40 protein-coding genes and 1 pseudogene are annotated in these 49,783 nt (G+C 41.9%); 16 read left to right on the top strand and 25 right to left on the bottom strand.

From position 1 onward, the window contains the following. Nucleotides 1-181: pseudogene (gene tssD, locus HMPREF0666_RS14535) on the bottom strand (type VI secretion system tube protein TssD); the annotation flags it as partial. A 2,033-nt stretch (nucleotides 182-2,214) separates the two neighbouring features. On the opposite strand from tssD, the gene HMPREF0666_RS14530 reads away from it, so the two are divergent. The 7 genes from HMPREF0666_RS14530 to HMPREF0666_RS14500 all read left to right on the top strand — a co-directional run bounded on the left by HMPREF0666_RS14530 (nucleotide 2,215) and on the right by HMPREF0666_RS14500 (nucleotide 10,008). Next, a complete protein-coding gene (locus HMPREF0666_RS14530; protein WP_009013131.1) occupies nucleotides 2,215-2,820 on the top strand; it encodes a DUF4254 domain-containing protein in 606 nt (201 codons plus the stop codon). A gap of 166 nt (nucleotides 2,821-2,986) precedes the next feature. Further along, on the top strand, nucleotides 2,987-4,039 hold the full coding sequence (locus HMPREF0666_RS14525; protein WP_009013130.1) for a glycosyltransferase family 9 protein: 1,053 nt from the start codon (nucleotides 2,987-2,989) through the stop codon (nucleotides 4,037-4,039). A gap of 57 nt (nucleotides 4,040-4,096) precedes the next feature. Then, the gene (locus tag HMPREF0666_RS14520; RefSeq protein ID WP_009013129.1) at nucleotides 4,097-4,696 is read left to right on the top strand and encodes a hypothetical protein; all 600 of its coding nucleotides are present in this window, start codon (nucleotides 4,097-4,099) and stop codon (nucleotides 4,694-4,696) included. Nucleotides 4,697-5,008: 312 nt separating this feature from the next. Then, complete coding sequence (locus HMPREF0666_RS14515; RefSeq protein ID WP_009013128.1) at nucleotides 5,009-6,010, top strand: glycoside hydrolase family 16 protein; 1,002 nt, start codon at nucleotides 5,009-5,011, stop codon at nucleotides 6,008-6,010. A gap of 72 nt (nucleotides 6,011-6,082) precedes the next feature. Continuing rightward, nucleotides 6,083-7,981, top strand: a complete 1,899-nt coding sequence (locus tag HMPREF0666_RS14510; protein ID WP_009013127.1) for a 2-oxoacid:acceptor oxidoreductase subunit alpha — start codon at nucleotides 6,083-6,085, stop codon at nucleotides 7,979-7,981. A gap of 105 nt (nucleotides 7,982-8,086) precedes the next feature. Beyond that, on the top strand, nucleotides 8,087-9,097 hold the full coding sequence (locus HMPREF0666_RS14505; RefSeq protein ID WP_009013126.1) for a 2-oxoacid:ferredoxin oxidoreductase subunit beta: 1,011 nt from the start codon (nucleotides 8,087-8,089) through the stop codon (nucleotides 9,095-9,097). Between the two features lie 254 nt (nucleotides 9,098-9,351). After that, on the top strand, nucleotides 9,352-10,008 hold the full coding sequence (locus tag HMPREF0666_RS14500) for a LytTR family DNA-binding domain-containing protein (RefSeq protein ID WP_232214126.1): 657 nt from the start codon (nucleotides 9,352-9,354) through the stop codon (nucleotides 10,006-10,008). A gap of 715 nt (nucleotides 10,009-10,723) precedes the next feature. Here the strand turns inward: HMPREF0666_RS14500 and cysS are convergent. Further along, nucleotides 10,724-12,211: a cysteine--tRNA ligase gene (cysS, locus tag HMPREF0666_RS14495; RefSeq protein WP_009013124.1), complete on the bottom strand. Its 1,488-nt coding sequence runs from the start codon at nucleotides 12,209-12,211 to the stop codon at nucleotides 10,724-10,726. A gap of 155 nt (nucleotides 12,212-12,366) precedes the next feature. Between cysS and HMPREF0666_RS14490 the strand changes: the two genes are divergently transcribed. Beyond that, nucleotides 12,367-12,684, top strand: a complete 318-nt coding sequence (locus HMPREF0666_RS14490) for a heavy metal-binding domain-containing protein (protein ID WP_009013123.1) — start codon at nucleotides 12,367-12,369, stop codon at nucleotides 12,682-12,684. 151 nt (nucleotides 12,685-12,835) lie between these two features. Here HMPREF0666_RS14490 and HMPREF0666_RS14485 read toward each other — a convergent pair whose 3' ends face one another. From HMPREF0666_RS14485 to HMPREF0666_RS14435, 11 genes are all read right to left on the bottom strand, one after another. After that, complete coding sequence (locus HMPREF0666_RS14485; protein WP_009013122.1) at nucleotides 12,836-13,036, bottom strand: DUF4250 domain-containing protein; 201 nt, start codon at nucleotides 13,034-13,036, stop codon at nucleotides 12,836-12,838. A gap of 27 nt (nucleotides 13,037-13,063) precedes the next feature. Next, nucleotides 13,064-13,543: a cytidine deaminase gene (locus HMPREF0666_RS14480; protein ID WP_009013121.1), complete on the bottom strand. Its 480-nt coding sequence runs from the start codon at nucleotides 13,541-13,543 to the stop codon at nucleotides 13,064-13,066. 90 nt (nucleotides 13,544-13,633) lie between these two features. After that, entirely contained in the window at nucleotides 13,634-15,100 is a 1,467-nt protein-coding gene (locus HMPREF0666_RS14475) for a hypothetical protein (RefSeq protein WP_050803254.1), read from the bottom strand. A 60-nt stretch (nucleotides 15,101-15,160) separates the two neighbouring features. Then, nucleotides 15,161-16,000, bottom strand: a complete 840-nt coding sequence (gene murI / locus HMPREF0666_RS14470) for a glutamate racemase (RefSeq protein WP_009013119.1) — start codon at nucleotides 15,998-16,000, stop codon at nucleotides 15,161-15,163. Nucleotides 16,001-16,015: 15 nt separating this feature from the next. Beyond that, nucleotides 16,016-16,531, bottom strand: a complete 516-nt coding sequence (locus HMPREF0666_RS14465) for an OmpH family outer membrane protein (RefSeq protein WP_009013118.1) — start codon at nucleotides 16,529-16,531, stop codon at nucleotides 16,016-16,018. A 453-nt stretch (nucleotides 16,532-16,984) separates the two neighbouring features. Then, on the bottom strand, nucleotides 16,985-17,488 hold the full coding sequence (locus HMPREF0666_RS14460; protein WP_009013117.1) for an OmpH family outer membrane protein: 504 nt from the start codon (nucleotides 17,486-17,488) through the stop codon (nucleotides 16,985-16,987). A 96-nt stretch (nucleotides 17,489-17,584) separates the two neighbouring features. Continuing rightward, nucleotides 17,585-18,130, bottom strand: a complete 546-nt coding sequence (locus HMPREF0666_RS14455) for an OmpH family outer membrane protein (RefSeq protein WP_042856459.1) — start codon at nucleotides 18,128-18,130, stop codon at nucleotides 17,585-17,587. Nucleotides 18,131-18,266: 136 nt separating this feature from the next. Beyond that, nucleotides 18,267-20,882, bottom strand: a complete 2,616-nt coding sequence (locus HMPREF0666_RS14450) for an outer membrane protein assembly factor (protein ID WP_009013115.1) — start codon at nucleotides 20,880-20,882, stop codon at nucleotides 18,267-18,269. Nucleotides 20,883-20,894: 12 nt separating this feature from the next. Beyond that, entirely contained in the window at nucleotides 20,895-21,647 is a 753-nt protein-coding gene (locus HMPREF0666_RS14445; RefSeq protein WP_009013114.1) for an isoprenyl transferase, read from the bottom strand. Between the two features lie 98 nt (nucleotides 21,648-21,745). Then, a complete protein-coding gene (locus tag HMPREF0666_RS14440) occupies nucleotides 21,746-22,438 on the bottom strand; it encodes a DUF6089 family protein (RefSeq protein ID WP_009013113.1) in 693 nt (230 codons plus the stop codon). 22 nt (nucleotides 22,439-22,460) lie between these two features. Beyond that, nucleotides 22,461-23,822, bottom strand: coding sequence for a DUF6242 domain-containing protein (locus HMPREF0666_RS14435; RefSeq protein ID WP_009013112.1), 1,362 nt, complete (start codon nucleotides 23,820-23,822; stop codon nucleotides 22,461-22,463). 439 nt (nucleotides 23,823-24,261) lie between these two features. Here HMPREF0666_RS14435 and HMPREF0666_RS14430 point away from each other — a divergent pair, with 439 nt between their 5' ends. Continuing rightward, the gene (locus HMPREF0666_RS14430) at nucleotides 24,262-25,131 is read left to right on the top strand and encodes a KilA-N domain-containing protein (protein ID WP_009013111.1); all 870 of its coding nucleotides are present in this window, start codon (nucleotides 24,262-24,264) and stop codon (nucleotides 25,129-25,131) included. Nucleotides 25,132-26,101: 970 nt separating this feature from the next. Here HMPREF0666_RS14430 and pckA read toward each other — a convergent pair. Then, entirely contained in the window at nucleotides 26,102-27,715 is a 1,614-nt protein-coding gene (gene pckA, locus HMPREF0666_RS14425) for a phosphoenolpyruvate carboxykinase (ATP) (protein ID WP_009013110.1), read from the bottom strand. 281 nt (nucleotides 27,716-27,996) lie between these two features. On the opposite strand from pckA, the gene upp reads away from it, so the two are divergent. Together upp and HMPREF0666_RS14415 are read left to right on the top strand one after the other, a co-directional pair. Beyond that, complete coding sequence (upp, locus tag HMPREF0666_RS14420; protein ID WP_009013109.1) at nucleotides 27,997-28,656, top strand: uracil phosphoribosyltransferase; 660 nt, start codon at nucleotides 27,997-27,999, stop codon at nucleotides 28,654-28,656. A 145-nt stretch (nucleotides 28,657-28,801) separates the two neighbouring features. Further along, complete coding sequence (locus HMPREF0666_RS14415; protein ID WP_009013108.1) at nucleotides 28,802-30,106, top strand: S41 family peptidase; 1,305 nt, start codon at nucleotides 28,802-28,804, stop codon at nucleotides 30,104-30,106. Nucleotides 30,107-30,267: 161 nt separating this feature from the next. Here HMPREF0666_RS14415 and HMPREF0666_RS14410 read toward each other — a convergent pair whose 3' ends face one another. The 7 genes from HMPREF0666_RS14410 to HMPREF0666_RS14385 all read right to left on the bottom strand — a co-directional run bounded on the left by HMPREF0666_RS14410 (nucleotide 30,268) and on the right by HMPREF0666_RS14385 (nucleotide 35,972). Next, nucleotides 30,268-31,998 (bottom strand): MAG1210 family protein, encoded by a 1,731-nt coding sequence (locus HMPREF0666_RS14410; RefSeq protein WP_009013107.1) that lies wholly within the window; start codon nucleotides 31,996-31,998, stop codon nucleotides 30,268-30,270. Between the two features lie 14 nt (nucleotides 31,999-32,012). Then, nucleotides 32,013-32,762, bottom strand: a complete 750-nt coding sequence (locus HMPREF0666_RS14405) for a LemA family protein (protein WP_009013106.1) — start codon at nucleotides 32,760-32,762, stop codon at nucleotides 32,013-32,015. 234 nt (nucleotides 32,763-32,996) lie between these two features. Next, on the bottom strand, nucleotides 32,997-33,632 hold the full coding sequence (locus HMPREF0666_RS14400) for a hypothetical protein (protein ID WP_009013105.1): 636 nt from the start codon (nucleotides 33,630-33,632) through the stop codon (nucleotides 32,997-32,999). A gap of 576 nt (nucleotides 33,633-34,208) precedes the next feature. Then, nucleotides 34,209-34,364 (bottom strand): hypothetical protein, encoded by a 156-nt coding sequence (locus HMPREF0666_RS17485; RefSeq protein ID WP_157600294.1) that lies wholly within the window; start codon nucleotides 34,362-34,364, stop codon nucleotides 34,209-34,211. A 61-nt stretch (nucleotides 34,365-34,425) separates the two neighbouring features. Next, nucleotides 34,426-34,779, bottom strand: a complete 354-nt coding sequence (locus HMPREF0666_RS14395; RefSeq protein WP_004359294.1) for a hypothetical protein — start codon at nucleotides 34,777-34,779, stop codon at nucleotides 34,426-34,428. Between the two features lie 26 nt (nucleotides 34,780-34,805). Further along, nucleotides 34,806-35,126: a hypothetical protein gene (locus HMPREF0666_RS14390; protein WP_009013104.1), complete on the bottom strand. Its 321-nt coding sequence runs from the start codon at nucleotides 35,124-35,126 to the stop codon at nucleotides 34,806-34,808. Nucleotides 35,127-35,336: 210 nt separating this feature from the next. Continuing rightward, nucleotides 35,337-35,972 carry a hypothetical protein gene (locus tag HMPREF0666_RS14385; RefSeq protein ID WP_009013103.1) on the bottom strand — a complete coding sequence of 212 codons (636 nt, stop codon included), beginning with the start codon at nucleotides 35,970-35,972 and terminating at the stop codon, nucleotides 35,337-35,339. A gap of 552 nt (nucleotides 35,973-36,524) precedes the next feature. Between HMPREF0666_RS14385 and HMPREF0666_RS14380 the strand changes: the two genes are divergently transcribed. Both HMPREF0666_RS14380 and HMPREF0666_RS14375 read left to right on the top strand, forming a co-directional pair. Next, complete coding sequence (locus HMPREF0666_RS14380; RefSeq protein ID WP_009013102.1) at nucleotides 36,525-37,253, top strand: DUF1266 domain-containing protein; 729 nt, start codon at nucleotides 36,525-36,527, stop codon at nucleotides 37,251-37,253. A gap of 30 nt (nucleotides 37,254-37,283) precedes the next feature. Further along, nucleotides 37,284-37,814, top strand: a complete 531-nt coding sequence (locus HMPREF0666_RS14375; protein ID WP_009013101.1) for a hypothetical protein — start codon at nucleotides 37,284-37,286, stop codon at nucleotides 37,812-37,814. 481 nt (nucleotides 37,815-38,295) lie between these two features. On the opposite strand, the gene HMPREF0666_RS14370 is transcribed toward HMPREF0666_RS14375, so the two are convergent. Next, entirely contained in the window at nucleotides 38,296-40,005 is a 1,710-nt protein-coding gene (locus tag HMPREF0666_RS14370; RefSeq protein WP_009013099.1) for a Na/Pi cotransporter family protein, read from the bottom strand. Between the two features lie 113 nt (nucleotides 40,006-40,118). On the opposite strand from HMPREF0666_RS14370, the gene HMPREF0666_RS14365 reads away from it, so the two are divergent. Beyond that, on the top strand, nucleotides 40,119-41,786 hold the full coding sequence (locus tag HMPREF0666_RS14365) for a nucleoside kinase (RefSeq protein WP_198010553.1): 1,668 nt from the start codon (nucleotides 40,119-40,121) through the stop codon (nucleotides 41,784-41,786). An 841-nt stretch (nucleotides 41,787-42,627) separates the two neighbouring features. Beyond that, nucleotides 42,628-43,899 carry an O-acetylhomoserine aminocarboxypropyltransferase/cysteine synthase family protein gene (locus HMPREF0666_RS14360; RefSeq protein WP_009013097.1) on the top strand — a complete coding sequence of 424 codons (1,272 nt, stop codon included), beginning with the start codon at nucleotides 42,628-42,630 and terminating at the stop codon, nucleotides 43,897-43,899. A 128-nt stretch (nucleotides 43,900-44,027) separates the two neighbouring features. Here HMPREF0666_RS14360 and HMPREF0666_RS14355 read toward each other — a convergent pair whose 3' ends face one another. The 3 genes from HMPREF0666_RS14355 to HMPREF0666_RS14345 form a co-directional block, all read right to left on the bottom strand. Further along, on the bottom strand, nucleotides 44,028-44,765 hold the full coding sequence (locus HMPREF0666_RS14355; RefSeq protein WP_232214128.1) for a Gfo/Idh/MocA family protein: 738 nt from the start codon (nucleotides 44,763-44,765) through the stop codon (nucleotides 44,028-44,030). Nucleotides 44,766-44,836: 71 nt separating this feature from the next. Beyond that, nucleotides 44,837-45,757, bottom strand: coding sequence for an IS982 family transposase (locus HMPREF0666_RS14350; protein WP_009013095.1), 921 nt, complete (start codon nucleotides 45,755-45,757; stop codon nucleotides 44,837-44,839). 816 nt (nucleotides 45,758-46,573) lie between these two features. Beyond that, complete coding sequence (locus HMPREF0666_RS14345) at nucleotides 46,574-49,084, bottom strand: TonB-dependent receptor (RefSeq protein ID WP_042856463.1); 2,511 nt, start codon at nucleotides 49,082-49,084, stop codon at nucleotides 46,574-46,576. 302 nt (nucleotides 49,085-49,386) lie between these two features. On the opposite strand from HMPREF0666_RS14345, the gene HMPREF0666_RS14340 reads away from it, so the two are divergent. Then, a partial coding sequence (locus tag HMPREF0666_RS14340; protein WP_009013093.1) for an IS1182 family transposase occupies nucleotides 49,387-49,783 on the top strand: 397 nt, incomplete at its 3' end.

Below are 49,783 nucleotides of genomic sequence, written 5' to 3'. Positions count from 1 at the left end.
GAGCATAGCCTCGATAGTAGAAGTGTCATCAGTAGACTCGATAGTGACGCTGATACGACCAACCAGAGATACTTGATGCAGGCTGACCCTTCTTGTCAGTCGTACGACTGAACTCGTAGTTAGAATAGAGTACGTCGTACTCCTTGCCACCTAATTCCAATGTTGCTCTAAATGAACTCATGATAGATAATTTTAAAGTAGTTAGAAAAAATAAGAAAACGAGGTCATCTTAATTTCCCTCACGTATGAGAAACAAAAAAGAGAAAACCCCTAACAACGTTTTGAAGTCTCCTCTGCGTGTGGCTGTAAAACAGTCTTGCTCTTTGGAAGAAGAGGAAGATTTGCAATCTGTTGTCATTTTCGTTGTCAAAAGTAATTATATAATATCATAAAAGCAATTGATACAACATTAAATAACAAAGGTTTAATATCTTATACACATTCAAAGCCATCTTCATTCTGCCCCTTATCCACCCTTTGTGTTTGTGTCATTCTGTCTATGTAAGAGCTTTCAGTCACTCTATATCATTATGTCATTCTGTCTGAGAACATTAAAATCTCCAATAGTTCAGTGCTTTCAGTCACTCTATGTCATTATGTCATTCTGTCTGAGAACATTAAAAGCATAGTCCATTCTGTCCCCTCTGTCTTAGTGCAATTTGCGTAATTCGTAGTTCTTTGTAGATAGTTGTATAGTATAGTCCATACCAGTCTTATTCCCATGTGGCATTATATCATCTTTTAATATGTCATTCTATTTATGGATAGTCCGTCTTTGTACCACTCAATTAAACCTCCGTATTTGTATGTCTGTGGAACTCGGTGTGAGTATGAAAAGTCTCAACAAAAATGTAATGAAAGGTAGGAGTTAATGACGAAGGTTATATACATGGTTCACGTCTATAATCTGCATTAAATCAGTGTGTTGTGAGCAGTGGAGGAGAAGGTGCTTATTAAGACACAAGAAGAGCCTTAACAAGCATCAAGAAGGGCATGTTCTTGAGGGCAGAAGGGCGTCTTCTTGAACCATGAAAAGGAAGTATTGGATATGGTGTATGCGATAAATCTTTACATCATCCATCCTTTTCCTTAGTTTTATTCATGGCTGGTTTATATGGGAACTCTACGCCTATACCTTTAAATCGTACAATTAATTTCTTAAGGTCAGGACAATGTCATTTCAACTGTCCTACCAGCTGACACAATAAAAAGTTTGTCGACCGCTTCCAATTATTATAAGTTCTTGAAGTTACATATCCAAAAATTAGGAAGCTCAGAAATACTGTCGTATCTTTGCAACATCAAGAAAAACGATGTTTTATACCACCAACAAATTAAAAACCATACTGTGCATCGAATCCAGCGTGATTTTACCAAGAGAAAGACTGCTCCGGTATGCCCATCAGCATTCCTCATGCTCCTAAAGAAATGAAGCCAATGACACCATTCAGATGACGTACCCCATCTTCATTCTGCCCCTTATTCACTCTTTGTCATTATGTTCTTCTGTTTATGTATGAGCTTTCGGTCACTCTATGTCGTTATGTCATTCTGTCTGAGAATATTGAAATCGTTGTTCCTTCTGTGCCCTCTGTCTCTCTATGTCATTATGTCCATCTGTCTGAGAACATTAAAATCTCCAATCGTCCAGAGCTTTCAGTCTCTTCCTGTCATTATGTCATTCTGTCTGAGAACATTTAAAGTGTTGTTCCTTCTGTATCCTCTGTCTTCGTGTACTTCGTAGTTCTATGTTGATAGTTGTTTAGTATAGTCCATACTGTTTTGGGGTTTCTTCATAATTTTGGAGTAATAATGACTCGCCTAAGCTTAGGTCTCTGATGAAATGTCACATAGAGAAAAGGAGAGTACGGAGAGTTATCAAAATAAAGTACTGTTAGTCATGGAGGTACCGTCGGTGCGTAGAGTGACGGAGATTGTTAGCCAGTTTTATTAGAGCTTATATACCCAAAGTGGTTAACCCAAAAGATTTATCAGGAATCTGGACGCTACACCTTCGTTGCTCTTTGTGCCTAGTAGGGGTATGATATCGTCTGTTACATTGGTTTAACATTCTATTTTTGACGCTGCCTGTTATTTCCTACCTTTATATACAAGGTGAGTTTAGGTAATTAACGATGAAAAACAATAGCTTTTATTTTGTCCTTTAAGGAATTTACTTTATATTTGCAGAATAAATAGAAAAATAAAAACCGAATGTCATTTACAACACATTGTAACGAGATTTTCAATCAGGCAATCCGTGATTATCATATTACGGATAATGTTGATACACCGATTAGTAACCCTTATGACAGAGATTCTATCGAAAATCGTCTCTATCTGAAATGCTGGATTGACACTGTACAGTGGCATTTCGAGGACTTAATCCGTGATCCGCATATCAATCCTGAAGAAGGGATGAGCCTTAAGCATCGTATAGACCGTTCTAATCAGGACCGTACTGACCTTGTTGAGCAGATTGATTCATATTTCCGTCAGCTCTACTCTGATGTGACGCCTCTCCCAGATGCTACTATTAATACCGAAAGTCCAGCATGGGCAGTAGATCGCTTGTCTATCCTTGCATTGAAGATTTATCACATGAAAGAGCAGACGGAGCGTACAGATGCTTCGCCAGAACACATCGAAAAATGTAAGTCTAAGCTGAACATCCTCCTCGAACAACAGAAAGATCTCAGTCTTGCCATCGACCAATTGCTCGATGACATCGAGCATGGTCGAAAGTACATGAAGGTTTATCGCCAGATGAAGATGTACAACGATCCTGCAACAAATCCGATTCTTTATAATAAGAAATAGAATGATGCCCCTCCCACAAGACATAGGGAGGGGTGTAATTACTCGTCTTGAGTAAATGCAAATATGCTTTATAAGGTTATTGAATAAGTATATCTTATTTGCTTATCCTAACTGATAATAGCCAGTGTTCTCGTTTCTTATTCTGCTTATTTATTCTTGTTAGCCTATGAAAACCCCACATATTCTTATCATTCGATTCTCTGCCATGGGTGATATAGCCATGACTGTTCCTATCGTTTATTCGCTTGCAAAGCAGTATCCAAATGTGAGAATAAGTGTGCTTTCTCGTCCTTTTGCACGACCATTCTTCCAAGGTCTTGCCTCTAATGTATGCTTTATGGAAGCTGATCTGAAAGGGGAATATAAGGGATTGACGGGTCTTAACAAACTATATAGGCGCTTGGTGGCAAAGCAGTTTACCGATATAGCCGACCTTCACAATGTACTCCGCACTCGTTTCCTTCGCTTTCGTTTTCTCCTTGGTGGCTATTCTGTGGCACATATCAATAAACATAAGCAAGGTAAGAAATTGCTTTGTCGGGAAGAAAATAAGGTTTTCATACAACAGCCCACATCCTTTCAGAATTATGCAGATGTGCTTAAGGAATTAGGTTATCCTATTAAACTCGAATTTACGAGTATCTTTCCACCTGAAGGAGGCGACTTACAACGTCTGCCAAACATTATAGGAAAGAAGCAGAAAAAGGAGCGTTGGATAGGTATTGCACCCTTTGCAGCTCATGCGGGTAAAATGTATCCACAGGAGAAAATGGAACTTGTGATACGTAAACTAACTGAGCAACACCCGTCTTGGCGTATCTTTCTCTTTGGTGGAGGCAAGGAAGAGATTGAAGTACTCAATCGTTGGGCTACGCAATATCCACAATGTTTATGTGTGGCAAGTGTCCTTAAAGGGTTAGAGCAAGAACTTATCCTTATGAGTCACCTCGATACTATGGTCTCAATGGACAGTGCTAATATGCACCTCGCTTCCCTCGCAGGTACACGAGTTGTAAGTGTGTGGGGCGCAACCCACCCTTATTGTGGATTTATGGGTTGGCAGCAGAAGGAAGAAGATGCTGTTCAAATCAATACACTCTCTTGTCGTCCTTGTTCAGTCTTTGGTAACAAACCCTGCCATCGTGGCGACTTTGCTTGTATGAATAATATTCTTCCAGAAGAGATTGTGCGTCGTCTTGAAGAAGGGTTGCATTCTTAATAGAAGAATAAAAGAAAGAAAATGATAAAAGAGATTAATCTTTAAACTTCCAATAATATGAAACAAACGGTCACTCTACTCGTCTTTCTTCTTACCATGCTGTCCTCCTGCTGTAATAAGACAAGTTCCAAGCTGACGGAGAATAATCCATTAGATAGTCTGGTTCTCGTTGATACAGTACAGATGAAGACTGCCTTTCTAAGTTGTATTCGCGATTTTGTTAAACAATATCCTAAGGATAGTACGTTTATTCTTAAAGCTGGATATGGCTATGAAGACCATGGTGTTATTAGCAATGGTGTCTATATCAACAATGACATCTTTGTTATCCAACCTGCTTATAATGATGCTTTTATGGGAGGAGAATGGTCTATTGAAGATATGTATCCTTCTCATTATTTCAAGGTTGACAATCGTATTGTCTTCCTCTGTTCACGTTCAGATTCCTTCATGAGGCAGGAGAAATATAAGAAAGCTTATCATCAGATAGTGCCTGATAGTCTCCATGAGCGCTATGATGACTACGCCTTTATACTTATTGAACATAATGACAATAAGGCAACATTGCTGTCAAGTGACGAAATAAGAAAGAGAACAATTAGTCCTATCAGTCCTTTTAGAAAAAGAATCAAGTTTATTCCACCAAAGATTAAATAATAGGAGTGGAGGATAAATAGTTTTACTCCTTTCAAGCCCTTAAAAGGTTAATTTCTTGAACGTTTTTCCTTGTAAGATATAAAAATATTTTTTTCTCCTCAAAAGATTTTGTTTTCTCAATAATATTTTGCACTTTTGTCCTCAGAATATACTAACGTAAACAAAAGATAATCTAAAAAAGGGTAAGTCGAGAAAGTTACATGGGAGAAAGCAGACCAATGTCATGTTATGAACCCTCTGTTATCACCTATTTATAAGGATGATACTACGCTTTCCAAGTACTACCGTTTCAGATAAGATCTTAATAAATTCATGTCGCAAAAGAAGAACATTAAGAGAATGCTTACAGTGCTTATAATGGCATTGTTATCCACAATATCATTTGCACAAGATGTTAACTTGGTAAATGGTGTTGAGCCTTTGCCATCTGGTGAGCAAACTCCTGGTTCAGAATACACACTCGTCTTCCATGATGAGTTTAATGAACCAAATGGCACCTTACCTAATACAAAGGTGTGGAGATACTGTACGCGTTATCCTAAAGTGACATGGGCACGTTTTTTGAGCAGCTCTCCTGAAGTCGCATATATGCAGGATGGTAATCTTGTTTTGCGTGCTATCCCTAATCCAGACAAGTCGAAAGACAACGTGGAAATGCTCTCAGGGGGAATAGAGACCAGTCAGAGTTTTATGTTCCGCTTTGGTCGAGTAGAATGTCGGGCGCTGGTTAATCCGTTTATCGGTAATTTCCCTGCTATTTGGATGATGCCAAAGACAACATTAGGGTGGCCGAAAGGCGGTGAAATTGATATCTTTGAGCAGATTGATAATGAGCAGCGTTGTTATGCAACCGTACACTCTGCGTGGACACAAAGTCATGGAAATGAGCCACATTCTGGCAATCTTTGGATGCCTATGAATCGTTATCATATTTATGCGGTAGAGTGGGAAGAAGACGTGCTGACCTTTTTTGTAGATGGTAAACGTGTTTACCAATATAAGAAGCAGAATGATAGTCAGGAGCAATGGCCGTTTGATAAGTCTAATTTCTACCTGATTCTCAATCAGTCAGTGGGCAATGGTTCATGGGCGAAAAAGCCAGATGTTAATCATACCTATGAGATGCACATAGATTGGATACGTGTCTATCAGAAACAAAAGCACATCCCTACTGTTATCAGCGTCCCTATGACGAAGATTCAAGAATGCACGGAGAGCAACGATGTCTATTCGCTACAGGGTGCTAAGATGGGGATGACAGAGAGTGAACTGCCCAAGGGCATCTATGTCTCTAATGGCAAGAAATTTATATAATAAGCTTTACTACTATGGTAGAAAAGCTAAGTAATACAGAAACGATTTACTAACATAAACAAGAAATAATCTATGGAAGAACAAATCGAAGTGAAAGAGCTCGACAGTGTTGTAGTACACTTTTCTGGTGACTCAGGTGACGGTATGCAACTTGCAGGTAACATTTTCACTACTGTCTCGGCATCTGTCGGCAATGGTGTGTCTACTTTTCCAGACTATCCGGCTGATATTCGTGCCCCGCAAGGTTCCTTGACAGGTGTGAGTGGATTCCAAGTTCATATCGGTGCGGGTAAGGTTTATACTCCTGGTGACCGTTGTGACGTCCTTGTAGCAATGAATGCTGCAGCGTTGAAGATGCAGTATAAGCACTGCAAGCCCAACGGTACGATCATTATTGACACCGATTCTTTTGGTCAACGTGACCTTCAGAAGGCCGAGTTCCGTAGTGATGACTATTTAGGCGAGATGGGTATCGACCCTGATCGCGTAGTGGCTTGTCCAATAACAAAGATGGTGAAAGACTGTTTGGCAGATACTGGTATGGACAACAAATCCATGTTAAAGTGCCGTAATATGTTTGCCTTAGGTCTTGTTTGCTGGTTGTTCAATCGTGACTTAGAGTTGGTAAACAACTATCTTGAGACAAAGTTCAAGAAGAAACCAGCCATTGCAGAGGCAAATATAAAGGTTGTACGTGCAGGATATGACTATGGTCATAACGTACATGCTTCTGTTCCTAATACTTATCGTATTGAGTCTAAGGTCAAGGAGCCTGGCCGCTACATGGATATCACAGGTAATAAGGCAACTGCTTATGGTCTGATGGCAGCGGCAGAGCGTGCTGGTTTGCGCCTGTTCTTAGGTTCTTATCCTATTACTCCAGCCACAGATATCTTACACGAGTTGGCAAAGCATAAGTCAATGGGTGTGACAACCGTTCAGTGTGAGGACGAGATTGCGGGCTGTGCATCGGCTATTGGTGCTGCTTTCGCAGGTGCTTTAGCTGCTACTTCAACCTCTGGTCCTGGTATCTGTTTGAAGAGTGAGGCCATGAACCTTGCGCTTATCGACGAGCTTCCATTGGTGATTGTTGACGTACAGCGTGGTGGACCATCAACCGGTATGCCTACGAAGAGTGAGCAGACCGACCTCTTGCAGGTGCTTTATGGCCGTAATGGTGAGAGTCCAATGCCTGTTATTGCAGCGACAAGTCCTACCGATTGCTTCGATGCAGCATATAACGCTTGTAAGATAGCACTGGAACACATGACGCCAGTCGTGCTCCTTACCGATGCTTTCATAGCTAATGGTTCATCTGCTTGGAAGCTACCTAATATCGATGAGTTGCCAGAGATTCATCCTCATTTCGTCACAGAAGATCAGAAATATAAGTACACTCCATACAAACGTGACCCTGAGACGTTGGCACGTTACTGGGCTATCCCAGGTACGGAAGGGTATGCACATATCTTGGGTGGACTGGAGAAAGACGGAGAGACAGGTAGTATCTCTACTGACCCAGAGAATCATGACAAGATGGACCACATCCGTTGGAACAAGGTGGCACGTATTCCTGTACCTGACTTGACTGTTTTAGGCGACAAGGATGATGCCGACTTACTCATTGTAGGCTTCGGTAGTACATACGGTCATCTCTATTCAGCTATGGAGGTGTTGCGTGGTAAGGGACATAAGGTTGCTTTGGCACAATTCAAGTATGTGAATCCATTACCAAAGAACACTGCAGAAGTGCTTGCTCGATACAAGAAGGTTGTTGTTGCAGAACAGAACCTTGGACAGCTTGCTGCCCTCCTTCGTATCCGTATGAACCATTTCGCTCCTTATCAGTATAACCAAGTTAAGGGACAACCATTCGTTGTCACCGAGTTGGTTACAAGTTTCGAGAAGCTCCTTAAGGCGCCTCTACCAAAGGAGGAAACGGGTACTTTCTATACGAAGATACTTGAGTAAGCATATTGACGAGTAAACAAGTCACAGGATGACGAGTTACTTGTTGATAATGCAGAGTGAATAGCAGTAATCATAATTACGTATGATGAATTAAAACAAAAAGTCATGAATCAATATACAGCACAAGATTTCAAGAAGGGACAGCCACGTTGGTGTCCTGGCTGTGGCGACCATTTCTTCCTTGCCAGCCTACAGAAAGCTATGGCAGAGTTAGGTGTTCCACCTTACGAAACAGCCGTTATTAGTGGTATCGGATGTTCAAGTCGATTACCATATTATGCAAATACATACGCTATGCAGACTATCCATGGTCGTGCAGCAGCTATTTCTACAGGTGCAAAGGTCACGAACCCGAACCTTACTATTTGGCAGGTTTCTGGTGATGGCGACGCTCTTGCTATCGGTGGTAACCATTTCATCCACGCTATGCGCCGTAATGTAGACTTGAATATGATTCTCCTGAACAACCGCATCTACGGTCTTACTAAGGGACAATATTCCCCAACAAGTCCACGCGGCTTCGTCTCTAAGTCAAGTCCATTCGGTACAACGGAGGACCCGTTCCGCCCAGCTGAGCTCTGTTTCGGTGCTCGTGGCAATTTCTTCGCACGTAGTGTTGCCAGCGACAATACTGAGACAATCGCTATCCTCAAGGCTGCCTATCAGCATAAGGGGGCTGCCGTATGCGAGATTTTACAGAACTGTGTCATCTTCAACGACGGTTGTCACAACTCTGTCTACACCTCTCAAGGTCGTAAAGAGAATGCTATCTACGTCAAGCATGGCGAACCTTTGATCTTTGGAGCCAATCAAGAGTTTGGACTCGTACAAGAAGGCTTCGGCTTAAAGGTGGTGAAAATAGGTGAGAACGGCGTTACCCGTGATGATATTCTCATACATGACGCCCACTGTCAAGATAATACTTTACAGTTGAAGCTTGCCATGATGAGTAATGAAGAGGGTTTCCCAATCGCCCTCGGAGTTATTCGTGACGTTGAGGTTCCTACCTACGACGCTGCTGTTAATCAGCAGATAGAGGAGGTAAAGGCGCAGAAACATTACCACACCTTTATGGAGATGCTCGAAACCAATGATATTTGGGAAGTAAAAGAGTAATAATTTAAGACGAAATACACTTGCACGAAAAGAGGAAAAGATGTATCTTTGTGGGCAGAACAACCATTTAAGATGTCATGAGTAGGCTAACCTCATTTCTACGTAGCAAGTATATGATACATACAAATGCCAGTTCCTGGCGCACAAGTGTTGCGTTGGGAGTTGGCATTTTTTTGTTTCTTTACCTCCTGCAGCCGTTTGGAATCAGTCGATATAGGGGTAGTATTTTCTTGATGTGTCTTGGTTTTTGCGTCATGACCATAGGTGTTCAGTGGCTATGTACTTTCTTTTTCTTCAGACGACCAGCACAGAAGAAGATGCCAGTAACCAATGCTTACATGATTATTTACAGTGTTGCTATCGAGTTTGCGTTGGCTATCTCTCTGACGCTCTATGCTGCTTTCTTCTTCCACATACCGTTGTCATGGCAGCTCTTTTGGGTGTTCTTTTATTGGACCTTCCTTGTTTGGGTAATCGTTACGGCTATCTTTACGTTGTTAAACTATAACCGTATGTTGAATAACAGACTGGAAGAGATGATAAAGAAGACTACAGACGAGCAAGAGGATGTCATCATTACGCTGCACGACCAGAACCTTCGGGGGACCGACCTGACCTTACCTATCAACAATCTACTCTATATCGAAGCACGAAAAAACAATGTTTGTGTTTGTTATATAAAGGAAGGTAGGTTACAGAAGACCGAGCTCCGCTCTACATTGACAGCCTTGAAGGATGACCTTCCATACGATAATGTCTTCCAATGTCATCGTTCCTTCCTTGTAAATGTCAATAACATCGTATCTGCAAAAGGTAATTCTAACGGCTATCAGTTGCTCCTCACTGGTTGTGAAGACATCATTCCCGTCTCTCGTACGTTTGTTTCAGGCCTTCGCCACTTTGTTGGTTAAGGTCTTTGCAGGCTGTAGTCTGTCTTCTGTTTAGTGCTAATAGCATTGTTAAAATGCGTGTTCTCTCCGCTTGATAACTGCCTGTAAGTTCTCTCTACCTACTTGTTCTACCCCTCGCAAACGAATTAGGAACGACTAAACCACCCTTCCTTTCGAATTATTTTCATGTAAGAAAGAAATTATTTTCATGAAAAAAAATATTTTTCTTCACGACAATAAATATTTATTTTCATGAAAATAATTCGCAAGAGGGGGAGTTGTCTGATAATAAAGACGATTGGAATACTTGTAATAAACAGCTTTTACCACTATAAAAAACGTCAAAAGAAAAGGGAGAGTAGACTTTTTATATACCAAGAAAGTAGTTGTTTACGTTCAAGCCAATAGAATTTCTATGAACAAGAAAGTAAGAGATTATGTTCAGTCGATAGGACTTCTATCTATAAGAAAGTCAGTGATTATGTTCAAACTAATAGGCTCGCTATATCCAAGAAAGGATGTGTCTATTTGGTAGGGGTACGCCTATTTTACAAGAGAGGGAGAAGAAAAAGGACAACTATACCGCATGTGGTGAGATCATATCACTGACACAATGCTGGTATAGCTGTCCTTGGTTTGAATAATATTTATCGATGACTAAGGATAATCCCCACTATCATCATGCTTACATCAGATGGCAGACCATCATAGAGATGAGGCTGAATAAGGCTAATGCCTATCGGTCAAGTTTCCACGTAACACCGTCCTTGGTGTCCTTAACTTGGAAGCCTGCGTCAGCAAGTGCATCACGAATCTGGTCGCTGACAGCCCAGTTCTTTTCTGCTTTCGCCTTTGCACGAAGGTCGAGAACCATGTCGACTACCTTGCCATAAGCCTCCTCACGAGCATCGTTATTGGCCCCACGCTCATTCTGAAGACCGAGAATATCAAAGGCAAAGAGCTGCATAGCCTCTGTTAACTCCCTAAGATCGTCGGCTGAAATCTGCGCTTTATGGTCGATGAGGATGTTCACCAAGTGGCAAGCCTCAAAGAGAGTTGAGATGACAGCAGGGGTCATCAAGTCGTCGTTCATTGCATCGTAACACTTCAGACGGAAGCCATCAACAAACGTCTTCGTATTCTCATCCGTCGTAGCAGCAGGTTGGATGCGTGCTAAATCCTCAATGCCATTCATCAAACGCTCGTATCCCTTCTCAGCAGCCTGTAGTGCTTCGTTAGAGAAATCGACTGTTCCACGATAGTGAGCAGATAGGATGAAGAAGCGAATCGTCATTGGAGAGTACGCCTGTGTGAGCGTTTCATGATTGCCCGTAAAGAACTGTTCAAGCGTAATAAAGTTACCAAGCGACTTGCCCATCTTCTGTCCATTGATGGTAATCATATTGTTGTGCATCCAATACTTCACCATTTGGTCGCCTTGTGAAGCAACTGCTTGTGCAATCTCGCACTCGTGGTGAGGGAAGATAAGGTCCATTCCACCACCATGAATATCGAAGTGATCGCCCAAATACTTGCGTCCCATCGCTGTACACTCGCAGTGCCAACCAGGGAAACCATCGCTCCAAGGAGACGGCCAACGCATGATATGCTCTGGCATAGCACGTTTCCAAAGGGCAAAGTCAATCTGATTACGCTTCTCACCAACGCCCGCCAACTCACGAGAATTGTTTATCATGTCAGTGATGTTACGCCCAGAGAGAACGCCATAGTGATGGTCTTTATCGTATTTCTCTACATCGAAATAGATACTTCCATTGCTTTCATAGGCATAGCCATTGGTTAGGATTTGTTTTACTAACTCCTCCTGTTCAATGATATGACCCGTTGCGTGCGGTTCAATACTTGGTGGAAGCACATTGAGCAAACGCATAGCATCGTGATAGCGGTTGGTATAGTGTTGTGCTATCTCCATTGGCTCCAATTGCTCAAGACGTGCTTTTTTCTCAATCTTGTCGTCACCCTCGTCAGCATCATGCTCCAAATGGCCCACGTCAGTGATGTTACGAACATAACGCACCTTGTACCCTATGTGTTTAAGATAACGGAAAAGGATGTCGAAAGTGATAGCCGGACGAGCGTGTCCGAGGTGTGGGTCGCCATAAACGGTTGGTCCACAAACATACATTCCGACGTTAGGAGCTGCAATCGGTTGGAAGAGTTCCTTCTTACGATGCAGTGTATTGTAAATAACTAAGTCTTGCATAATGCCGTTGTTTATATCTTATTGATGCAAAAGTACAAAATTATTGTCAGCCATGATGCGTCTACATAGAATTTTTATTATCTTTGTCATGTATTTGTAAGACATCAAGTAATAAGTCTACATATCAATTATATTATTAATACTGACAAAAGATTATGATTATCACAACAACCCCAACCATTGAAGGTCGTCCTATCAAAGAGTATAAAGGAATTGTCACAGGAGAAACAATTATCGGTGCTAACTTCATAAAAGACTTCCTTGCTGGCATCAGGGACTTCATCGGTGGACGTAGCGCAGCCTATGAAAAGGTGCTGCGTGAAGGCAAAGAAACCTCCATTCAGGAAATGATGCAACGTGCAGAAGCACTTGGTGCTAACGCTATCGTTGGTATTGACCTCGATTATGAGACTGTCGGACAGGGTGGTTCTATGCTCATGGTCACCTGTTCTGGTACTGCCGTAGTAATATAAGAGACGGTTGTCACAAGTCTTAAAAGGCTCTGAAATACAGAAAAGAGTACTTTCCCTTCGATGAATAATAGTGGGGAATTGTATTGAACATATAAATAAAGCACGCCATGCAGGATTGTATGGCGTGCTTTATTTATCTACTATTACCTATTTATTCATCAAAACCTATCGGACGAAACTGGTGTTGCTCCTCGCTATAGACGTAACCAGCATCATGCAAGTAGGCTTTGAGTCGCTCAGCATCTTCGTTGAAGTTATAACAAAGAGACTCTAAAGAGTCGAACTCTTCATCACGTAGTAGCATGTTAACACTGCTAACTAATATCTCTGGGTCTTTTGGTAAATGGTCCATAATAACTAATTTTTAAGAATGAAAAGGCTACTTCATTGACTCTCCAATAAACTGAAGAGGCAGCAAGTCCTTTATACTATTGATTACATATACGCCCACCGTACCATAAAGAAGGATACGAATAGGCTGTTTATAACGGTCTTCTATTTCTAAGATAACTTGTCGACAGGCTCCACAAGGTACTATCGGGTCACGCATCAGACCATACTCATTGGCTGCAGCAATGGCAAGAGTGGTTACTGCTTGGTCTGGATAGACAGACTGAGCAGCAAAGATTGCTGAGCGCTCAGCACATAAGCCTGATGGAAAAGCAGCATTCTCCTGATTGGCTCCGATAACTTCTGTACCATTAGCAAGCAACAACGCAGCTCCAACACGAAAGCGGCTATAAGGAGAATAACTATTACCTGTTGCCTCCACAGCCCTTTGAATGAGGTGCTGATCAGCCTCTGAGAGTTCCTCTTGTTGGCAAAAACCAATCTTGATGCTTATGTCTATTGTTTTCATTGTTGATATTTATTATTGGTGATGGGGGTTATTGGGCTTATTAGGCTTATAAGGCTAATGGGGCTAATAGGCCTTATAAGGCCAATAAAGCTAATTAGCTATCAGCTCATAACAGCCGATATCTGGCTTACTATCACGCTGCTTACCATCATGGTCGGTTGCAAAACGGGGATCGCCAAGGGCCAGTCCCGCATCAATTGCAGGATATTTCTCTCCTTTTTCAGCCTTCTTTAGATGAAAATCATAGTTCTGCTTGTCGCCATCTACCAGTACAAACTGCTTTGAACCACCCTCTGGATAGTCCTTACTATTTTCCCATGTGACGTCTGTGAAACGTGCCATAAGAGACGAGTCCTTAGGTTTTGACGTACGAAGAAGACAATTATAGAAATGATAGTTGGCTGTCACACCCTCCTTATTATTGCCCATAAGCACAACATCCGCATATCCTGTTACAAGTGAATTGACCACGTGGAGGGTCTGGAGCGGGTAGTCCTTGTTGTCAATATGATTGCCAAAGCTCAATGCAGCACCACGGTTACTATCGAAGGGATAAAACTGTGCGAAGGTACAATGTGTCAGGGTCACCTCGCCACCCACAAAGTCAGCACAGTCCATCAGCGTGTTAGAGAACTGAGTGTTATAAGCAACTATCTTACAGTTAATGGCTTGTAAGCCATGACCCTGACAGTTATGAACAGTAGAGTTCGCTATAGTCAGCTTCGTACGTGCAGCCGTTGCGGTATCGCAGAGAATACCATTATAGGTAGAATGGATGTCGGTGTGTTCCAATAGATTATCATAACTATCCTTGTGAAAACGCACACCTTGCCACTGACCACTGACCCGGTCGTATGGTAAATACTTGAACATTTTATCTAATCGGTCGCCACGTAGTGTCACAGGATTAGCTGCCGTACCCTCACAACGCAGTGTTCCGTAAACGTCAAGGGCAGCCTTCTGAGAGAAGTAGACGGTCGTACCGGCAGGAATCGTCAGTGTAGCACCCGCTTCAACCCGCAATGTATCTTGGAAGACTATAGGTTTTGTACTATTCAGTGTGGTGTTTGTTGTAATCTTCCTACCCTTAATCAACTCCGCATCCCAGCTGTAAGCAGACAGGTTAACCTTCTGTTGTACACCGCTTTCGAGCGTAAATAATAGGTTATCAGACAATTCTTGCGGTGTCAGTGCATTGTTCAAAGGGGATGTCATCTCAACGAACACCTGAATACTATCCTTGTTCCTAACCTCAAGGTTGCTAACTTGATAGCCGTTCTCAGCCGACAGTTCGATGCCATCTACGTTCACTCTGAATCCTGTTTGATTACCTTGTGCGAGGCGAACATTAGTTAATCGCAGTCCATCACCCGACTTATTATACACCCAGAAAGTCTTAGTAGATGTCGGAACATTGGAGAAAGTGGTGTCAAGTCGTAGTGTATCTGTTGAGAAAGAGAGGAGATTACTGCGCGATGTAGTGAACGTATCATCATCCGTACAGGCCATCATCAGCATGACAACAGACAGAAAAAAGAATATAGAAAACTTCTTCATCATTAATCTTATTAGTTCTTATCTAACGACTCAACAGGCTGTTTTATTGCCTTTGGGTGTCTATTCCAAGTCTACATGCTCCACATCGACTTGTTCATGTAGGAAGATACGTGCCGTCTCCTTGAACTTCTCGGGGTTTTCTGTGGTGAAATACTTCACGCTACCATGCTTTGTACAACGTGCATCCATATCGGGATGACGTTGAAAGTAGTCTTTCAGGCTCTCTGCGACATACTCACCCTGAGCAACAATCTGTACGTTCTTTGGTACATGCTTCTGTATTTTTGGCATGAGGATAGGGTAGTGTGTACAGCCAAGGATGAGCGTGTCAATCTGTGGGTCACGTTCCATGATAAGGTCGATACGCTTTTTCACGAAGTAGTCAGCACCGGGCGTATCTGCTTCATTGTTCTCAATGATTGGTACCCAAAGCGGACAAGGGATACCTGTCACCGTCACGTCGTCCCATAACTTCTGTATTTCAAGCTTATAACTATGACTTTTAATCGTCCCTTCGGTAGCTAACACCCCCACATGCCGTGACTGTGTAAGTTTGCCTATCACCTCAGCAGTCGGACGAATTACGCCCAACACTCGTCTATCTGGGTCGAGCTTCGGTAGGTCATTCTGCTGAATAGTGCGCAAGGCCTTGGCCGAAGCGGTGTTACAACCTAATATTACCAAGTGGCAACCGAGGTCGAATAGCTTCATCACAGCCTGCCGCGTGAACTGATAGACCACGTCGAAGGAGCGTGAACCGTATGGCGCACGTGCATTATCACCTAAGTAAAGATAGTCATAGTCAGGGAGCAGCTGTCGAATACCATGTAGGATGGTCAGTCCACCATACCCAGAATCGAACACACCGATAGGTCCCGGCTGTTTAGAATATGCTGTCATTTATCCTTACTAATATTATTTCAGCACTGTAATCAGTGCGTCTGTGATATCTTCTCCCATGGTTGTGTTAGCGAAAGGTAGCCCGTTATTATCCGTATTAAGGATGAACGCATAGCCTCTCTCTTTTCCCATCTCACGAACAACATTGTTCAGTTTAGTGCGAACAGGTGCGTAGATATCTTCTTCAGCCTTCTTCAACAGTCGTTCTGACTCCTTACGAAAAGCGATGTTGCGGTCCATCAGTTCCTCTAACTCTGCCTGACGCTTACGGAGAATAGACGGTTCCAACTTACGCTGTACGTCAAGGAAATCTTCATATCGGTTGTTGAAATCCTCTACTGAACGCTTTGTTTCAGCATCATACTTTGCTTTTAGGTCGTTTAAGTTACGTGTTGCAGCAGCATAATCGGCCATAGCACGAAACACTTTATCATAGCTAAAGTATGCGAACTTGAATGCTGGTACACTCTGCTGTGCCGTTGCCAAGAGTGGCAAAAGCATGAAAACGAAGGAAAAGATTAGTTTCTTCATTACGTTATATATTATCTTTTCTATATTTAAACATAAGTGAGGTCATCGCAAGAACATAATATCCGTGCGGTGACCTCACCCTTTTTTCTCCCTTAATTTAGTGTCGGTTCGTTGAAAGAAATATTCTACTTTCTAACCAGCGGTCTGTCTTTCTCGAATTCTTTTCATGAAGAAAAATATTTTTTGTCGTGAAAAAAATATTTTTTTCATGTAAATAAATTCTTCTTGTCATGAAAATAATTCAGTGTCATCAGATTGTTTGATGCTCAAAGACAAACTATCAGAGAAATACTTACCAGTCTCAAGGGCTTAAAAGAGCATTAGCATGTTTCGTCAGATACCTTAGTAGTCCTCGACAAGCTAACCTTCTCTGGCAAAGAAATTTCTACTATAATAGCCCGTTCATTCTAAACAATGGAGAAACAAACACGGGGCAAAGGCACCCGCATTGCTTTATTTCATCTTAGCCAACTGAGCCTTTACCTCTGCAGTGATATCCTTGCTGAGTGCCTCGTTGATATACAATGGCTGACCAGCTGCCTTCTCCATGATGTAAACATAGTTACCTGCTTTAGCGACAGCAGCGATAGCATTACGAACCTTCTCAAGGACAGGGCCGAGCTGCTTCTGCTGCTCCTCATTGAAAGCCTTCTGGTTGTCCTGAGCAGTCTGCTGAATCTTGTTGTACATATCCTGCAAGCTCTTCTCAGTCTCAGCCTGCTTTGTAGCGTTCATAGTGCTCTTAGACTTGTCGTAAGCCTCAGCTTGACGCTGCAACTCAGCCTGCATGTCCTCAATCTGCTTCTGATACTCCTTGCCCTTAGCCTCGAGTTTACTCTGAACGGCTGTAGCCTCTGGGAGAGACTGAAGCAAAGCCTGTGAATCAAGATGACCAAACTTCTGTGCGAATAACGTCATTGGTGCGCAAAGCATCAACATCAAAAATAACTTCTTCATTTCTTTCTATTGTTTAATTGTTTATTAATTTGCTTTTTATTTGGTGGTGATAGTATTCCTAGGATAGTTAGGAGAACTAGTTTTCCTAGCCTCCCCTTACTGATAAGAATATCCTAACTTCTGCAGCACCTCATTACTGATATCCACCTTTGGCGAACCATAGATAATACCAGAAGCATTGCTTGAACGGTCGATAACTAAACTATAACCACGCTGGTCAGAGATATCCTTTACAGCATTGTAAATCTCGTCCTGTATCGGAGTAATCAAGCTCGTACGCTTCTTGAAGAGCTCGCCCTCTGGGCCGAAATACTTACGTTTGAGGTCGGAAGCCTGCTTTTCCTTAGCCATGATAGCGTCTTGTCGCTTCTTCTTCTGGTCCTGTGAGAGGAAGACAACCTCGTTCTGATAGTTCTTATACATTGTTGAAGCCTCAGTATTGAGCGCCTCAACCTCAGCTTGCCACTTCTTACTAACCTGATTCAACTGCTCATTTGCACGCTCGTAAGCAGGTACATTCTTGAGGATATACTCCATATCAATCAGCGCAAACTTCTGTGCTGATGCCATTAAAGGCATAAGAGTAAACACACAAAGAGGTAAAACATATCGCAATACACTCTTAAACATATTCTTCTTCATCCTTTACTAATTCAATATTTATAACTTCTAATTCTCTTTACCGATAGTCACTCAGCCTATTAGAACAAGCAACTTGTCTACTCGTTTACTCATTCAACTCGTCAACTCGTCTACTTGTCAACCAGTCAACTCGCCCTTAAAACTCCTGTCCAAGGATGAAATGGAACTGACTTCCGCCCTTTGTACCAAAGACTTTGTCGAAGCCATAAGCCCAGTCGATACCCATCATACCCACCATTGGAAGGAAGATGCGAACGCCAAGACCAGCAGAACGCTTCATGTCGAACGGATTGAACTTGCTTGTCTCTGTCCATGCGTTACCTGCCTCAACAAATCCAAGACCGTAGATGGTCGTGTTACCCAAGAGGAATGGATAGCGAAGCTCTAACGACATACGGCTGTAAGCATAGCCCTCGGCCCCGTATGGAGTAAGAGAACCATTCTCATAACCACGAAGACCGACAGTCTCTTCGGCATAACCAGTAGAGTATCCGCTCATACCATCACCACCCATATAGTAGGTTTCAAACGGACTCTTCTTGTATTTATTGTAACTTCCTAACAGTCCAAACTCAACACGTGTCATCAAGACGAAACATTTCTGGCCACTTGTAAGGGCTGTGAAGGTGCGTGCCTTGAACTTCCACTTGTGGTATTCAACCCAACGATACTTCTCTTGCTGCTCTTGTGAGTAGGTTGGAGAGTTGCGGTCAGTTGCCAGATGGGCGTAGTCTTTGCCATCCCACTTAGACCATGGCGGTGTAATCGTCAGTGATACAGAGAAGTCAGAACCACGACGTGGGAAGAGCTGATTGTCTGTTGAGGTACGATTAAGTGCTATGTTAAGGTTCAAGTTATTTGCTGAACCATTCGACATGATAAAGTATCGCCAGTTACGCAACATGTAACGTTGGTACTGAAGTTGGAGTGACAAGGTGAAATAGTCGTCAGGCCAGCTAAGACGTTTACCCCAGCCAGCATAGACACTCAAGAGTTTCACATACTTATCTGGGTCGTAATAGTTCTCATAACTATTGTAATTATAGTTACCATAACCATAACGATAGTTGTTATAGTTATTCATGTAACCACTGTTATAATAGTTGCTTGATACGTCAGTCTGCTTTGAATATGACATACCCACACTGAACTGGATAGGACGCTTACCGCCCAACCAGTTGGTTGAGTACTGTGCATTGTATGACTGGTAGTAAGTACCGTTAGTCTGTGCGCCCAATGAGAGTGTCTCACCATCTCCAATAGGCATGATACCACGGTGATCACGGTTCTTACGGAAGAGGTTTGCCATTGAGAAGTTATTCAACTTCAAACCAACACGGCCGATAACACCCGTCTGACCCCAACCAAGTGAAAGTTCAACCTGGTCGTTTGACTTCTGCTTGAGGTTATAATTGATATCCACAGTACCGTCCTCATAGTTTGGCTCTGGTACAGGGTTGATTGCCTCTGGGTCGAAATGTCCCATTGAAGCAAGCTCACGTGCAGAACGCTGGAGTGCTTCCTTAGAGAAAAGGTCGCCTGGCTTTGTACGCAACTCACGACGAACAACATTCTCGTAAAGGCGGTCATTACCATTAATCTTCACTCGATTGATATGAGCCTGCTGTCCTTCTGTGATACGCATCTCAAGGTCTATGGAGTCGCCGACAATGTTCACCTCTGTTGGTTGGAGGTTATAGAAGAGGTAACCATTGTTCCAATAAGCATTACCCACAGCATCCTCATCTTGTGAAAGACGCTTGTTCAGGTAAGTCTGGTTATAGACATCACCCTTCTTCATATCGAGCAAACGAGAAAGATAGTCGGTTGAGTAAACCGTGTTACCTACCCATTTGATGTTGCGGATGTAATACTTCTTACCCTCATCTACCTTTACATAGATGTCAACATGCTTTGGGTCAACATTCCAGACACTATCCTTTGTAATCATAGCATCACGGAAGCCATACTCGTTATACTTTGTAATAAGGTTCTTCTTATCCTCTGCCCACCGTTCTGGTGTGAACTTCTTTGACTTTAAGAGGTTAGCAAGCTTGCCAGCCTCGTGGGTCTTGGTAAAAGCACCCTTGCTTAAGAGGCTACCTTTAATCTTCTTATCACCCAACTGGTTGTCGCCGTCAATCGTAATTGTGCGTACTTTCAGTTTCTCCTTCTTGTCTACATCAATATCAAGGATGACCTGGTTCTTTGCTGCAACGTCATCTCTCTGACGGATGAAGACCTCAGCATTCTTATAACCCTTGTCTTCAAAGTACTTCTTGGCAAGTATCTTTGCACGGTCAATCATGTTAGGAGTTATCTGACCACCCTTTACAAGCCCGAGTTTCTTCTCCATATCCTCACGCTCAGTCTTCTTTAGTCCATTATAGTTAATGGTTGAGATACGAGGACGAGGTGCAAGGTGTATCTTCAAGTAGATATTATCTCCTACAATAGAGTCGGCCGAAATGGAAACATCAGAGAAGAGTCCATGCTTCCAGTAACGCTTCACAGCATCTGTGATAGCCGTTCCCGGAACCTCCAACTCCTGTCCAACGCTAAGTCCGGAGATACCTGTTAGGACATAATCCTCATAGCCTTCAATACCGGTAACGGATAGTCCTGCCAACTTATAAGTCTTAGGCGTACCAGAATAAGTGATGTCTGGGTTTACAATCTTCTGCTGTGCACTCACCGTAAGCGAAACTCCAGAGAGTGCAAGGAGCATCAACACCTTATTTATTTTAGTCATCTATTGCGTAACTTAATTGTTTTCTTTTTCTTCTACTTGTTTCTCAGTCTTTCCAAAGCGACGCTGTCTACTTTGGAAACTCGCAATGGCTTTCTGTAAGTCCTGCTCATTGAAGTCAGGCCAATAGGTATCACAGAAATACAGCTCAGAGTAAGCTATCTGCCATAAGAGGTAATTGGAGATGCGAAGCTCGCCTCCCGTTCTTATCAAGAGGTCGGGGTCGGGCATGAAATTGGTCTCTAAATGCTCGCTAATCAGCTCCTCCGTGATTACTTCAGGACGCAGTGGTTCAGCGGACTTAGCCTCATGTTCAGCAACGATATCCCTCATTGCCTTCGTTATCTCCCATCGTGCGCTATAACTAAGAGCAACAACCATTGTCATGGCAGCGTTCTTCGCTGTGTGTTCTTCCGTCTCTCTCAGCTTTTTCTGCACTTCTTCTGGCAGGCGAGCCATGTCACCGATAACACGGAAACGCACATTATTCTTCATGAAGATTTCATCTTCCAAAGATGTGAGGACAAGCCCCATCAATGCAGCTATCTCATCAGAAGGACGGTTCCAATTCTCTGTTGAGAAGGTATAGAGTGTGAGAAACTTTACACCCAATCGTACACACTCTGACGTGATACGACGCACGGTATCCACTCCAGCCTGATGTCCGTAGGAACGTGGCTTATTGCGTTCTGTAGCCCAGCGACCGTTACCATCCATTGTGATGGCGATGTGCTGAGGTATTCGTGTCATATCTAATTCTTCTGCCATATCTTTTGAAGAGATAAACCTTTGTTTTTATGTACAATATGTATGTTTGTACGATGCGGACTACACCTTATTATATTAGCTCCTGACTTCTTTGTCCTTTATTCGTCCTCGTTATGACAGGTCTTACACTTTGCCATAAAACTATAAGAGAACGTCAGCTGTAGGGTGGAATAACTGTCCGTATTCTTGAAGATTCCACTACTCTTAATGCCATAGGGATCTTTCTGTCCGTCTAATTCATCACTGAGCGAGAAGTGTACTGCCCATTCTAAGCCTACGTTCATACGCTCGCTGACCTTATATTTCACACCTATTCCGATAGGAAGATTAGCCGTCAAGGCTGACTTACGGTCACCTCCTTTTATGTTTACATAGGTGGCACCTAATCCTATCATAGCGTAGGGTGACAAGCGCTGTGCACCTCGATAGTCACGACCTGTGCCGTATGGCAGGAAATTATATTCGTATGCAAGGCCCACATCAACCAATGCGTTGTCGAAGGTATAGGGTGCTGAAGCAAAACGAGGATAGTAAGTCTTGACATCAGCAGACGACCCTTTCATCTTTCCAAACGACACATTCATCTTTACTCCCATGTAAGGACTGAGATTATATCGTGCTAACAACGTCTCCATCGGATGTAGGTCTTTCATTAACGACCCATTGAAATCGCCTAAATAACCCATCACTCCGACGCCAGCGCCTATCTCCATCTTATACTCGGGGTCGGACTGCGCCCAAAGTGGCGTAGTAGCAAGGAAGAGGAGAAGACTGATGAAGAGTCGTTTCATTCTTATTACTTATTGTCTTATCCTACTCAGCCAATCGACTAAGGTTCAAAGCCCATCCTACACGATTGAGTCTTCCACGCCAAACCTTTGTACCGCTGATAATCCAGAGGTATTGGTCGCTATCGACAGTAGCTGCGAAAGTAGCACCTGCCTGCATGTCTTTTGGATAAGTAAAGTTCTTGTCGGCTTTCCAAGTGATACCACTATCACGAGAGAGGAGCATAGAAACCACTTTGTTACTATTGTCGATACCCAAGGCAAGGGCTGCTCTGTCATAGTCGACAACGGCAAGGTTCTTATAAAGAGGCAACTGGAACTTATCCGCATTGCTCTCAACATAATTCCACTGCTCGCTTGGTCGATAAGAAACCTTCGTCCATGATGTATTGTGCGTACCACTTGTTGGTTTGCCAACGAGGAGCACACTGTACAGATTAGACGTAATCGTTGTATATGAGTAATTGATATTGCTTGTTGGTAATAATGATGTGCTACTATCTAATGACTCAGCAGTCCATGTTGCACCATTATCTTTTGATGACAACAGACTACCAGTGTTAGACAAAGCAAACAGCTCAACTGGTGATGCTGCCACCAATTGTTTCAGACTGCTATTAGTAGTAACAGTAGTCCAGGTGTTGCCTTCTGTGGAACTATACACCGCTCCGTTATCGATGACAAAGAGTTTATCTCCTTGTGTCACAACACTCTTATAAGCATCAGCAGTGAAAGTCTTGTTCAGCTTAGTCCAGCTATTTCCATTGTCTTTTGCCGCAGCATAAACGACGGTCTGGCTACCATTCGTACCGAAGACAAACACCTTGCTACCCGTACTAACGGCTTTCATTGCTGTGAAGGAAGCAAAGTTGCTGTTTGCCTGCAATGTTTCCCAACTAAACACATTCCCTTTTTGCTTATGAACATTGACGGTCACCTTATAATCTCTATACTCACTCCCCTTGTTTGAATAAACACGGAGAACACGAGGGGTGCTAAAGTCGATAGAGTCATTGCTGTTGTAATAAGTAAATTTCTCTTCAGTCGTTGACTTAAGAACCACAACACCACTGTTCTTGGCTACAATCTTAGCCAATACACTTGACGACTTCGTACCGTAAGGCAAAGAGTCAGGGTTATAAATCAGCCCCTGCGCCTGATCAATATAGAACTTAACCTTAGCCGCATTAAACTTAGCTGTATAAACGCTATCGCTTCCGTTCTTAGCAATTGTATCACGCACTTGCGCCATTTGTCCCAAAGAAAAGCTCAAAATAGCCGTGTCTTTGTAACTTACACTTTCTTTCTCGTCGTCGTCTTTAAGACAAGAAGTTATCGTCAAAGTAGCCATCATTAAAGCTACGAGAGTATATATCTTATTACGCATCAGATACTAATAATTGGATTTAACTGCAAATTTAATCAGAATTCTTCATATTCAACGTCTTTAACGAGGTTAATTATGTAAAATATCGAAAATAACTGCGTTTTTTTAAGTTTGTTTAGTAAGTATTGTCTTAGTAACGGTAAACTTGAGAAAAAATGACCTATAAATCACATCTAATAAGCTTCTGCTATCTTACTTATTTTCACTTGATCTTTTCAGTCGACATTATTGTCTTATTATCCGTCTTTTCTCGACTTAAAATCTTATCCCCCTTCTACGTTTCTGCATCTTTGATCATTTGCTTATTTTACACTACATTACATCGCATCATTATTTGCCCTCATTGCGGAGAAATAATCGTATAAGAAGCAAAAAAGACTCTAACAATACCGAAAAGCAGTTTTTATTTGTTACTTTTGCTGATATAATAACTAAAAATATGAATACATCAAAGAAGATAACAGTACAGAGTACAGAAATATCTGTGCTGATAGGAAATGAGAGCGACTACATTTGCCTAACAGATATGGCACATTTCAAAGACAAGGAAAGGACGGATTATGTCATACAGAACTGGTTACGCACAAGAAGCACAATAGAATATTTGGGAGCATGGGAACAGCTTTACAACCCTAATTTTAATCCCACCGAATTCGATGGGTTTAGAAATAGCGCAGGATTAAACTCATTTACTCTAACCGCAAAGCAATGGATACAAAAGACAAATGCGATAGGTATTATGTCTAAGGCTGGCAGGTATGGTGGAACTTACGCACACAAGGATATAGCCTTTAATTTTGGCATGTGGCTAAGTCCTGTATTCCAACTTTATATTGTAAAGGAATACCAGCGGTTAAAAGAACAAGAGAGCAATCCGCTTTCGTTAGAGTGGAACGCAAAGCGAATACTATCCAAAACCAATTATACACTTCATACTGATGCTATTAAAAACGTGATTATTCCTAAAATGGACATTAATGCTATCAAGCATGGGATTATCTATGCAACAGAAGCTGATATGTTAAATATAATTCTCTTTGGGTGTAAAGCAAAAGAATGGGCTCAAGCGAACCCGAATTTGACATCTAAAGGAATAAATATTAGAGAAACTGCAAGCATCAACCAGTTAGTAGTATTATCTAATATGGAATCTGCTAATTCTGAAATGATAAAGCAAGGGGTACCAAGAAAGCAACGTTTTGAGATTCTCCATAAAATGGCAAAAGAACAGTTAAAGGTACTTGACATGAACAATACAGAACAAAGATTTAGAAAAATCTTACCTGATAGCACAAAGAAAATAGAGTAATTAGTATCGAAATAGTTTACACATTTAAGGAATTATATTCGCCTTGATAGTCTACTACTAATCAAATAAATATCTTTCGTAGCTCATCCTACTTCTTTCAGTCAACGTAATGATGCTTCGCACATCTTGTGCGGAGCGTCCGCACAGGTCGTGCGGAGGCTGAACACGAGTGGTGCGAGTACTCAATACATTCGCCATAATCCCCATTAGAAGTTTGATAATCAGATAAAAACGAAAAAGTAAGCCTACGCCATGATAAACCATACAGAGCAAGCTGAGGGAAACGGAGGTTGGATGTTCACAAAAATATGGGTCTTCAGAAATTTGGAGTGATAATAATCCGCCTAATCTTAGGTCTCTGACGAAATATCACACAGAGAAATGGAGGGTACGGAGGAGTATTAAAACATAGTGATGATAGTCTACAGAGGCACAGTCAGTGCATAGAGCAAAGGAGATTGTTTGCCAGTTCTATTAGCAAATTATATACAAAGCGTTTATCCTAAAAAGTTATTAGGAATCTGTACGCTACCTCTCCGTCGCTCATTGTGCCATCGGCACCTCCACAACATGGCGTTTAGCTCCGTTCCCTCTGTATCTCCGTGTGCGTTATTATATAAGTGCTTTAGCATATCACTCAACATTTCGGAAGAACAAAAAATCCTAACAGGGATTTTCTATATGAATAATTAACTCATAAGAGACTGAACATAATCTTACCAAAACCAACTTTGCTGTCACTCCTGTCATTCAAAACATCCACTTAACTCGTTAATATTCAGTAGCATTACACGAAGTGTTAAATGTGACAGCAAAACAAAACTAAAACTACTGTAGTAATAGTGCGTAATATTTCTACTTACTATTAGCGGTCTTACTATTCTCTATTACAGAAGGACAAACAAAAACTCCCACCCGTATTGCTACGGATGGGAGCTATTATTATCTATTCAGAAATATTCCGAAAGGATTAGAGCTGTGGACCAGCTGCTACGAGAGCCTTACCAGCCTCGTTGTTCTCGTACTTCTTGAAGTTCTTGATGAAACGAGCTGCGAGGTCCTTAGCCTTCTCATCCCACTGAGCTGCATCAGCGTAAGTGTCACGTGGATCGAGGATCTCAGTTGCAACACCTTCGAGCTTTGTAGGAACAGTGAAATCGAAATAAGGAATCTGCTTTGTTGGAGCAGCGTCGATTGAGTGGTTCAAGATAGCGTCAATGATACCACGAGTATCGCGGATAGAAATACGCTTACCTGTACCATTCCAACCAGTGTTAACCAAGTAAGCCTTAGCACCACTCTGCTGCATCTTCTTAACCAACTCCTCAGCATACTTTGTTGGGTGGAGCTCCAAGAATGCCTGACCGAAGCAAGCAGAGAATGTTGGAGTAGGCTCAGTGATACCACGCTCTGTACCAGCCAACTTAGCTGTGAAACCAGAGAGGAAGTAGTACTTAGTCTGCTCTGGAGTCAAGATAGATACTGGAGGTAATACACCGAATGCATCAGCTGAAAGGAAGATAACCTGCTTAGCAGCTGGACCCTGAGACTCAGGACGCTGGATGTTCTTAATGTGGTAGATTGGGTAAGAAACACGAGTGTTCTCAGTTACGCTCTTATCAGCGAAGTCAATCTTACCATTCTCGTCAACTGTTACGTTCTCGAGGAGAGCGTCACGTCTGATAGCGCCATAGATGTCTGGCTCAGACTCTTTGTCAAGGTTGATAACCTTAGCATAGCAACCACCCTCATAGTTGAAGATACCCTTGTCATCCCATCCGTGCTCGTCATCACCGATGAGCTTACGCTTTGGATCGGTAGAAAGAGTAGTCTTACCTGTACCAGAAAGACCGAAGAAGATAGCTGTGTTCTCACCGTTCATGTCAGTGTTAGCAGAGCAGTGCATAGAAGCCATACCCTTCAATGGCAAGAAGTAGTTCATCATAGAGAACATACCCTTCTTCATCTCACCACCGTACCATGTGTTAACGATTACCTGCTCCTTAGTTGTTACGTTGAACATAACGCAAGTCTCTGAATGAAGACCGAGCTCCTTCCAGTTCTCAACCTTAGCCTTAGAAGCGTTGTAAACGATGAAGTCTGGCTCCTGATCGAAGTCTGCCTCTGACTTTGGACGGATGAACATGTTTGTTACAAAGTGAGCCTGCCAAGCAACCTCAACGATGAAACGAATCTTCATACGTGTGTCCTTGTGAGTACCGCAGAAACCATCAACTACGAAAAGACGCTTGTTAGAAAGCTCCTTCTTAGCGATGTCCTTAACAGCTGTCCAAGCTTCCTTAGAAGCACGGTGGTTATCGTTATGGTATTCCTCAGAATCCCACCATACTGTATCGTGAGAGTTCTCATCATCAACGATGAACTTATCCTTAGGAGAACGACCAGTGTAAATACCAGTCATTACGTTTACTGCACCAAGCTCAGTCTCCTGACCTCTTTCATAGCCCTGAAGACTCTCTTTTGTTTCTTCATTGAACAATACTTCGTAAGAAGGATTGTAAAGTACTTCTGTTGTACCTGTAATACCGTACTTCTCAAGTACGCTCTTATCAAACTTTGCCATTTCTTATAAATGTATTTAGTTGAAAATTGATTTGTTCACTGTTTTTACGTCCTATTTATTAAGACACCGCAAAGGTAATATATTTATTAAATTCACACAAAAAAATACCGAAGAAAAAGTTTCAAAGTATTTGCTTAGAAGGTTAAAGAAATAAAAAAAACAAGAAGCATGGCTATATTTGCAAATCAGACTTTGCAAAACCTCAGATTTATTTCTTAATTTTGCCGAAATTTTGCAGAGCAAGTTGCTAACTTGCTTATCTATAACACCTAAGACTTAAAATGGACATCATTAATTTTTCAGAGCAGAACTCTATTATCAATCAGTATTTAGCAGAAATCCGTGATAAGGATTATCAGAAGAATCGTTTGCTCTTCCGCAACAATGTTATGCGTATCGGAGAGTTCGAAGCTTTTGAAATTTCTAAAACACTGAACTACGAACCAAAGGATGTTGTTACTCCATTAGGCACGGCTCAGGTTAATGTACCAACTGACAAGATTGTTTTGGCTACTATTTTCCGTGCTGGACTACCTTTCCATAACGGTTTCCTCAACATATTCGACCATGCTGGTAATGCCTTCGTTAGTGCTTATCGAGAATATACGGATGCTGAACATCATGAGGTAGGTATTCACGTTGAATATCTTGCTACACCAGACATCAATGGTAAGACACTTATCATCGCTGACCCAATGTTGGCTACTGGTGGTTCTATGGAGTTAGGCTACAAGGCTATCCTTTCAAAGGGAACTCCTCGTCATGTGCATGTTGCTTGTCTTTTGGCTACACCAGAAGGTATCGCACATATCCGCAAAACTTTTCCTGAAGACTCTACCACCATCTGGTGTGCAGCAATTGATGAAGGATTGAACGAGCATAAGTACATTGTTCCTGGCTTCGGTGATGCTGGTGACTTGTGCTACGGTGAGAAGTTATAAAGATACTCTATAAATCTTCAAATCGGTTCATTAGAGATATATAGAAGCTGATTTTCATAAATCCTTTCGTCTAACGTATGAAGCACTTACAACTCATATTTTAGCTTCAAAAGGAAGTCTATGACCAATCAAAGCTTTCTCTCTTATGAACCGATTTAGTATTACATTACTTTTACATAAGTGCATTATGAAGAAGTCTGTTGTATTGATGATTGTTACCTTTGGATTAATAGTATCTATATTTGCAGTGTTTGCTCTAAATAGATGGTATCCAACGCATGGGCATGCAGACTGGGATGAGGTTCAACAATTCACAGCAGACAAGATACCTGTTAATCCAAAAGACTTCCGAAGTGATTTCGAAGAGATATTCGAACAGGTCAAAAAGAAGTACCCATATACTACAAAGAAACACATCAACCTTGATTCGATTCACGCCACTTGCCTTCAACGAATTGACACCATGCAATCGAAAGTGGCTTATTCATTACTTATAATGGAATTCTTTGCCAACTTGAAATGTACTCATGCAAATAATGAAAACATACTATATCCTTGGTTCATACAAGGGGATAATATCACAGTCATTGAGAATCGTGTGTTTATTAATCACCCTTCAGTCTTTGCTATAAAGGCTGGATTGCAAGATAAAGACGAGATTGTAACTGTTGATGGTGTACCTACAAATAAATGGGTGATGCGCAATAGCAAATATGTCTCAGCTTCGACAGATGCCACTCGCTATCTACTATCAGCCTTGACTATACTCTGTAGTTATACAAGTCCTATAAAGACACTTGGCATTATTCGCCATGGAAAACCAATAACTATCACCATTCATCTGCAATCTAAGTCTGTTCCCACAAAGGCAGAGGAACAAAACGTAACTTGGAGAAAGGTTTCTTCAAGGGTTGGATATATTAACGTGAAAAGCATGCAAGATAATGCTGACACTGAATTCACCAAAGCTTTGAAGCATCTAAGCAAACTCCCATACTTGATAGTTGATGTGCGTCAGAATGGTGGAGGTAACAGTTGGATAGGAGATAATATTGCGCAGAACTTAATAAAAGGTAAACGACGTATTTGGAATGGGTCTACAATATCTCCTTCTACTAACAGCTATAAGGGAAAAGTAATCATCTTGATGGGTCATTATTCTTGTTCTTCAGCTGAGACTTTTCTCATTACAATGAAAGAAAGTGGTGATGCCGTGTTGGTTGGTACATCTTCAGCTGGTGATACAGGCGGTATTATTTGTCTTTTTAAGACATCACATGGAATATTCTATCGACTTCCTGTAGGACATTCGTCAGGTACCTCTCCTAAGGGTTTCCCATTAGAAGGGAAAGGAATAAGCCCGAATTATTTGGTATCAATGAAAGTTAATGACTTCTTATCAGGGAAAGATACTCAATTGTCTTATGCTCTTCAACTGCTTCAAAAATAGCAGTCAGCATTAGAAAGTTTATGTGTATGCTTGTTCTCGAATATATTATCGAATCTAAGGCAAGCGCTTCACTTCTACTCAAGACTACCCTTACATAAACAAAGGACGATAAAAGCGAAATACTTCTATCGTCCGTTGCTATTCATTCTTGCTTTCTCTGCTTATATCTTAGAAGCAATATGCCTTCTATAGACATCCAAGTGCGATTTCTGTAAGACTTCACTGATATGGCTCATACGCTGTTTCTGACTCATATCAGTATCGTTTTGCGTCTCATCCTCCTGCATCATAATACGACCATTGCCCTCAACAGGTAAGAACTCATACCACTCCACGGGTACATCATGCCATGAACCATCACCACCATACTTACTAATATAAGACATACGACGTTCTGAACGGAAGCCATAAGCTGTCACGTTAATCAGCGTACTGCCATCCCCCTGTGCCGCAGAAGAAGTCTTCATAATACAAGGAGTTACACAATTAGGATGTTGGAAATTCTCCTGTCCCCAAAAGTTAGCCAATGCTTCATGCTCCCAGAACGAACTCTTCTGTTCCATATCATGTCCGTAGATATCCTTCTGTGGGCGTATCTGCTGATACATCGGCACACACAACAAAGGTGCAAAACTAAAGTAGATAGCACGGAAGTATCTCTCATTGATTTCGTAAAAGTCTTTCTTAGCCTTCTCAAAGTCAAAACTGCGATACTGAGCAGGGTTCATATCGAGGTCTAACACTTGTAGATGTTCTGGCATGATAGTGTTTATCATGTAATGCTTATCGAAATCAAAGTCATCACCATAGCCCTCTTTTTCGTCCATCAACAATGCCATCATACTCTGTTGTGCCAATGGTGTGAAGAGTAAAGCATATTGCTGATTGTTATTACGATTACTTGTATTAAACGCAACTTCAAACTCTTCATTCGTCAACATCGCAAAGTCACCGTTCTCAAGGTTACGAGCTTTACGCCTCAACATAAACCGATCCCACTTATAACGCAACGAACCTTCTTTTCCAGCCAGCCCACTTGGCTTACGATAGAAGGTCAAATCGGGTGCAGCTGTATTACCATAGATAAGCCTTGTACGCTCAAAGTAATTAGGATAAGGTGCTGTCACACTTGCATGTAAGGTTTCCGAGTGAGACACAGTACGTGGTTTTCCATCAGGACCCGTCTCTGTTGTTGTCCAGAAAATGGTTTTCTGACCGTGATAAGTCTTCTCTCCCATCTCCATCTTTCGTGTTCGACAGATGACGAAAGGATTACCATTAATAAGTCCAGAATGGGAATAAAGCACAGAACGCTCGGTATTAAAAGAGTCGTTCCATCCGTATGTTTTACGAAGGTCTGCCAGTCGTTGTGTCGTAAAATAAGGGTCGAACTCCAGTCTGGGTACAGTCTTCGACATCATACGCGTAAAGACATCCCAGTCGTAAAGCCTATTCAGAGCAGCCATTTGATTCCATGCCTGTTCCTTCAAAGTTTTCACCTTATTATCTAATTCATTGTGCTGAGTACGTAAGGACTTCAATTTTGGATGTACCTTGAGTAATAAAAAGACAAGCAGTAAGACTGCCCCTCCACCTATCATCAAGAGATGCTCCATTGGAAACTCATTCCATTTCACATAAACAACAGCACCACCTGCCACCACAGCTATCCACAGAATGACGCATAGGATAGTCCACGTCGTGATACGACCAGACACATCCGTGAGTTGCTTCTCACCTGCATAGATTTGTCGACACGTCTCACGATTAGCCTCAACATCAACCTGAGCCTCGTCAGCAAGTGCATTAAAGGTTTCATCAGCCACCTTCTTAAACTTATCTTTGAAGGTGCTGATGTATTCGTTTAGTGGATCATATATATCCTCTACCATTTACTTCTGTAGTCTTAGAAGAACTTACCTCTTGCAGCCTCTCGTGTCTCTGCTGTTGCAGTGAATGGTATGCGAGTTGTATAACCCTGCTGAGCAGCAACAATCATCTTTGTTGGCCAAGAGAAGATATCAGTATTCCATTGTGTCACACGACTGTTATAAACAGTACGAGCTGCCGTAATCTCACGCTGCAAGTAGTTATTCTGCTGCATCGCATCAGCAATGGCATTGTGTGCTTTCAACTCTGGATAAGCCTCAACCTGTGGAAAGAGTCGACCGAAGGCTGTATTTACTTGTGCATTCACATCACTTCTATTTCCCTCGTTCACACTACCACTACGAAGGGCTGCAACGGCTTTCATCACGTCTTTATCAAGGTCGATAGCACGTTCTACCAATCCAACTACGTTCTGCAGTATCTGCACTCGCTGTTCCAAATAGTTGTCTATATTAGATGCCTCAGCTTGAATACGCTGTTCTAACTTCTGGAAATAATTGCGAGCTGATATCTTCATAAAGATAAAGATAACACCTGGAAGAATTCCCACCAGACAGCCTACTACCCCTACAAGCAATGGATTTGTCATCGTACTACCCAATAACAGCACAAATAACAATACCAACATCGGACCAACTACCCACAAAGCAATCTGAAAAAGGGTTGAACCAAAACCTACTTCAACAGGAAGTTGCTTGTCTATTACATGCACATCACGGCCAGCATCATTAACTGGTCCTGTCACTTCGTCTAATGAATTTGCCATAGTTTAAATCGTTCTTTGTTTTCAATAATATCTGTTTTTAGGCTTCAAAGATACATTTTTTTCTTAAAGGGAGCAAATCTATACTCTTTATCTTCCCTTTTATGAAGACTTGATGACGATTTATAGTATCTATTAGCATAATTCCTTTGTGTGATAAAGGACCTCACAAAGAAAGGGGCATACGCTTGGTACGCCCCCAATCTTTATGAGTTTAATGCCTTCAGCATATTACCTCTACTTGCAAAAGTCTATCAGTTGACGTCCCCATGCAGGTTTCAGTCCATTCTGCTTCTCCTTGGCATACAGTTCTTTGATGGTCTCTAAGTCCTTTGGACCATTCATACTCGGCTGTCCTGTCTGCTTGCTCATAATATCAAAGAACATGTAAAGAAGAATACGAGGGCGAGGGTTCGTTGGGTTAATGGCAATAGCTGACTTGTAACAACTGATTGCATCGCGGTAATAAAGTTTACCATTCTCAACAGGATTCTGCGTGATAAGTGCTGTGTAATAGAACCCCTTCAATGTAAACAGCTCTGAACGGTCAACGTCATTCTTTGTTTGTAGCGCCTCGACATCATCCTTCACTGCGTCTAAGAATAAAGAAGAATAATCGCTCTGTGGGTCTCGAGCAGCATACTGAAGGGCATAGAACACACGATAATAGGTAGGAAGCCAATCATCAGGATACTGATTTTCCATGTGTTTCAAGTCATTCATTACCTTTACAATAGATGTAGGTACGTTTGCCTTGACATTACTTAAAGTGGTTTTTAACTGTGCATCGAACTGATTATTGTTCTGTGCATTCATACTGGTTGCGCACATAAGGGCAACGATAACGACGATTTTAGAAACTAAAGTTTTCATACGCTTTGATTTTAATAAGTGAAACAATGATTTCTGTTGCAAATGTATGAAAGCTTTTTAGAGCCTCCAAATAATGGGGACAGATGACAAGAATGTGGTTTAGATAACTATCCAAGCCGCTGAATTACTAAGTTTTGGGACGAATAACTAACATGCTTAGTTCGTTGGATAGGTAAGAGAATGATGTTATATTTCTGACTAAAGTAAGAAGACACGCAATTCTCATTTCTACAAGAATAATTTTACTTTTAGTTTGCTGTCACTTTTAACACTTCGCATAACCCTACTGTAATTTAACAAGTTAAGTCATCATAATGAATGACAGGAATGACAGGAAACTCAATTCTAAAAGAATTACCTTACGATAGACAGAGAAGAATAGAGTGGATAACCTCTATATAAAATAAAAATAAAGTTATTTACAGCTTTATAATATGGTGTAAAATAGTTTTATTGTTAATTAATATAGAGGCTGTTCCTGTCATATTATGTAGAACACTATAACCTTTTCTACTAACTTGCACGTGAGCCATAAAGAAATTGTGCCCATCTTGTTTTACTGGAATGTGTGAAATATTACCTTCCATAAATCATATCAACAGTTCCTACTCCTAGCCAACTGGCACCAAAAGATCCACAAATACCACCTGCAGCACCTCCTATGATTGCTCCAGGAATAGCACCAACACCTCCAAACCATGCTCCTATCGCCGTATCAACCTTTGCTCCCAATGTCGAACCAGATACACTAGATACGAATACACTGGTTAAGTTAAGTTCATTTCATGTCTGATTATATCTGCGGGATATCCTCCATAGAGTCTACGGAAGGAATATGGCAAATTTCTGAATCATCTACCTTCCAAAAATCTAATTCATAGAGCGTATCATTAGAATCTATTAAAAGATAAACCGCTACTTCAACATTATCAACATCATGAAACTTGCAACATGAAAGAACTCTACTTTGTCTTCGAGTATATTTCTGGTTATTTTTAAAAAGCCCAATACTGCCTATTTTCTCTTTTGTGAGAGGATAAGCGATAAATTTATTTTCCCAATTACTTTCTAATTGGAATTGAGCTTTGGACGCTAGAAAGGCAATAAGAGCTACTTCCTCAGGAAAAATTTTTCTTTTATATTCCATGAATCCGACCTATATTATAAATATATTCACCATTCTCCAACCTTTTGGACACCACTAGATAAGCCATGTGCACCAGCTCTCAATAGTTCATGTCCAAAAGTTCCAACGCCATTAAAAATTGAGCCTATTCCATAAGTAGCGGCAGCACTAGCTGCACCTAATAAAGCCCCTTTCCATATGGGCTTGTCTGACATAGCTGCATTCATGGCACCCATCATTGCTCCCATTGCAGTTATTGCGATAAAATCGTCAAGGACAAATACATTACCACTAGGATCAGCATATTTGAGAGGATTATTCAAACAATAACTATAGCTGTTATAGTTAAATCTGTCTTTTGTTTTCAATAATATCTGTTTTTAGGCTTCAAAGATACTTTTTTTTTCTTAAAGAGAGCAAATCTATACTCTTTATCTTCGCTTTTATGAAGACTTGATGACGATTTATAGTATCTATTAGCATAATTCCTTTGTGTGATAAAGTACCTCACAAAGAAAGGGGCATACGCTTGGTACGCCCCCAATCTTTATGAGTTTAATGCCTTCAGCATATTACCTCTACTTGCAAAAGTCTATCAGATTACGTCCCCATGCAGGCTTCAGGCCATTCTGCTTCTCCTTGGCATACAGTTCTTTGATGGTCTCTAAGTCCTTTGGACCATTCATACTCGGCTGTCCTGTCTGCTTGCTCATAATATCAAAGAACATGTAAAGAAGAATACGAGGGCGCGGGTTCGTCGGGTTAATGGCAATAGCTGACTTGTAACAACTGATTGCATCGCGGTAATAAAGTTTACCATTCTCAACAGGATTCTGTGTGATAAGTGCCGTGTAATAGAACCCCTTCAATGTAAACAGCTCTGAACGGTCAACGTCATTCTTTGTTTGTAGTGCCTCGACATCATCCTTTACTGCGTCTAAGAATAAAGAAGAATAATCGCTCTGTGGGTCTCGAGCAGCATACTGAAGGGCATAGAACACACGATAATAGGTAGGAAGCCAAGCATCAGGATACTGATTTTCCATGTGTTTCAAGTCATTCATTACCTTTACAATAGATGTAGGTACGTTTACATTGACGACACTTAATGAGTTTTTTAACTGTGCATCGAACTGATTGTTGTTCTGTGCATTCATACTGGTTGCGCACATAAGGGCAACGATAACGACGATTTTAGAAACTAAAGTTTTCATACGCTTTGATTTTAATAAGTGAAACAATGATTTCTGTTGCAAATGTATGAAAGCTTTTTAGAGCCTCCAAATAATGGGGACAGACGACAAGAATGCGGTTTAGATAACTATCCAAGCCGCTGAAATACTAAGTTTTGGGACGAATAACTAACATTCTTTTTTCATCGAAAAGCTAAGAATGAAGCGGTGTGATAACCCTTATTAAAGAACGAAGGGAGTAACTACACATTATTATTATATGAGTAATTATGTTTCACTTTGCTGTTATGTTTAATTCTTCATGTAGCCTTACTATAAATTCATGAATTAGGTCTTCACGATGACGGCCTACTATGGCAACAAATGCTGTTTTGGTGAGATTACATCATCATAGATAGGCTTCACCAGCGTAGATAGAGCAGATAATAAGTGTAGTGTCAACCGAATTGTGGAATAAATCCTACTTATTATATTTAAGGAAAAGGGTAATTTAGTGTTAAAGAAAATTACATCTTCGTCAGGGTTGATGGTTTTTAGTATCTTTGAAACCATATTACTTATAAAACCACAACTATGGGACTATTCAACTTCTCACGTAAACTAACTGACGAACAATTACGCCGTATCTCCCTAAGTGCACAATACCAAGAGCAACAGGGAGGTAATCATTTTACGCTTTCGGCTAAGATGGGTTCACGTGCGAAGGTCTTTCTCCAACAAGGATGGGGTATCACAGACCGACAAGAACTCTGCGATACCATAGAGACACTACTCGGACGTATCCGTTCGGCTGACATTACTGTTATTAAAGAAGAGATAATAGCAGAATTACAAGAGGATAGTAATATCAATACAGAGGAACAACGCTTATGCTCAATGGCAAGTATTGCTGGTAAGTATCACATTACAGAGGAAGAAGATTTAGGCGACTTGCTCAATATGTTGAACAACTATATCGCTGATCTTGACGCTCTGCTCGCCAATCAATTGATAACTTCATGGGATGCCATAACAGGAAAAGACGTTATAGGATGGGATATAGGGCGTGCTGCCTATCTCGTACGTGTTGGCGTAGAAGTGAACTATTTAAAGGCAGACGAGGCATGGAACTACCTCGAGAGAGCGTATCAAAGAGCCGTTAGCACATTCAACACATGGGAGGAGTTCGGACGTTCCTATATCATCGGCCGTAGTTTCTGGGCTTATTCACCAGAGGTTCGAGACGTCTTAGGCTTTTGTAACGTAATGAAATGGCTTATGAAACATCCTGATAGCCCATGGCTAAAAGTTACTCTGAAATAAACAATTAATAACATATAAATCATTAAGATTATGAGTCAAAGTATTATTCCGTTTATCTTCATGTTTGTTGCGATGGCCGTTATTGCTTTTTCGTTGATGCTCTATGTATATAGAAAAGGCAAGAATAGTAAGGGAGTCTACACAGCAAAGGCACTGGAGTTTATTGCAAAGAAGTATCCTTCTATCGATACAAGCAATATCAAGTGTGTTGAGTTTTGGTCTTCTATGGGCATAATGGGGAATGCTGATGTCGCACTCGTTGCCTACAACGATGACGACATGTATATGATGTCTGTTATTCCTCGGTCAATACCAGGCTTTTATAGAATCGTTCCTAATGAAGAGTCTGAATGGGATATGTTTTATTATCCTATGTCAAGTATCGAACAGGCTGGCTTTGATGAGAAGCAAAAGAATTTCATTTTCACTGTCAACGGTAGGTCTATAAAACTGAAGATTAGAAAGAGGAACGGATTCCAAGAAGACCAGCAAGCAGAACTACATGACTTCTTTACAACAATATCACAGGCTTTACAGAAGAATAAAGCATTAAACGTATAGTCTCAAAGGGAGATACATCAATAACGCACAAGAGGGTGCATAAAAGCAAAAATAAAGTCTTTTATGCACCCTTGTTTATGTGTGACTGGCTCTCTCTATACAACCATTACTAAATTATTTTCACGAAGAAAAATATTTTTCTTCATGACAATAAATATTTTTTTCATGAAAATAATTCGCAGAGAGGGGTGTTTTATGGGTCTATACGTCAGACTTCACTTTTTAATTCTTTGTCTTTTCCCTTCTAAAGAATGGCTTTTATTTGTTTATGCTTTTGTCTTTTTGCCGTTTGTTAGGTGCTATTCTTTTCTTGTTGGACGGTATCATTCGCTGCAATCTGTTTACTTATTCAGTACGAATGAGCCTGATGGGTAATGTCTCTAATGGTTACGAACATGCGAAAAGGCCTCGCTTCCAAAGCGGATGCGAGGCCTTTTATATTAGCAAAGTAATGTTTCTACGATGATAAAAGTCAACGACTTTATGCGTCCTGTTGGCGGACACCCATACGAGCTTCGACGACATTGACCACATAGTCGCCAAGTTTCTCGCACTCCTGAATGATGTCCATGTACATTGTACCTATTGCGTAGGTGTACTTATGGTCGTTTACATCGTTGATATTCTGCGACCTCAACTGGTTACGATAGTTGTTGATTTCGGTCTCAATATTGAATGAACGATTTACGTCATTATCTTGACGGTGACCAACAAGGATACGGTTCATCTGCGTCAGAGCGTCGTCTGTCAGTTCAAACATCTGGTGTATGTGGTCATACTGCTCTGGGATGAATTCTTCCTTACTATTGATAAGTCGGTTGGTGGTACGTGCGATGTTATAACAAGCATCTCCGATACTCTCCAACTCAGATATCTCACGGAGCATAGAGCGCACCTTCTCTTTGGTTTCATCACTCAGATGAGCATTGGAAACTTGGTCGAGATACTTCGCAATCTCTATCTCCATATTGTCAGAAATACCTTCATACTTCTCAATACGGCTGTAGAGTTTCGTAAATTTATCCATGTCACGCTCGCCAAGTAACTCACGAACCATACCAAACATACGCTGAATACGCTCGGCAAACGACTTTATCTCCTTTGAAGCCTCAAGTACAGAGAGCTCTGGAGTCTTCATGATACCAGCCTGAATGAAGTGCAAACGGAACTCGTCTTCGTCCTTGTTTGCCTTCGGCTTGATGATGATGCAGACCAGTTTCTCTAAGTATTTGATAGGTCCAACAAGGATAGTTGTGTTGGCAACGTTGAAGGTTGTGTGGAAAGCAGCAAGTACAAAGCTTAGTTTAGCAGCATTGGCAGCAAAGCCAGGGGCACCCTTTGGCATTGAAACGTCGTATCCCACCCAATCGCAAATCATATTAATAAAAGGATGGAAGACACACAACACCCAAAGAACACCGAATACGTTGAACACCATGTGGGCCATAGCTGCACGGCGAGCCTGCGTGTTTGCGGTCAAGGCCGCAAGGTTTGATGTGACTGTTGTACCGATGTTCTCACCCATGACGAGTGCGATACCTTGATAAATAGGCAATACGCCCGTAGAACAAAGTATCATCGTGATAGCCATGATGGCTGCAGAACTCTGCACACACATGGTCAGCACACTACCAATAAGTAAGAAAACGATAGTCGTAAAGAAGCTCTGTGGGTCGAAGTTACTAAAGAAATCGAGTACAGCCTGGTTGTGGGCAAGGTCCATATCGATACCTGTCTGACGCAAGGTTCCCAATCCTAAGAACATAAATGAGATACCAAAGAGGAAATCGCCAATGAGCTTACGTTTCTTAGAGTAAATCAGAACGATGCCAATAAAGAATGCTGGCCAGACGAAATCGGTGATGTTAAACGAGAAGCCAGCCGACATAATCCATGCTGTCAGCGTCGTTCCGATGTTCGCTCCCATGATAACTGAGATGGCTTGCACCAATGTCAGCAATCCAGCATTCACAAAGCTGACTGTCATAACAGTTGTAGCTGTTGATGACTGTACGGCAGCTGTGATGAACGTACCAGTGAGAATACCCGTAAAACGATTAGTAGTCATTGCACCAAGGATATGGCGCAACTGCGGACCTGCCATCTTCTGCAGAGCCTCACTCATGGCTTTCATACCGAACATCAGCAGAGCTAATGCACCAATGAGCTTAAAGAAAATCCAAATCGACATATAATAACTTAATTTGTGGTGTCCGTTTCTTGTGTAATTGCAAAACTTTCTTTACCTTTACAATCCTATTTACTAAAGGACAATTTTGTTCCCTGACACTTTAACCATATTGAATGATTATGAGACAAGTATTGTATATCCGTTGCAAAAATAATAAAAAAACTCAAGAAGTCCCAATTGGAAGTACACTTTCTGACATTTATAAGCAAATTAATCTGCAATTGCCATACGGACCAGTGAGTGCGAAGGTGAATAATAAGGTGGAAGGGCTTCATTATAGAGTCTATCATAATAAAGATGTGGAGTTCCTCGATTTGCATAGTCCATCAGGTATTCGCACCTATACGCGTTCGCTCTTCCTTGTGCTCTGTAAGGCTGTTCACGACCTTTATGCAGGTAGTAAGGTTGTTATAGATATCCCTGTTTCAAATGGTTACTACTGTAACCTGCAGCTTGGACATGAGATAACTGCAGAGGATGTCGACCGTATTCGTAGACGTATGCAGGAGATTATCGATGCGAGAATGCCTATTCAGCGTTACGAGGCTACAACAGAAGAGGCTATTAAGATGTTCTCTGACTTGGGGGATATGCAAAAGGCTAAACTCCTAAAAAGTAGTGGTAGCTTGTATTGTGTTTATTATGTGCTCGACGACTATAAGGACTATTACTACGGTTCGATGCTCACCAATACTTCACAACTTCATCTTTTCGGACTTGAACCTTACTTTGATGGTGTCCTTCTGCGACTTCCTTCCACACAAGACCCTTCTAAATTAGGTGAGATGATACGCCAAGATAAGATGTTTGAGGTGTTTAAGGAGCATCATAGATGGCAGAGTATCTTAGGGATAAAGACTGTGGGCGACTTCAATGAGGCTGTGAAGAATGGACAGGCCACTGATCTTATCAATGTCAGTGAAGCTTTGCAAGAAAAGAAGATATCACAGATAGCTGATACAATCGCTGGCAGGAAAGGAATAAAGGTAGTACTGATAGCGGGCCCATCATCAAGCGGTAAGACTACCTTCTGCAAGCGCCTCTCTGTGCAACTATTAGCAAGTGGGGTGAAGCCAGTGCAAATCTCTTTAGATGACTACTTCGTAAATAGGACAGAGACACCGAAAGACGAGAATGGAGAACTTGACTATGAGAGTATCTATGCACTGAACATCTCGCTTATCAATGAGCAATTTAATGCACTTTTTCGAGGGGAGGAAGTGGAGCTACCAAAGTATAACTTCCAAACAGGGATGAGTGAAAAGAGCGGAAACAGATTACATCTTGGGGAGAACAACGTATTGGTTGTGGAGGGTATTCATGCCCTTAATCCTGTGTTAACAGAACAGATTGCCGACGACAAAAAGTTCAAAATCTACGCATCTGCCCTCACTACGATCCTGTTAGACGACCATAACTATATCCCCACAACCGACAATCGACTGCTTCGTCGTATTGTTCGTGACTATAAATATCGTGGTTGTTCGGCACAGGATACTATTCATCGCTGGCCAAGTGTACGTGCTGGAGAAAATAAATGGATATTCCCTTATCAGGAACAAGCCGACATCATGTTTAATACAGCTCTTCTCTTTGAGCTTGCTGTTATCAAACCTCAGGCAGAGGAGGTGTTGGAACAGGTCTCAGAAAACTGTGAGGAGTATGCTGAGGCCTATCGACTACGTAAGTTCCTTAAATACTTTGCACCACTGCCTTTCCGTAATCTCCCACCAACCTCATTGCTCAGAGAGTTCTTAGGAGGTAGTTCGTTTAAGTATTAGGATATTAAGGCATGGCGAAGGGACACGTATGTTCTATTCGTTTTTATGGTGCAGAAGACTGTTAGATACATTCTGTAAATGCTATGAAAACGAAAGGAATGGGGTAAGTTTAGGTTCTTCCGTTAAATGTGTGGACGTTTTTCGTAGTGCTTTAACGTAAGAGCCAAAGTTACTCATTAAACAAAAATATGGCAGAGACAGTCAACTATCTATCCTATTTTCATCCTCTTTCATTGAAAATCTTTTCGTTTTAAGACTTCGAAAATCTGTAGATAAGGGGTTGAAAAATCATTACATAATTTCAAGGAAAATACCTATAACTAACAGCAAAAATACATACATGAAGCAGGTTTACAATCAACAGGGTATCAATTAGTTACCAAGTATAAATTAAAAGGTGCCTAATTGGACTTCAAAAGGGCGTTAGCAAGGGTCTTAAAGAGCATCTTTTGCAAGCCAAAAGGGCATCTTTTAGAAGCCAAAAGAGCATGTATTCAAAATTATGATGTGAAAAATTATAACAGAATAATAAGTTGTTAGCCTAATTAGCCCAATTGGACTAAATAGCCTAATTAGGCTAATAGGAATAAATTGTTTATAGACGACAGATAGACATCACTCCTAATTACATTTATCACATAGTTTACTCCCCCCCTTATAAAACCATCTTATTGGAGGTAAGCTTACCGTGTATGTGGATTAATCTCATTCTATTAACAATCTACACATTTAACGGAAGAACCTAAGTTTATTTCAGAAAGTCAGTAAGAAGGTGTACGAATCTTATAAAATTGACTATCTTTGCAAAAAGAGATATTATTAAATAAAAAGCAAACTCAATATGGAAAAAAGTCTTGAAACCATCTGTATTCATGGAGGATGGAAACCTCAGAAAGGTGAACCGCAACAGTTACCAATCTATCAGAGTACTACTTTCAGATATGAGAGTAGTGAACAAATGGCACGTCTGTTCGATTTAGAGGACAGCGGGTACTTCTATACGCGTCTGGCAAACCCTACCAATGATGCTGTGGCTAAGAAGATAGCTGCGCTTGAAGGTGGTGTTGGGGGCGTGTTGACCTCTTCAGGACAGGCTGCTAACTTCTATGCGATTATTAATCTGTGTGGGGCAGGCGATCATTTCGTTACTTCTAATACCATCTATGGGGGTACATTCAACCTCTTTGGGGTTACAATGAAGAAATTGGGTATTGAATGTACGTTCATTGATCCAGACTGGGATGATGAGAAGATAGAGTCTGCTTTCCGTCCTAATACAAAGTGTTTCTTTGGTGAAACAATCTCTAACCCTGGTGGAAAGGTGTTTGATATCGAGCGTTTTGCTGGTATGGCACATAAGCATGGAGTGCCATTGATTATGGACAATACGTTTGCTACACCTATCAACTGTCGTCCTTTTGAGTGGGGTTGTGACATCATTACACACTCTACGACAAAGTATATGGATGGACATGCAGCACAGGTAGGTGGTGCGGTGGTCGACTCTGGTAACTTTGATTGGGAGGCTTACGGTGAGAAATTCAGTGGGTTAACAACCCCAGATGATAGCTATCATGGCATTGTTTACACCAAGACGTTTGGGAAGATGGCTTACCTTACAAAGCTGGTAACACAGCTGATGAGAGATTTAGGTAGTATTCCTGCACCGCAAAACTCCTTCCTTCTTAACTTAGGGCTTGAGACTTTGTATCTTCGCATGCGTCAACACTGTGCCAATGCACAGAAGGTTGCAGAGTGGTTAGAGCAGAATGAGAAGGTGGCATGGGTGAACTATTGTGGACTCCCTTCTAATAAGTATTACGCTTTGGGGCAGAAGTATTTGCCGAATGGCTCATGTGGCGTGATAGCCTTTGGTTTGAAAGGCTCACGGGAAGATGCAATTAAGTTTATCGATAAGCTTGATTTCATTTCTATCGTGACCCATGTGGCTGATGCTCGTACGTGTGTACTGCATCCTGCGAGCCATACCCATCGTCAATTGACTGATGAGCAGCTCCGTGAGGCTGGGGTTGCACCCGACTTAATACGTCTTTCTGTAGGTATAGAGAATGTTGATGATATCATTGCCGATATCGAACAAGCATTGAGATAATTTGTAATAAAGATATGGAAAAAGGACACTCAGTTGCTGAATGTCCTTTTTTTAGTTTTATAATTTTATAAAATGTCTTGTTCTGAAAAAGTATAGGCTCATACCTTATATTTGTTAATTATCTATCCTTATTTCATCACCTTCACTACTTCTACTGACCTTTCAAGCCACGCTTCCATCTGCTTATAATCCTTCTTCTCCCATACATCTTTGAAGTCGATAAACTCATGGGCAAGGCGACTTTCGTAGGCATTACGACGGTAGCTGGTTAGCTTTCCTTGTCTCATTATCTCGACACTACCAAACTCATTAGCAGGGGTTGGGATGTGTATCCACCCCTTTTCACCTTGAATAAGTATGAATGACGGACTACTTGAATCCTTTGCAGCCGTACAGGTTGCTGTCATCGTGGGATAGGAAAGTATCATTACGCCAGAGGTGTCGATACCATTGTGCCCACAGTTGGCAAAGTATTGTGTTGCGGTAGGTTGTCCGAAAAGACCGATGACAATATTGATATTGTAGACATTGAGGTCGTTCAGTGCGCCACCACCTAAATCAGGATTGAAAGCTGGGGCAATGTCTCCCTGTAGATAGCGGTCATATTTACTTGAATACTGTGAGAAATTACACTGAACGAAGTGGACGGGACCAATCTTCTTTAGGCTTTCCTTGACCATACAGAAATTAGGTGTATGAAGTGGGGAGATTGCTTCAAAGAGGTATAACTTTCTTTCTCGTGCCATTGCGGATAGTTCTTCAGCTTCGGCAACAGTGAGAGTGAAAGGCTTCTCAACAATCACGTTCCTACCAGCCTCTAAGGCTTTGCGAGTAAATTCGTAATGGACACTATTGACTAAGGCAATATAAACGAAGTCGGCTTTGTCTTCTTTGAGTAATTGAGCATAGTCTACGCCAGTTCGGGATAAGGATTTGCTTAGAAAAGTTCCAATTGCCTACTCTTTTCAATGCGCACGGGCAGTGCCTCTGGCTTATTCTCGAAGAAATAGTATGCAGCCAATGCCGCACAGAGATTCATGAGGAAGTTATGTACGGAGCGATGGCGTGAATGAGCAAGGTTGGCCTTGTTCTTGAGCAGTTCGTTGATGCATTCTATTATATATCGCTTGCGCAGCATCATCTTGTCCCACAAGGGCATAAGCTTGTTTTTCATGTTTGATTTGAGCCCATGAACGAGATGGATGCCTTGGTTGAAGAGGTTCTCAAAGAACTCTTGCTTGATGTAGCCCTTATCGGCAAATACTTTGCTGTAGAGCACCTTGGTGAAGACCTGCCACACCCTAGGGTCCCTGTCGTCCACGTTTGCGGGAGTTAGGCAGAACGTGAGTACATCGCCCATCTCGTTGCACAGCAGATGAAGCTTGAAACCATGACACCACCCCATTGTTCCCTTTCCGTTCTTAGCAAGTCCATCAAACACCTTGTTGAAATTCCTTCTCATGTTGTGGCATACGGGAATCATCGTGCTGTCCACGAAACTAATGCCCGTGCACTTTCCAAAACCTTGGATGCGCATGAAGGCCATCAGCTCGAAGAACACGCGAGGCATGAGTTCCACGAAACGCGTGTAGGACACGGCCTTAGGGAAGTAGCTTGCCATATGCTCCTTGATGAAGAAGAGGTAATAGTGCTTGAAGTTGCGGAAAGAGCCAAAATGATAGCACAACAGGATGGTCATGATTTCGCTCTTGGACATCTGTCCTTTACGGTTTCGCATGCGCTTATATCCCTCGTCTATGGGGGCGATATGTAGGTTTTTAGTTAACTCGGCATCTAAATTCTTGCAGAACTCATCCAATATACAAAATATTTCTGTAACTTTGTCTGTGGTAATCATCGCTATATATGTTTTGTAAGTGATTGATTTTCAACTATAAAGTTACAAAATAATAGCGAGATTACCAACTTTTTAGAGAACTTTCTTATCCCGAACTGGCGTACCACTTAGTCTCAACACTTTGCAAAATGGTGCAAAATACACTGCGTTTTGCAGCAAAACGCACTGCTAACTCGTGCTAAATGCAGTGCTAACTCGTGCTAAACGCAGTGCTAACTCGTGCTAAACGCAAGGCTAAATGCAGCAAAATGCAAGGCGTGTGAGCAAAGGGCGCGACCCAATTTATGCAAAAACAACTGACGTGAACCACAAAAAAGTGGGAAAAAGGCGCAATAAGCATAGAATTAGCACCTTTTTCTCACTAAAAACTCAAAAAGCAGCGCAAAAGTTATGATTTAAGCTCCTGCCTTTATGCAATATTCATTTTTGTGTTAGCGTGCTTATGCACAAGCACTTACACCATTTTGGTCTCGTTTGGGGCATTAAAAGCCTATTTTGGGGCATCGCCTACAGGCGTTTTTGCCTTTCTAGAAGTGGTGTAGTACTGAAATGCGTTTTGTAAAGTCTATTTACCGTAGCTTTCAATCATTACACCCAGCTTTTTAAACCCAAATCAATTGTAAGACCACTAATCACACAATTGATGTTGCTTACATTTCATCCAGTTCATCTTTTGTTTGCTTGTCGGCATCTTGCCTATGATATTGTTTGAGCGTAGTGCACCACATTTTCAATAACAACATCGGCAATGTGTCCAGCAATACACAAAATCAAAACAACTCTACCCACTGTTTTTGGGTAAAAAAGACATAATACCTAGTACGAAAACTTCACCCCAAGAAACAAACTGCGGGGTTGAGTAGGTCCGTAAACATAGTCGGAGGCACGCGAAGCCCCTTTATCCAAATCCTTTTGGTAAGCATCGAGTATGTTTTGCACCCCCGCACTAGCCTCCAATTTCACCTGCTTAGTTATGTAGAAATTATAGGCAAGCTTCAGGTTAAGCGTGAGAAACGCGGGAGTGTGCTCAATGATAGCAAAGTCGTTGGTGCGCTCGCTCCCCCCTTTGGGGTGGCCAACATACATTCTACCCGTGTAAACGCCCGATAACGATAGGGCAAAATCGATGGTGGGATGCACAGTGAGGGTGAAATATCCGTAGGTGTCGGGCGTTCGCAGCAGACGTTTAGTGGTTTTAAACTCGGGAGCAGCATCGTCGTCCCATTCTTCGGGCGTGCGATAACGGCTGCTTTGCCAAGTAAAACCAGCTTGCAATTGCGCCCACGACGAGAGCGAAGCCTTGCCCTCGAGGTTAATTCCATACACCGTTGCGCCGTTAGAATTGAAGCGTTCTTCAACACGTGCGCCATCAATAATCACATCATCAGCCAGTTTGCGTGTAGCAAACATGTTGTTAAGGCGTGTGTAAAAGCCCTCAATAAGAACGTTGGTTTGTACTGTTCCAAAACTTTTATAGAGGTCGGCCGATACACTAAAGCTGTGCGAACGTTCCTCTTTCAAATCCTTAGCCAACGCAATTTTCACACGGTCGCCATCAGCAATACGCGTATGAAGGTCTTCATCAAAAGCCTGTGGGGCTCTAAATCCGCCAGCGTAAGTAAGTCGGAAATTGGTGTTGGGCGTGGGATTGTAGCGCAGATTAACGCGCGGACTAAAGATAAGATGCGAGATAAGGTTGTGTTTGTCTAGTCGTCCGCCCAGAAGCAAGCCCCAATGGTTGTTTTTCCATTCGTTTTGAGCAAAGAAGCTACCAATGTTCACGCGCTGTTCCATCAGGCTGTTGTAGCCCAGCGAGTGGTCTTTAATACGGTCGTAGCTATATTCGGCCCCCACAACAAGACTCGAAGGCATGAACCACAGACGGTCGAAATTGTGCACATATTGCGCACCAGCAATGTAATTGATGTTATGTGTAACGTTGTAGGCACGTTGTGCTTTGTCGTATGCTTGCGCATTGGCCAGCGTTTGTTGTTGGTTGGCGGGCAGCGTGGCGGCATCGTCTTCGCTCATATCGAGGTTAAGACCCAGTTTATAGGCTTCGTTCAAGGCCTTAAGTCCATCGGCAGCAGTGGCCAGTTCGCCCAGTCCGCCGTAATAACTCTTACGGTCAACGTTTTGAAACGAGGCATAAGCACTGAAATGTCCCTTACCATTAAGGCTAAAGAGGTCGTAGCCCAAGCTTCCGCCGTTGATGGTATGTTCGATTTGTTCGGCAATATTGGCCTCGTGAGCAGGCAAGTAAAGTTTGTTTCCGCCGCGTCTATACTCCTTCAAGCCGTGGTATTTAAGGGTTATTTTGGAGTAATCGGTTAGTCGGAAGAAAGAGCTAAGCCCCACGGTTTTATTATCTAGCGTGGGAAGGTCGGTGTAACCATCGCCATCGCGGTCGTAAGCAGCGCGGTGTCTGCTTTGTCCATAGAGATAAAACCCAGCTCTATTATTGGTTGTAACAACCGATAGGTTGCCCGTGGTGTTGTTGTCGAAAGCAGTAGAGCCATTAGTTGCGCCTGTGATGGTGTGCGCCACATCGGCCGAATTTTCGCTAGGTTCTTTGGTAATGATGTTGATGGTGCCACCAATGGCCGAAGCACCGAAGAGCGCCGAGCCACCACCGCGAACAATTTCAACACGTTGCACCATGTTAGAGGGTATCTGTTCGAGTCCATAAACACCTTGAAGGGCCGTGAAAACGGGTCGCGAGTCGATTAATATTTGCGAATAATGACCATCAAGCCCATTGATGCGCACCTGCGAGAATCCGCAATTGGTGCAATTATCTTCGGTTCGCACGCCCGGTTGGAAGTTTAAACCCTGCGCCAAGGTTGTAGAATGGGTAGACTCGAGCAACTTCGTGTCCAGAACATTCACAACCACAGGCGACTCACGTCTAAGTGTTTGACTACGATTGGCCGACACAACAACCTCGTCGAGCGCAATTTCGTCGGGTTTGAGCATCACATTCAGCTCATGGGTATTATTTTTTTGCGTTGTCACCTCGTGTTTGTAAGCCCTATAACCAGCCGAGCGCACTTCCACAATCACCTTTCCCACAGGCAGATTTCGCAGCATAAAATGGCCATCGGCATCGGTGGTGGTAGTGATAACTGTACCCAAAACCAGCACGCTCGCGTGCGAAAGAGGATGTTGTGTTTTACTATCCACAACGCGTCCCTTAATGTTGGCTTCGGTATTAACTTTCACTTCGTTCTCGTGCCTTGCGTAAGTGGGCAGCGAAAGAACGAACGTAGCGGCGAAAACAAACGCCGATTTACATAAAATCTGTTTTACGGTTCTTTTCTTTATCATTTTAAATTGATTTAAATTCAGGTATGTTCTGTAAATCTTCGATATAGTCACAGCACGCCCCATAGGGCTTTTTGTGACCTTATCAATGATTCTAGAGCTCACCTTTGATTTGTTAATGCAAAGGTAGGATGTTGTAAGGAATAGTGCAATACCTAGAAGTAGGGAAAAAGCCTCACCCCTCTGGAGGGTGTGTCAAAATGTACACATCCTCTTTTTTATGCACAAAGCCCCGACTTTCTCAAGCCAGAGCTTTGCTATTTCCTAAAGTTTTTGTACCTTTAGGCATTAAAAAAAATCTCATTATGACAAAGGTACACTTTCGTTCTTACATACACAAGAAAATGATTCTTTTTCCTCAAAGAATCGATAAGGATATCGCAGAAGATGACCCAGTTCGTCTTTTAGACGCCTTGGTGGATAATCTTATGTTGGATAATGTCTACAAGCTTTATAAGCCCAGTGGTCGCAAGCCTTATCATCCACAAATGATGCTCAAGGTGATTCTTTACGCCTATATGAATAATATCTATTCCTGCCGTCGTATAGAGTCTCTTCTCAAGCGTGACATTCATTTCATCTATCTGGCAGGATATGAGCAGCCTGATTTTATTACCATCAATCGTTTTCGTAATCGTGTGAAAAAGGAAATCAACAATATCTTCACACAAGTCGTATTAGTACTTGCAGCCAAAGGTTTGA

The sequence above is a fragment of the Prevotella sp. C561 genome (genome assembly GCF_000224595.1).
Lineage (GTDB): Bacteria > Bacteroidota > Bacteroidia > Bacteroidales > Bacteroidaceae > Prevotella > Prevotella jejuni.
Note: the sequence above shows the minus strand (reverse complement) of the source record. Positions and strands in the feature narration are given on the sequence as shown.

Bases quoted from the DNA above. Each gene is read 5' to 3' on its own strand.
- HMPREF0666_RS14475 (WP_050803254.1), bottom strand. From the start codon at position 15,100: ATGAAGAAGTTTTCTATATTCTTTTTTCTGTCTGTTGTCATGCTGATG.
- HMPREF0666_RS14395 (WP_004359294.1), bottom strand. From the start codon at position 34,779: ATGGAATATAAAAGAAAAATTTTTCCTGAGGAAGTAGCTCTTATTGCC.
- HMPREF0666_RS14360 (WP_009013097.1), top strand. From the start codon at position 42,628: ATGGAAAAAAGTCTTGAAACCATCTGTATTCATGGAGGATGGAAACCT.
- HMPREF0666_RS14430 (WP_009013111.1), top strand. From the start codon at position 24,262: ATGAATACATCAAAGAAGATAACAGTACAGAGTACAGAAATATCTGTG.
- pckA (WP_009013110.1), bottom strand. From the start codon at position 27,715: ATGGCAAAGTTTGATAAGAGCGTACTTGAGAAGTACGGTATTACAGGT.
- HMPREF0666_RS14460 (WP_009013117.1), bottom strand. From the start codon at position 17,488: ATGAAGAAGTTATTTTTGATGTTGATGCTTTGCGCACCAATGACGTTA.
- HMPREF0666_RS14415 (WP_009013108.1), top strand. From the start codon at position 28,802: ATGAACCGATTTAGTATTACATTACTTTTACATAAGTGCATTATGAAG.
- HMPREF0666_RS14465 (WP_009013118.1), bottom strand. From the start codon at position 16,531: ATGAAGAAACTAATCTTTTCCTTCGTTTTCATGCTTTTGCCACTCTTG.
- HMPREF0666_RS14410 (WP_009013107.1), bottom strand. From the start codon at position 31,998: ATGGTAGAGGATATATATGATCCACTAAACGAATACATCAGCACCTTC.
- HMPREF0666_RS14405 (WP_009013106.1), bottom strand. From the start codon at position 32,762: ATGGCAAATTCATTAGACGAAGTGACAGGACCAGTTAATGATGCTGGC.
- HMPREF0666_RS14485 (WP_009013122.1), bottom strand. From the start codon at position 13,036: ATGGACCATTTACCAAAAGACCCAGAGATATTAGTTAGCAGTGTTAAC.
- HMPREF0666_RS14450 (WP_009013115.1), bottom strand. From the start codon at position 20,882: ATGACTAAAATAAATAAGGTGTTGATGCTCCTTGCACTCTCTGGAGTT.
- HMPREF0666_RS14515 (WP_009013128.1), top strand. From the start codon at position 5,009: ATGTCGCAAAAGAAGAACATTAAGAGAATGCTTACAGTGCTTATAATG.
- HMPREF0666_RS14440 (WP_009013113.1), bottom strand. From the start codon at position 22,438: ATGAAACGACTCTTCATCAGTCTTCTCCTCTTCCTTGCTACTACGCCA.
- HMPREF0666_RS14350 (WP_009013095.1), bottom strand. From the start codon at position 45,757: ATGATTACCACAGACAAAGTTACAGAAATATTTTGTATATTGGATGAG.
- HMPREF0666_RS14345 (WP_042856463.1), bottom strand. From the start codon at position 49,084: ATGATAAAGAAAAGAACCGTAAAACAGATTTTATGTAAATCGGCGTTT.
- HMPREF0666_RS14365 (WP_198010553.1), top strand. From the start codon at position 40,119: ATGATTATGAGACAAGTATTGTATATCCGTTGCAAAAATAATAAAAAA.
- HMPREF0666_RS14445 (WP_009013114.1), bottom strand. From the start codon at position 21,647: ATGGCAGAAGAATTAGATATGACACGAATACCTCAGCACATCGCCATC.
- HMPREF0666_RS14380 (WP_009013102.1), top strand. From the start codon at position 36,525: ATGGGACTATTCAACTTCTCACGTAAACTAACTGACGAACAATTACGC.
- HMPREF0666_RS14525 (WP_009013130.1), top strand. From the start codon at position 2,987: ATGAAAACCCCACATATTCTTATCATTCGATTCTCTGCCATGGGTGAT.
- upp (WP_009013109.1), top strand. From the start codon at position 27,997: ATGGACATCATTAATTTTTCAGAGCAGAACTCTATTATCAATCAGTAT.
- HMPREF0666_RS14370 (WP_009013099.1), bottom strand. From the start codon at position 40,005: ATGTCGATTTGGATTTTCTTTAAGCTCATTGGTGCATTAGCTCTGCTG.
- HMPREF0666_RS14375 (WP_009013101.1), top strand. From the start codon at position 37,284: ATGAGTCAAAGTATTATTCCGTTTATCTTCATGTTTGTTGCGATGGCC.
- murI (WP_009013119.1), bottom strand. From the start codon at position 16,000: ATGACAGCATATTCTAAACAGCCGGGACCTATCGGTGTGTTCGATTCT.
- HMPREF0666_RS14500 (WP_232214126.1), top strand. From the start codon at position 9,352: ATGACCATAGGTGTTCAGTGGCTATGTACTTTCTTTTTCTTCAGACGA.
- HMPREF0666_RS14480 (WP_009013121.1), bottom strand. From the start codon at position 13,543: ATGAAAACAATAGACATAAGCATCAAGATTGGTTTTTGCCAACAAGAG.
- HMPREF0666_RS14455 (WP_042856459.1), bottom strand. From the start codon at position 18,130: ATGAAGAAGAATATGTTTAAGAGTGTATTGCGATATGTTTTACCTCTT.
- HMPREF0666_RS14385 (WP_009013103.1), bottom strand. From the start codon at position 35,972: ATGAAAACTTTAGTTTCTAAAATCGTCGTTATCGTTGCCCTTATGTGC.
- cysS (WP_009013124.1), bottom strand. From the start codon at position 12,211: ATGCAAGACTTAGTTATTTACAATACACTGCATCGTAAGAAGGAACTC.
- HMPREF0666_RS14490 (WP_009013123.1), top strand. From the start codon at position 12,367: ATGATTATCACAACAACCCCAACCATTGAAGGTCGTCCTATCAAAGAG.
- HMPREF0666_RS14400 (WP_009013105.1), bottom strand. From the start codon at position 33,632: ATGAAAACTTTAGTTTCTAAAATCGTCGTTATCGTTGCCCTTATGTGC.
- HMPREF0666_RS14505 (WP_009013126.1), top strand. From the start codon at position 8,087: ATGAATCAATATACAGCACAAGATTTCAAGAAGGGACAGCCACGTTGG.
- HMPREF0666_RS14510 (WP_009013127.1), top strand. From the start codon at position 6,083: ATGGAAGAACAAATCGAAGTGAAAGAGCTCGACAGTGTTGTAGTACAC.
- HMPREF0666_RS14530 (WP_009013131.1), top strand. From the start codon at position 2,215: ATGTCATTTACAACACATTGTAACGAGATTTTCAATCAGGCAATCCGT.
- HMPREF0666_RS14520 (WP_009013129.1), top strand. From the start codon at position 4,097: ATGAAACAAACGGTCACTCTACTCGTCTTTCTTCTTACCATGCTGTCC.
- HMPREF0666_RS14435 (WP_009013112.1), bottom strand. From the start codon at position 23,822: ATGCGTAATAAGATATATACTCTCGTAGCTTTAATGATGGCTACTTTG.